The organism is Roseofilum acuticapitatum BLCC-M154 (assembly GCF_030068475.1).
Classification (GTDB): Bacteria; Cyanobacteriota; Cyanobacteriia; order Cyanobacteriales; family Desertifilaceae; genus Roseofilum; species Roseofilum acuticapitatum.
The window spans coordinates 1-57474 of record NZ_JAQOSP010000090.1 but is presented as its reverse complement, the minus strand read 5'-3'; the positions used below and the strand labels follow the sequence as shown (position 1 = coordinate 57474).

Annotated in this window: 52 protein-coding genes, 1 tRNA gene, 1 other RNA gene and 3 pseudogenes (1 of these 57 only partly in view); 34 read left to right on the top strand and 23 right to left on the bottom strand. The window is 46.1% G+C overall.

Translation table 11 applies throughout. The features are described from left to right. Positions 1-1004 carry the 3' portion of a glycine betaine/L-proline ABC transporter substrate-binding protein ProX gene (proX, locus tag PMG71_RS13595; RefSeq protein ID WP_283754238.1) on the top strand. The gene continues 52 nt to the left of window position 1, outside the view, so 1004 of the gene's 1056 nt are visible here — the last part of the coding sequence; its start codon lies off the left edge, out of view; the stop codon is at positions 1002-1004. 23 nt (positions 1005-1027) lie between these two features. Here proX and PMG71_RS13590 read toward each other — a convergent pair whose 3' ends face one another. Continuing rightward, a complete protein-coding gene (locus PMG71_RS13590) occupies positions 1028-2095 on the bottom strand; it encodes a CHAD domain-containing protein (RefSeq protein ID WP_283754237.1) in 1068 nt (355 codons plus the stop codon). Positions 2096-2254: 159 nt separating this feature from the next. Here PMG71_RS13590 and PMG71_RS13585 point away from each other — a divergent pair, with 159 nt between their 5' ends. Continuing rightward, positions 2255-2584 (top strand): FmdB family zinc ribbon protein, encoded by a 330-nt coding sequence (locus PMG71_RS13585; protein WP_283754236.1) that lies wholly within the window; start codon positions 2255-2257, stop codon positions 2582-2584. A gap of 66 nt (positions 2585-2650) precedes the next feature. On the opposite strand, the gene PMG71_RS13580 is transcribed toward PMG71_RS13585, so the two are convergent. After that, entirely contained in the window at positions 2651-3688 is a 1038-nt protein-coding gene (locus PMG71_RS13580) for an N-acetylmuramoyl-L-alanine amidase (RefSeq protein WP_283754235.1), read from the bottom strand. Positions 3689-3970: 282 nt separating this feature from the next. Here PMG71_RS13580 and PMG71_RS13575 point away from each other — a divergent pair, with 282 nt between their 5' ends. The 6 genes and pseudogenes from PMG71_RS13575 (at position 3971) to PMG71_RS13555 (ending at position 8284) form a co-directional block, all read left to right on the top strand. Further along, entirely contained in the window at positions 3971-4540 is a 570-nt protein-coding gene (locus PMG71_RS13575; protein ID WP_283754234.1) for a hypothetical protein, read from the top strand. Next, the gene (locus PMG71_RS13570) at positions 4537-4824 is read left to right on the top strand and encodes a hypothetical protein (RefSeq protein WP_283754233.1); all 288 of its coding nucleotides are present in this window, start codon (positions 4537-4539) and stop codon (positions 4822-4824) included. The genes PMG71_RS13575 and PMG71_RS13570 overlap by 4 nt, the downstream gene beginning before the upstream one ends. A 319-nt stretch (positions 4825-5143) precedes the next feature. Then, the gene (locus PMG71_RS13565) at positions 5144-6427 is read left to right on the top strand and encodes an ATP-binding protein (protein WP_283754232.1); all 1284 of its coding nucleotides are present in this window, start codon (positions 5144-5146) and stop codon (positions 6425-6427) included. A gap of 63 nt (positions 6428-6490) precedes the next feature. Then, entirely contained in the window at positions 6491-7792 is a 1302-nt protein-coding gene (locus PMG71_RS13560) for a Tudor-knot domain-containing protein (RefSeq protein ID WP_283754231.1), read from the top strand. Beyond that, positions 7788-7889 (top strand): annotated as a pseudogene (locus PMG71_RS24140) (IS982 family transposase); the annotation flags it as partial. The gene PMG71_RS13560 and the pseudogene PMG71_RS24140, both read left to right, overlap by 5 nt. Positions 7890-7984: 95 nt before the next feature. Then, the gene (locus tag PMG71_RS13555) at positions 7985-8284 is read left to right on the top strand and encodes a TMEM165/GDT1 family protein (protein WP_283754230.1); all 300 of its coding nucleotides are present in this window, start codon (positions 7985-7987) and stop codon (positions 8282-8284) included. A 9-nt stretch (positions 8285-8293) separates the two neighbouring features. Here the strand turns inward: PMG71_RS13555 and PMG71_RS13550 are convergent, their stop codons facing one another. Then, entirely contained in the window at positions 8294-9145 is an 852-nt protein-coding gene (locus PMG71_RS13550) for an Npun_R2479 family HD domain-containing metalloprotein (RefSeq protein ID WP_283754229.1), read from the bottom strand. A 168-nt stretch (positions 9146-9313) separates the two neighbouring features. Between PMG71_RS13550 and ssrA the strand changes: the two genes are divergently transcribed. Further along, positions 9314-9702: a transfer-messenger RNA gene (ssrA, locus tag PMG71_RS13545) on the top strand. A gap of 161 nt (positions 9703-9863) precedes the next feature. Here the strand turns inward: ssrA and PMG71_RS13540 are convergent. Both PMG71_RS13540 and PMG71_RS13535 read right to left on the bottom strand, forming a co-directional pair. Continuing rightward, entirely contained in the window at positions 9864-10781 is a 918-nt protein-coding gene (locus tag PMG71_RS13540; RefSeq protein WP_283754228.1) for a hypothetical protein, read from the bottom strand. Between the two features lie 107 nt (positions 10782-10888). Then, positions 10889-12550 carry a D-Ala-D-Ala carboxypeptidase family metallohydrolase gene (locus PMG71_RS13535; RefSeq protein ID WP_283754227.1) on the bottom strand — a complete coding sequence of 554 codons (1662 nt, stop codon included), beginning with the start codon at positions 12548-12550 and terminating at the stop codon, positions 10889-10891. A gap of 205 nt (positions 12551-12755) precedes the next feature. Here PMG71_RS13535 and PMG71_RS13530 point away from each other — a divergent pair, with 205 nt between their 5' ends. From PMG71_RS13530 to PMG71_RS13520, 3 genes are all read left to right on the top strand, one after another. Continuing rightward, positions 12756-13430, top strand: a complete 675-nt coding sequence (locus tag PMG71_RS13530) for a hypothetical protein (protein WP_283754226.1) — start codon at positions 12756-12758, stop codon at positions 13428-13430. Between the two features lie 78 nt (positions 13431-13508). Then, complete coding sequence (locus tag PMG71_RS13525; protein ID WP_347179285.1) at positions 13509-13775, top strand: type II toxin-antitoxin system HicA family toxin; 267 nt, start codon at positions 13509-13511, stop codon at positions 13773-13775. Continuing rightward, the gene (locus PMG71_RS13520) at positions 13759-13971 is read left to right on the top strand and encodes a type II toxin-antitoxin system HicB family antitoxin (RefSeq protein WP_283754224.1); all 213 of its coding nucleotides are present in this window, start codon (positions 13759-13761) and stop codon (positions 13969-13971) included. The genes PMG71_RS13525 and PMG71_RS13520 overlap by 17 nt, the downstream gene beginning before the upstream one ends. 5 nt (positions 13972-13976) lie before the next feature. Here PMG71_RS13520 and PMG71_RS13515 read toward each other — a convergent pair whose 3' ends face one another. Next, positions 13977-15422, bottom strand: coding sequence for a RecQ family ATP-dependent DNA helicase (locus PMG71_RS13515; RefSeq protein ID WP_283754223.1), 1446 nt, complete (start codon positions 15420-15422; stop codon positions 13977-13979). Between the two features lie 189 nt (positions 15423-15611). Next, the gene (locus PMG71_RS13510) at positions 15612-15920 is read right to left on the bottom strand and encodes a Dabb family protein (protein WP_283754222.1); all 309 of its coding nucleotides are present in this window, start codon (positions 15918-15920) and stop codon (positions 15612-15614) included. Positions 15921-15986: 66 nt separating this feature from the next. Between PMG71_RS13510 and PMG71_RS13505 the strand changes: the two genes are divergently transcribed. After that, positions 15987-17624 (top strand): Ppx/GppA phosphatase family protein, encoded by a 1638-nt coding sequence (locus PMG71_RS13505; protein ID WP_283754221.1) that lies wholly within the window; start codon positions 15987-15989, stop codon positions 17622-17624. On the opposite strand, the gene PMG71_RS13500 is transcribed toward PMG71_RS13505, so the two are convergent. Further along, complete coding sequence (locus PMG71_RS13500) at positions 17599-20511, bottom strand: EAL domain-containing protein (protein ID WP_283754220.1); 2913 nt, start codon at positions 20509-20511, stop codon at positions 17599-17601. The two genes, PMG71_RS13505 and PMG71_RS13500, sit on opposite strands and share 26 nt — an antisense overlap. 657 nt (positions 20512-21168) lie before the next feature. Between PMG71_RS13500 and PMG71_RS13495 the strand changes: the two genes are divergently transcribed. Next, the gene (locus PMG71_RS13495) at positions 21169-23628 is read left to right on the top strand and encodes a calcium-binding protein (protein ID WP_283754219.1); all 2460 of its coding nucleotides are present in this window, start codon (positions 21169-21171) and stop codon (positions 23626-23628) included. A gap of 37 nt (positions 23629-23665) precedes the next feature. On the opposite strand, the gene PMG71_RS13490 is transcribed toward PMG71_RS13495, so the two are convergent. Continuing rightward, positions 23666-24898: a methionine gamma-lyase family protein gene (locus PMG71_RS13490; protein ID WP_283754218.1), complete on the bottom strand. Its 1233-nt coding sequence runs from the start codon at positions 24896-24898 to the stop codon at positions 23666-23668. A gap of 81 nt (positions 24899-24979) precedes the next feature. Between PMG71_RS13490 and PMG71_RS13485 the strand changes: the two genes are divergently transcribed. After that, complete coding sequence (locus PMG71_RS13485) at positions 24980-25801, top strand: acyl-CoA desaturase (protein ID WP_283754217.1); 822 nt, start codon at positions 24980-24982, stop codon at positions 25799-25801. A gap of 76 nt (positions 25802-25877) precedes the next feature. Here the strand turns inward: PMG71_RS13485 and PMG71_RS13480 are convergent, their stop codons facing one another. The 3 genes from PMG71_RS13480 to PMG71_RS13470 all read right to left on the bottom strand — a co-directional run bounded on the left by PMG71_RS13480 (position 25878) and on the right by PMG71_RS13470 (position 27788). After that, the gene (locus PMG71_RS13480) at positions 25878-27122 is read right to left on the bottom strand and encodes a glutamate-5-semialdehyde dehydrogenase (protein WP_283754216.1); all 1245 of its coding nucleotides are present in this window, start codon (positions 27120-27122) and stop codon (positions 25878-25880) included. Positions 27123-27143: 21 nt separating this feature from the next. Then, positions 27144-27563 carry a hypothetical protein gene (locus PMG71_RS13475; RefSeq protein WP_283754215.1) on the bottom strand — a complete coding sequence of 140 codons (420 nt, stop codon included), beginning with the start codon at positions 27561-27563 and terminating at the stop codon, positions 27144-27146. A 153-nt stretch (positions 27564-27716) separates the two neighbouring features. Continuing rightward, a tRNA-Gly gene (locus tag PMG71_RS13470) sits at positions 27717-27788 on the bottom strand. Between the two features lie 146 nt (positions 27789-27934). On the opposite strand from PMG71_RS13470, the gene PMG71_RS13465 reads away from it, so the two are divergent. Beyond that, positions 27935-28276, top strand: coding sequence for a nucleotidyltransferase domain-containing protein (locus PMG71_RS13465; RefSeq protein WP_283754214.1), 342 nt, complete (start codon positions 27935-27937; stop codon positions 28274-28276). A gap of 148 nt (positions 28277-28424) precedes the next feature. On the opposite strand, the gene PMG71_RS13460 is transcribed toward PMG71_RS13465, so the two are convergent. Next, complete coding sequence (locus PMG71_RS13460; protein ID WP_283754213.1) at positions 28425-28706, bottom strand: hypothetical protein; 282 nt, start codon at positions 28704-28706, stop codon at positions 28425-28427. Positions 28707-28878: 172 nt separating this feature from the next. Here PMG71_RS13460 and PMG71_RS13455 point away from each other — a divergent pair, with 172 nt between their 5' ends. After that, on the top strand, positions 28879-29199 hold the full coding sequence (locus tag PMG71_RS13455) for a hypothetical protein (protein ID WP_283754212.1): 321 nt from the start codon (positions 28879-28881) through the stop codon (positions 29197-29199). 129 nt (positions 29200-29328) lie between these two features. Here PMG71_RS13455 and PMG71_RS13450 read toward each other — a convergent pair whose 3' ends face one another. Next, positions 29329-31176 (bottom strand): TolC family protein, encoded by a 1848-nt coding sequence (locus tag PMG71_RS13450; protein ID WP_283754211.1) that lies wholly within the window; start codon positions 31174-31176, stop codon positions 29329-29331. A gap of 219 nt (positions 31177-31395) precedes the next feature. On the opposite strand from PMG71_RS13450, the gene PMG71_RS13445 reads away from it, so the two are divergent. From PMG71_RS13445 to PMG71_RS13410, 8 genes are all read left to right on the top strand, one after another. Beyond that, complete coding sequence (locus PMG71_RS13445) at positions 31396-32523, top strand: DegT/DnrJ/EryC1/StrS family aminotransferase (RefSeq protein ID WP_283754210.1); 1128 nt, start codon at positions 31396-31398, stop codon at positions 32521-32523. A 287-nt stretch (positions 32524-32810) separates the two neighbouring features. Further along, positions 32811-34520, top strand: coding sequence for an ABC1 kinase family protein (locus PMG71_RS13440; RefSeq protein ID WP_283754209.1), 1710 nt, complete (start codon positions 32811-32813; stop codon positions 34518-34520). A 201-nt stretch (positions 34521-34721) separates the two neighbouring features. Beyond that, positions 34722-35093 (top strand): hypothetical protein, encoded by a 372-nt coding sequence (locus PMG71_RS13435; RefSeq protein WP_283754208.1) that lies wholly within the window; start codon positions 34722-34724, stop codon positions 35091-35093. A 480-nt stretch (positions 35094-35573) separates the two neighbouring features. Beyond that, complete coding sequence (locus tag PMG71_RS13430; RefSeq protein WP_283754207.1) at positions 35574-36344, top strand: hypothetical protein; 771 nt, start codon at positions 35574-35576, stop codon at positions 36342-36344. Positions 36345-36352: 8 nt separating this feature from the next. Beyond that, on the top strand, positions 36353-37042 hold the full coding sequence (locus PMG71_RS13425; protein ID WP_283754206.1) for a polysaccharide deacetylase family protein: 690 nt from the start codon (positions 36353-36355) through the stop codon (positions 37040-37042). 81 nt (positions 37043-37123) lie between these two features. Beyond that, positions 37124-37849 (top strand): pyridoxine 5'-phosphate synthase, encoded by a 726-nt coding sequence (locus PMG71_RS13420; RefSeq protein WP_283754205.1) that lies wholly within the window; start codon positions 37124-37126, stop codon positions 37847-37849. Positions 37850-37935: 86 nt separating this feature from the next. Further along, a complete protein-coding gene (locus PMG71_RS13415; RefSeq protein ID WP_283754204.1) occupies positions 37936-38265 on the top strand; it encodes an MgPME-cyclase complex family protein in 330 nt (109 codons plus the stop codon). Between the two features lie 110 nt (positions 38266-38375). Beyond that, complete coding sequence (locus PMG71_RS13410) at positions 38376-39029, top strand: hypothetical protein (protein ID WP_283754203.1); 654 nt, start codon at positions 38376-38378, stop codon at positions 39027-39029. Here PMG71_RS13410 and PMG71_RS13405 read toward each other — a convergent pair. Together PMG71_RS13405 and PMG71_RS13400 are read right to left on the bottom strand one after the other, a co-directional pair. Next, positions 39010-39444 carry an NUDIX hydrolase gene (locus tag PMG71_RS13405; RefSeq protein ID WP_283754202.1) on the bottom strand — a complete coding sequence of 145 codons (435 nt, stop codon included), beginning with the start codon at positions 39442-39444 and terminating at the stop codon, positions 39010-39012. The two genes, PMG71_RS13410 and PMG71_RS13405, sit on opposite strands and share 20 nt — an antisense overlap. Before the next feature lie 69 nt (positions 39445-39513). Next, positions 39514-39861, bottom strand: coding sequence for a hypothetical protein (locus PMG71_RS13400; RefSeq protein ID WP_283754201.1), 348 nt, complete (start codon positions 39859-39861; stop codon positions 39514-39516). A 195-nt stretch (positions 39862-40056) separates the two neighbouring features. Between PMG71_RS13400 and folD the strand changes: the two genes are divergently transcribed. The 3 genes from folD to PMG71_RS13385 are packed head-to-tail and all read left to right on the top strand — an operon-like array spanning position 40057 to position 42363. Next, a complete protein-coding gene (folD, locus tag PMG71_RS13395; RefSeq protein ID WP_283754200.1) occupies positions 40057-40932 on the top strand; it encodes a bifunctional methylenetetrahydrofolate dehydrogenase/methenyltetrahydrofolate cyclohydrolase FolD in 876 nt (291 codons plus the stop codon). A gap of 36 nt (positions 40933-40968) precedes the next feature. Next, positions 40969-41895, top strand: a complete 927-nt coding sequence (crtE, locus tag PMG71_RS13390) for a geranylgeranyl diphosphate synthase CrtE (RefSeq protein ID WP_347179284.1) — start codon at positions 40969-40971, stop codon at positions 41893-41895. Between the two features lie 9 nt (positions 41896-41904). Continuing rightward, entirely contained in the window at positions 41905-42363 is a 459-nt protein-coding gene (locus tag PMG71_RS13385; protein ID WP_283754198.1) for a divergent PAP2 family protein, read from the top strand. 148 nt (positions 42364-42511) lie between these two features. On the opposite strand, the gene PMG71_RS13380 is transcribed toward PMG71_RS13385, so the two are convergent. Continuing rightward, a complete protein-coding gene (locus PMG71_RS13380) occupies positions 42512-43645 on the bottom strand; it encodes a beta-ketoacyl-ACP synthase (RefSeq protein ID WP_283754197.1) in 1134 nt (377 codons plus the stop codon). Positions 43646-43679: 34 nt separating this feature from the next. Here PMG71_RS13380 and PMG71_RS13375 point away from each other — a divergent pair, with 34 nt between their 5' ends. The 5 genes from PMG71_RS13375 (at position 43680) to PMG71_RS13355 (ending at position 52637) form a co-directional block, all read left to right on the top strand. Further along, complete coding sequence (locus PMG71_RS13375) at positions 43680-47276, top strand: helicase-related protein (RefSeq protein WP_283754196.1); 3597 nt, start codon at positions 43680-43682, stop codon at positions 47274-47276. Between the two features lie 373 nt (positions 47277-47649). Further along, positions 47650-48246 (top strand): Uma2 family endonuclease, encoded by a 597-nt coding sequence (locus tag PMG71_RS13370; protein WP_283754195.1) that lies wholly within the window; start codon positions 47650-47652, stop codon positions 48244-48246. Positions 48247-48255: 9 nt separating this feature from the next. Continuing rightward, the gene (locus PMG71_RS13365; RefSeq protein WP_283754194.1) at positions 48256-48765 is read left to right on the top strand and encodes a type II toxin-antitoxin system VapC family toxin; all 510 of its coding nucleotides are present in this window, start codon (positions 48256-48258) and stop codon (positions 48763-48765) included. Beyond that, positions 48755-48946: a hypothetical protein gene (locus PMG71_RS13360; protein ID WP_283754193.1), complete on the top strand. Its 192-nt coding sequence runs from the start codon at positions 48755-48757 to the stop codon at positions 48944-48946. The genes PMG71_RS13365 and PMG71_RS13360 overlap by 11 nt, the downstream gene beginning before the upstream one ends. A 103-nt stretch (positions 48947-49049) precedes the next feature. Continuing rightward, a complete protein-coding gene (locus PMG71_RS13355; RefSeq protein ID WP_283754192.1) occupies positions 49050-52637 on the top strand; it encodes an Eco57I restriction-modification methylase domain-containing protein in 3588 nt (1195 codons plus the stop codon). Here the strand turns inward: PMG71_RS13355 and PMG71_RS13350 are convergent. The 6 genes and pseudogenes from PMG71_RS13350 to PMG71_RS13330 all read right to left on the bottom strand — a co-directional run bounded on the left by PMG71_RS13350 (position 52632) and on the right by PMG71_RS13330 (position 56823). Continuing rightward, the gene (locus PMG71_RS13350) at positions 52632-53249 is read right to left on the bottom strand and encodes a Uma2 family endonuclease (RefSeq protein WP_283754191.1); all 618 of its coding nucleotides are present in this window, start codon (positions 53247-53249) and stop codon (positions 52632-52634) included. The two genes, PMG71_RS13355 and PMG71_RS13350, sit on opposite strands and share 6 nt — an antisense overlap. A 63-nt stretch (positions 53250-53312) precedes the next feature. Next, positions 53313-53450 (bottom strand): annotated as a pseudogene (locus tag PMG71_RS23920) (type II toxin-antitoxin system VapC family toxin); the annotation flags it as partial. Beyond that, entirely contained in the window at positions 53447-53677 is a 231-nt protein-coding gene (locus PMG71_RS13345; RefSeq protein ID WP_283754190.1) for a type II toxin-antitoxin system Phd/YefM family antitoxin, read from the bottom strand. The gene PMG71_RS13345 and the pseudogene PMG71_RS23920, both read right to left, overlap by 4 nt. Before the next feature lie 4 nt (positions 53678-53681). Continuing rightward, positions 53682-55319 carry a flavin monoamine oxidase family protein gene (locus PMG71_RS13340; RefSeq protein WP_283754189.1) on the bottom strand — a complete coding sequence of 546 codons (1638 nt, stop codon included), beginning with the start codon at positions 55317-55319 and terminating at the stop codon, positions 53682-53684. 148 nt (positions 55320-55467) lie between these two features. Then, entirely contained in the window at positions 55468-56190 is a 723-nt protein-coding gene (locus PMG71_RS13335; RefSeq protein WP_347179283.1) for a peptidylprolyl isomerase, read from the bottom strand. A gap of 60 nt (positions 56191-56250) precedes the next feature. Beyond that, entirely contained in the window at positions 56251-56823 is a 573-nt protein-coding gene (locus PMG71_RS13330) for a photosystem I assembly protein Ycf4 (RefSeq protein ID WP_283754188.1), read from the bottom strand. 453 nt (positions 56824-57276) lie between these two features. Between PMG71_RS13330 and PMG71_RS13325 the strand changes: the two are divergent. After that, positions 57277-57474, top strand: a pseudogene (locus tag PMG71_RS13325) (photosystem II D2 protein (photosystem q(a) protein)); the annotation flags it as partial.

Genomic DNA, 57474 nt, shown 5'->3' with positions numbered 1-57474 from the left:
GATTGCTTTTAGGAGCGATCGCCTGTAATACGACCTCTGGTGGTAATACCAATGAAGAAAATACCAGTGACTTACCCGGAGCAGGGACAATCTTAACCCATGGTCAGAGTAGTCTACTAGAAGAACACTTTCAATCCCAAATTATCAACAAAGCCTTAGAGCAATTGGGATACGAGACTCAACCCCCTAAAGAACTGACCTATCCGACCCTGTATGCGGCGATCGGCAACGGAGATATAGACTACACTGCGGTGAATTGGGACAGGCTACACACTGAATTTTACGAAAATAGTGGGGGAGATGAAAAATTAGCCCATGTTGGAGTCCTCACCCCTTCGGTATTACAGGGATACCAAATGGATAAGAAAACAGCCGATGAATATAACATTACCAGTTTAGAACAGCTCAAAGACCCCGAAATTGCCCAACTCTTTGATACCGATGGTAATGGAAAAGCCAATTTAACCGGATGCGATCCCGGTTGGGGCTGCGAGTTGGTGATCGAACACCATTTAGATGCTTATGGTTTGCGCGATACCGTCGAACACGATCAGGGTCAGTATTCGGCCTTGATTGCCGATACTCTGGTTCGCTACCAGGAAGGAGAACCAGTTTTCTTTTACACCTGGACTCCCTACTGGGTGGGTGGCGTATTAAAACCGGGTGAAGAAACCATTTGGCTAGAAGTCCCTTATACCGATCTCCCCGAAGAACAAGGGGAAGTGTCTGAAGCCGATACCACAGCCAACGGCAAAAATTTGGGTTTTGTCGTCGATCGCATTAGAGTTGTAGCAAATAAAGAATTTGTAGACGCAAATCCGGCTGCCGAAAAACTCTTTGAGTTGGTAGAAATTCCCCTTGATGACATCAATGCTCAGAACATGCTCATCCAAGAAGGAGAAAATACCCCCGAAGACATTGAGCGTCATGTGAATGAGTGGATTTCCGACAATCAAGAGTTATTTGATAGTTGGGTAGAACAAGCCATGGAAGTTGAATCTTAATACCATTGCTCTGAAAGTAAAGATTATTTTTTACTTTTTCGCGGATTATGGTTCGTTCCTTCACCAGAGGCGATCGCCTCTGGTGTTTCATTACCCATTAGGATATTATTCTCTGCCACTGCCACCTGGATTAAAGGACTAACTACCCCCTTTCTTAGCCCTTCACGCACCTTTTCATCTAAATATCTTTGCTGTAGCTTGTACCACAGTTTCCAGCATTCATAACGCTGTTTACTTAACAGTTTGGCTAAGGTTTGCCCCTCTGTTCTCCAGTGGGAAGGTAACACTTGATCTAAAAAAGATTCTAACACTAGGGTATCTTGAATCGTCCCTAAAACTTCCTGAATTTGTTTAATATCCTCTACATACTCCTGATAAACCGGGCCATAATGCTGTCTAAACAAACTCATTTGATAGCGCACCCGTTTAGCTTGTTTACGCAAATCGTGCAAAGCTTCACCCTGTTGGGCAATTTGGGCTTCAGCTCCCTTGAGGGTTAACCGGGTTTGGCGCTTAATTTTACCCCCGTTTACAGTTACTCCCACCCACCAAGCCTGATGGAGTAATAATTGATTAATGTAAGGGAGCAAAAGATCCGGTAAAACACTATTAACCGGTAATTGACCCCAATCCTGATATTGGGGCTTCTCTAACCAGTCTTGTGCCGACTGCTTAAAGTGTTGATAGCGCTTACCTTCGAGTAAGTTTTTCACTCTTTTGAAAGCCTTGGAGCGTCGCTTGCCTAATTTTTTCAAGGCTTTATGCAATAGGGGCTTTTCCTGGGCTTTTACTTGGGGTTCATACTCCTGTAAGCTCTCTTGCAACACATCTAAGTCTCGCAACTGTCCTAAAATTTTGGCCATTTTGCCAATGTTCCGATTACTTACCGAGTCAGGTAAGATGATAACCGGGGCAAAACCGGTGACTACACTGCGTAACCGTCGCATTCCCACGCGCATCTGGTGTAAATCTTCGGGATCTTGGTCAGCTAAAACTTTCTGTTCATAGGCGATCGCTTTGTGAAAGTATTTTTCTATACCCAGATAAGCCCAATCTTTTAAGAGTTGTTTTTCAGAGTGCTGCTGGATCATGGTATCTGCACCTTCAGTTGAAATGATCGCCCTAGCCCTTACCCATCAAGTGCTAAGGAATTCTAGGGTAACATACTGAAGCTATATCCTCTTGAAATCTGGCCTTAAGCCTTATACACTAAATAATCGATCCACTTTTTTTGCAATTTACGGATTATTATGCCTCTCTACGATTATTTCTGCCCTAGTAATAATCGCCGGATCGAAGTCTTTCATCCTCTGAATCAGACGATCGAAACTTGGGGCAAACTGTGTGAATTAGCCCAGATTGATCCGGAAGATACCCTCTTAGATGCACCGGTGCGCCGCTTATTGAGCGCTCCTATGCTCAGTGTTCCTACCAGTAATAATGATTACAAAAATCTGGGATTTAGTAAATTAGTCAAGCGAGATGATGGCGTTTACGAAAATGTCACGGCTAAAGAGGGAGAAGATCCAATTTACTATCGTAATAAAGGTTCTGCTAACAATGCGGATTTAACTCCCTAGGTTTCCTAGGCACTGCAACAAGGAGCTGAAGCTCCTTGTTGCAATTTCACTAAGACAAGAGGACATTTACATCGGAGGGGGTGTTTTCGTGCCTAAATGAATGGACTTGTCTGCACCCCGATAAGCATAATCAATCCCTAGTTCTTTACAGAAATCTGCCAAGATGACATAGGTAGAACGCTTTAATAAAACCCCTTGGACAAAGGGTTGTACCGGGAAATCTTGATCGCCAATAGCATTACCGTTGACATCCAGAGGACGATTTAGGTAAATGTCAACATTGGGAAAACTGGGAATAATAGGAGCATCGGTGATATATTTGGGTTTGAATTTATCTGACATCAGATTAATAAACCGAATATCTCCACTTTGGACTGTACCGATTCGGATTTGGAAGGGTGAGGTTAAGTCTAATAACCGAGCATAACACCGGTTATCAGAAAGGATATATCCTGTAGAAACGACTCTACCCCCAAAGAAAATCCGGCATTCGGTTTCCTGTTGATAGTTTTCGATCTTTTCTAAATCTGGATCGGCAGCAGCTTGCATGAAACCCCGGATTTTATCCCGTAAGATATCACCCCCGACACCGCCGCGATCGGAGGATTTGAGTTGCCACCAGTCCCAGCGCTCGGCTGTACCGCCTGGCCATCCATCATGCCAACTGATGGGGCCATAATTATCATGGGGCAGTCCATAGTATCTTGCTGTGGCAAAAGAGACTCCTGTTCCTTGCCAAGCTTGCCACTTGGAGAAATCCCGATTAGCGGCAGCTTCTGCGTGAGTCATCACACGAGAGAGGGTAATATCATTGGCTCCCCAACCCAAATCGAGGGCGAGGGATGCCACTTCTTTACACATATTGTCAATTTGGATATTGGTGGGGGGATAATCTCGCCAAGCCACTCCTCCCATACAAGCACAACAGATGCTGACGGAATTAGCGTTGCGGGCATAAGTATGAGTCCGCAACATTTGGTCATAACCAGTGTGTTTTTTGACCGTGCCATCACCCATAACTACGGTATGGTAATGACCAGGAGTTGCCCAATTATAGTGTGTTCCACTCCAGTGCAAATAGATTTTCCGAATGATTTGACCCATAAACTTGCCCGATCCTAAGATATAGACCTCATTATATTTCAGGGATTTCTTCTAAAATATTAAACTTGGACAAAAAATTAGGGATTAGGTAATGGGCGATCGCCTGACTCCGTGGTTTACCCCAGAAAAACCTAACCCTTGCTCACCTAGACAACTGCCCAAATCCTGTAAAAGTCCTCTAGCCAAAAAGGTTGAGAATCAATCATAATAGAAAGTAGACCTGGCCAAGGTTTTGGCTCATGCCACCCTTCACCCCATAACTGAATAAACCCTCCTACCACCATGACGGCTACTGTACATTCTCTCTTTGATGCCTTTGATCCTGAACCCTCGGAAGATTCCCTCTCTGCCAGTACCCTAGAACTTGCGGTTGATGATGCTCGTGAAGTCCTGGAACAACAACGACAGAAAAACCAAACCCTAACGACAAAGCTGAATATCTTATTTGTTACCAATGGAGCCTTGCTCACCAGTTTAACCCTGTCTCGGTTGGTGCTAGTGCCTAACTTATTCACGGTTGCTGAGTTGGTTGGCTTTCTTATAAACTTTACCTTGCTGATTTCGGCATTCCTCCCTCGGCAAATGGCAGTCAGTCCCAATTTGGGCGATCGCAAATTTCTGGAAACCTACTTATCCCTCTCTCCAGAGGAATATCAACTGCAAATGCTGGTGAACTGGTCAGAAGCCTATAATGCCAATAAGCAACGGTTAGATGATATCTCCCAATCCCTCTCCTATGCTGCCTATGCCACCTGGATGTTGGCGTTGGTAATTTTGACGGATATGGTAATGGCTAACTTCTGTCCAGGGATGGCTTGCTTCCCTACTGTTTTGACTTATTTTGCCCTATGAGTTCCACTCCGGACAATCCCAATTCTCCCAAAAAGAAGGTCAACCTGCCAGAACCCGATCAGGATAATATTACGGTACTGACCAATAAGTTACCCAAAGGGCCGATTTTGCCTTGGAACCGGTATGATTCTCCTTGGCATGATTCAGAACAAGAAAAGGATAAGAAGGAGGCTCTGAAAACAGAAGAGACTGAGGGAGAAGGGAATTCAGAACACTCAGATGGGGAGAGTCCAGAGGAAGAGCAAGAGGATAATACGATTCCTTTTAAGCGTAATCAGGGATGAGTTGAATTAAAAATTAAAAATTTTGTTCTAATCTAAGCGCGTAGCGCTCTATGAGTTCAAAGTTGACATCAACAGTAGTGCGAGCATCTTGCTCACTTGCCACCTCTAGCGAGCAAGATGCTCGCACTCCCTAAAATCTAAAAATAGAGGCGATTGCGGGCCATACCGATGAAAATTTTGTATGTATTATAGTAAATTCTAGATGTAGGGGTCAACGGCCGTTGACCCCTACAGAGTAACTGCTACAGAACCCCATTGAGTCGATCGCCCCAATTAACGGGATACAATAGACATTCCCATGCGATTGCCAAAGGCTCCCATGACTACTCTAAACCCCTCAGCTCGACAACACATTGCCTCTCTACAACATCAAGCTGCCTCGCTCCTGCTCTATCAAGCTGTCCTCCATCATGAAGTTGGCCAAGCTTTTCTCAGCCTCTTAGACCAACTCAACCAACCTGAACCCAATCCCCTAAAGTGTCTCAAGGCATACGGTCATTGGTTTAGAACTCTGGCCCATGTGCAAAAAAGTTGGTCAGATTATCTACTGGCGCAAATTTTCCGCGACCATAACCCCTTTACGAGTCAAGCACAACACCTACCCTTAGCGAAAATTCCCAGTCCCTTGATCGCTGCTGCAAAGCAGGATTTACAGACCTTACAAAGCTTATGTCAAGGGGAAATCCCTGTGGTTGAACAGATCGGTTTGTGGGTGCAATGGGTTGCAGATCTGCCAGAGGTTCCGGTTTCCTGGATCGTGGAATCTTCTGTACATCCTCTGTTAGAAAACTGTGAAAACTGGGCGGAGGCACTGCCGGAATTAGCCCGCTATTATCAACAGCATGGCACGGGCATTTTTTCTGAATATCGGGCTTTGCGTTGGCAGTCGGGAGAATTAAAAGGAATTGCTTATCCCGATCGCATTGAACTGAAGGAATTAGTGGGGTATGAAGAGCAAAAACAAGCGCTTTTAAAGAACACAGAAGCCTTACTTGCAGGCTATCCGGCTCTGAATGTGCTGTTATACGGCAGTCGGGGGAGTGGCAAGTCTTCGTTAATTAAAAGCTTGATTCATCGCTATGATGCCTTACGCTTAATTGAAGTGGCTAAATCCGATCTTAATGACTTACCGGATATTGTGGAGCGGTTGCGGAATCTGCTGCAAAAGTTTGTTATTTTTGTGGATGATTTATCCTTTGAAGAAGATGATGATGCTTTTAAGTCTCTGAAAGTGGTCTTAGAAGGCAATTTAACCGCAAGACCGGATAATGTGGTTGTGTATGCTACCTCTAACCGTCGCCACCTGATCCGGGAATTTTTCGGCGATCGCCCCCGTCCGAAAGATGCCGAAGAGATTCATCATTGGGATACGGTACAGGAAAAGCTTTCTTTTAGCGATCGCTTTGGTTTAACCCTCACCTTTGAACCCGTCGATCAAAGAACCTATCTACAAATGGTGCAACATTTAGCCACCCTTAACCAAATTTCTCTCACCGGTGCAGACTTAGAATATCAAGCCTTACAATGGGCAACCCGCCATAATGGGCGCTCCGGGAGAACGGCGCGGCAGTTTATCGATTTTGTCAAATCTCAAGTCAACTGAAACCAGCAATCAGGCGATCGATGGCGCTAAACTAGCAACAGGGTTAATTATGAGGAGAAAACTATGGCTAAGTCCATTGTTCAGCTTGTTGATGAACTGCCTGAAGATAACATTACGGTTAAAGTCTTAAAAGCCCTGGATTTTGTCGCACCGGGAGAATGGAATAATCTGGTAGGGTTCGATAAGACGATCGCCCATTTCACCGGAGAAACCGACCCCAAAACCCTTCAGCGTATCCGCGATCGGGCAGCATCTCTCTATCTCGATCCGACCCAAGGTTATCAGGGTGCAGTTGGATTATATCAGGCGATCGATAAAGCAGATGTGGCCATGGGTACAGCCGCCTTAGCTAATAAAGTGGGTGAAAAACTTAGTTTTCTCTCCTTTCTTAGCAATATTACCCCCAAAGCCGATACCACCCAAACCATTGATTTACTGCTCAAAATTGCCATAGAAGTGATTGCCTTTTGTAAACTCAATGGCATTCCCCAACCCAATCCACAGATTTTTGCTAATTCTCTGACTAAAAACTATCATAATGCCGGATCAATCCGCATGGTTGCCTTAGTTTGCATTGATGGGCTTTTGCCCTTGGGGCCCAACTTTCTCACTAAAATCCATGCCATTATTAAAAACATTAATCCAGGAAACATTGCCGGAAACCCTGTTTTTTCAGGCATTCAAGACCAGCTCCCCGGCGAAACAACCGGCGATCGCCTCGGATTTGTCAATCAATGTTTTAGTGCCGTTGAAGGGTGGATGAATCAGCTTGTTGCCCAAACTGGGATTACTCCAGAAAGCATTTTCAATCATTTAGGAAACTTTATCCAAATGGCCGATGATAATCTGGATTTCGTCGCCGCATTTCTCGATCAAACCACCAATTACTACGAGCATACTGGCATTCAAACTGTTGCCCAGCGCTTAATTTTAGATGCCTATGAATCCTTGCAAGCAGAAGGGGAATCACTCTCCGATCAAGATTCAGACAATGAAGATGGCAATGGTGAATTTTCCGTCGGAGATCCCGTTGAGGTTTGGGACAAAAAAGAAGAAGATTGGTATGAAGCCAAGATCCGCAAAATTAAAGTCAAAAAAGATAAAACTCGCTATTATGTTCACTATGTCGGCTATGGGTCATCCGAAGATGAATGGGTGAAAGAAAAGCATGTTCGCGGTGGCAACTTGGAAGATGCCGATGAGAATGGGTATGCCGTCGGTCAAAAAGTGAAAGTCTGGGATGATGATGAGGAAGAATGGTATACTGCCAGAATTCAAAAAATTGATGGCAATCAGTATCGAGTCCATTATCTGGATGAAGATGATTTTGAAGATGAATGGGTTGATTTAGATGAAATCTGTTAGCTTTCTCCTTAATCTGTTGGCTGGATTAATTGCCTATTGCCGTCAACCTAAAAAGCCTTCCCTTGGCTTAGAGTCTCTCTTGTCAACGATCGCTTAACCAACATTGACGTTAACCCGGTTGAGTCCATAGGGAGTAGATGCTTTCGAGACCTAACGCGATACGATAGGTGATAGTCAAGCATTAGAGAACCTATGGACTGGCAATTATTAAGTGTAAGTTTCGCGGCTGTCTTCCTATCCGAATTGGGAGATAAAAGCCAGGTGGCGGCGATCGCCATCAGTGGCACATCCCGCTCTCCCCGCGCCGTATTTCTGGGAACAGCAGGGGCCTTGCTCTTAGCCAGTTTTCTAGGGGTAATTCTCGGAGAAGGAACCGCAGCCCTACTACCGACCAAGCTGTTAAAGGCGATCGCCGCCCTAGGGTTTGCCATCATGGCCGTGCTATTACTCTGGCCAGAAAAAGACATCCCCCAAGACTTCGATCCCGATTAGATTCTCCCCTCAAACAATCATGTGTAACGACGGATTCGGCTGATGTTCCACCCGGAACACATTGGCATACAAATTCGCAATCACCTGTTTTCCTTCTTGGGTTAACTCCAAATAACCCAAACCTTCCTTAATATAAGGAAACACCCCATGCCAATAAAACTTAGGATAATTATTGCGTAAATCTTCAGGATGCCGATAATTAAGGGCTTTAGCCGCTCCCGTTTCCACAAACTCATAATAGAGAGCGCTAATTTTTTGCAAATATCGAGGATCGCTCAACTGACCAATCAAATCAGCCGCCCGCACTAATCCCGGATAATCACTCGTCGTTTGATGATCGCTATCCTTGGGAACCGGAAAGCGAGTCAATTCAATATTGCGCTTAATCACATCCGCATCAATTAACTTATGACCCCCAAACCGTTCCTCAATAAACAACTTGCCCCGGTCTACATGGTAAGGAGTCATCCCCGCATCTGAAGCCCCTGGAGGCAAAGACACCATTGCCCCATCTTTACCCGTAGCATAAAGACCTTCTTGATCTTCGCGACAAACCCCCCTCACATAGCCAATATCATGACAGAGCAGGGAAATAATAAAATGAAGCCAATCTTCGCAGGATACCCCCCCTTCGCGGATATGTCGTCCTCGGATGACTTCCTGACCCACTAAGGTGACTAAAATGGTGTGTTCTACATTATGGTACAGGGCATCACTATTGGCGATATTTTCTAGGGCCATGTTAGCGGCCCAGCCAATAATATCTTCATAGTCATGTTTCCAGCCGCCGTAGGTACGGCGATATCCCTCTTTGACTTGCTCAACAAAATGGTTAATCAGAATTTCTGTGGTGTTTAACATGATGTCCCTGGTTAGACCCTACTGGAACTTCGATCGATGGAATTGTTGATGTTTTTTTTATTTTAGACCCTAACCGCTCAGATGCCCTCTAGACGAATTTGGCCGTTTAGCCATTACTGGGGTTATAATTGGGTTAACTCTTTACGATCGACAATTGCGATCGCGCACGGGGCTGTAATGGTTTCGACGGGATAGTGAAAGCTGTTCTGTGATACAAGCCGAGAGTGAGTCACCTCTCGTAAATCAAGGCTCAAACCAAATGTAACTGCGAACAACATCGTTCCTTTTGCTCGTAAGGCTGCTGCTGTAGCCTAAATCTAGCCTCAAACAGGCGCGAGCCATCATAGTCCGACTCCGTTAAGGGCTGTGGTGAAACCCCAACGGATGCTCCCTGAAACCGTTTCTAGTCAGTTGAAGGGTTAAGACTTTACTAGAAATCCCCGCCATTCGGGGTCAAGAATGGTTCCTTCCCAGAGGATTAAGATGGGATAAGCTTGTGAATGAGCAGAGAGTAATAACTATTGCGGACGGCAGTTCGATTCTGCCCAGCTCCATTTTTAATTAAAACCTGAAAGCTTTTATGGGAAAGAACTTCATGCCATAGAAAACCACTGGATATATAAACGAAAAAAATCCGTGCGCTCCTAAGAAACGCACGGATCGTTTGTAAGCTTATCCTTTAGGACGGTGAGTATGTCAATAAAGTGGGTACTCACCCTTACTGCGATCGCCGAGATTGAGACCGCGATCGACTACCGGAACTTCGGCTACTGCTTGTTTTACCACTGTTACGACTGCTGGAGTTTCTCCCTTTTGTGCGACTACTGCTACTCCCACTAGCACGAGCTGTTTTACCCGCAGGAGGAGTGGGTGTTGGGACATGAGTTTTTGTCTTAAAGGTTACATTACTGCCCTCATTGAGTTGCTCTAATACCAGTAAAGGTGTAGGTTTCGCCTTTTGATCCCAATGTAAATTCACTAACCTTCCCTGAATTGCTGGTTGCCAATTGGGGTCAGGATGGGGACTCAGATAGGTTTCGATACAATCGATAATATCCTGAATGGTTTTTGAGGTCGCTTGAGTGGGTAGACGAGTCATATTAATTTGAATCCGGAATAAGACCCGTTTTTGAGTAGTTACTCCATCTCCGGTTTCATAGGTAACATCAAAGACCTCACTCACTTTACGGGGAGATGCAGAGGCCTCACCAATTTTCCCTTCCTTAGCTTGGGTGGGGCGTAGAGCAATGGTAATTTGTTCTTTAACTTTAACTTTAATTTGATTGACAATAGCAAAATGGAAAACTTCCTCATCCATCCGCATTCGCAGATAGTCGAGGTTAAATTCCCGTGAGTGAACCAAGTCCGGATTGGCCTCCATTTTAGTAATGGTACTCAGGGCAAGTTTGAGTTTTTTCTGGAGTTCTTTATTCTTAAAATCCTCAAACTTGACTTTTTTATTAGCCTTATCGATTTCAAGTTTAGCGTAGATCCCACCTCCGACCAGGGCAATGAATAGGACGGCCGACAGACCCATAAAGATCATCGGTAAAATACCCAAAGAAGGGGGATCGGGTTTAGCGCCTGGAGACGCTTGGGCTAGGGTAGGTGGAACAACAAGAATACGATGCTGCATAAGGTCACCGACTAGGAGCTTTGTTCTATTGTAGGCCTTGGTTCTTTTTGAGCGTGTTTTTTTAATGAGCGATTGAGATTTGGCGAGATCGTATCCGGCCTCAAATTTTAGCGAACCCATCGCGCTCGATAGCTACGAGCATCAATATGGGCGATATAGGGATAGTTTTGATATCGCCCTAAACCCCCTGGCCACCAGGGATCGAGGAACCAATAAATCTGATTTCCGGTGAGGCCGTCACAATAGAAGTCCATGGCATCTCCCACAATATGCCGACTATTAGAGACTCCCCCCACGCGCTGATTGATATCGGGGGGACGATACCAACTGGTGATATAGAAGGGGCGACCGATGCGATCGCGGGCCTGTTGTGCTAAAACCGCTATTCTGACAATAGCATTAACCGTGGATTGATTGGGAGGCAGTCGCGTCCCGCCATGGGTGGCTTCAGCCCAAGTGAAATAGCCTCCTGGAATAATAGAAGCATGGAGTTGAATATTATTCGGAGTCCAACGGTTGGGACGGGGAGGCAAAACTACAGGCCCCGGTTGACGAGGCGCTTCCGGACTATTGCGGTGGGTGTTATTCATCCGCTTCAGGTCTTCAAAGAGAGTATAAATGGCAATTTCCCTTGAGTCTAGTCCTCGCCACAGTTGCACCATGCGAATCAGGGCATTGCGCTGATGTTCTTCTTCGCTGTAAGCAAAGGGCACACGCTTAACAAAATTGAGTAACTCTCGATCGAGTTGGGCGGCGGTATTGGCAAGTAAATTGGGGTCGGTGGTATTGCTTCTGAGCATTTTCACCTCTAAGCCTAGGTCCGCTAGGGCTGCCGTGCGGGAGGGGAGTTTGCGCCAGATGCGGAAGGCTTCCGTGAGGGCTTGGCGCTGGTATCCGCGACCGGTGTAGTATTGGGGAACTCGTTGGGCAAAGGCAATGAGGGCGGGGTCGAGATAAAAGAGAGCGGGTTCGGGGGAGGTGTCCCGTTCTAGGGAAGAGATGGCTTTTTCTCTAGAGTCCAGGTTGCGCCAGAGTTGGGTGAGGCGGATCAGGGCTTCCCGTTGATGGGGATAGCCGAGATAATTGCGCGAGAGTCGGGTGAGAAAGTCGAGTAGGGGTGGGTCGATGTGGGTTTCTTCCCAGTTGGGTGCTGTGGAGGGGGGGGTATTGGTGAGGGCGGCGATCGCCTCTTCACGGGTATCAAAGTTACGCCAGATCCGAAACACTTCTAGCAGTCCATCCCGTTGATGGGGCAAGCCTTGATAATATTGGGGGATGCGCTCCACCAGGGATAACAGGGCAATATCCAGATAGGAGAGATTCGAGGGCAGGTTTTCTAGGCTATAGTCGGTTTGTAAATCTTTGACATAGATTTCATAGAGTTTTTTGCCATTACAAGGCTCTAAACGGGCTGCTTTGACTTCCTCCGGTGGCGGCGAATAGCCCTCAGCCACCCGCTCAATAAATTTTTTACTATAGTAACCCAGGGTCGTATCCCAAAGGTCATCCCCTTGCCATCCTTGACTAATCAGGGTATCCGTAATCGCCCGTATGGTATTAGCGGCATAGATGACCTGACCTTCAAAATCATCAACGGATTCCAAGGCAATACGGTTCGCTGGGGAAATTCCCAGTCCTGTTTCTCCATCCTTAAGTTGGGGTTTTTGCTGCACCTCATATAATCCTGCCAAAATGGATTTATGAATCCCCACCCGTTCCGACTCCACGGTGTACAGGGCGTTACGTTCATCTGGTGATAATCGGGTCATGGAACATCTGGCCTAATGAGCAAAGGATAACCATGGGTATTATAGTATTGCGCTTTGGGGCATTTTGGGCGATTTGGGTAGAATAGATGTATCTTTAGCACAACTAGGGTTTATACCCCATCATCCATTTGTGTTATTGCGAGGAACAAAAACAACATTTCCCATAGGTAAGTGCTGACGACTCTATATTCAGGAGATTATATTTATGTCTAAAGGTAATTTTCTCAGTCTACAAATATCAGAAGAAGAGATTTTACAAGCTGCTCATCTTACAAATAAGAAATTCAAGATTATTTCTAATTTAAATGATCCTAATAAACGGTTTATTTTGTCTTTGATTTATGGGTTTCCCGTGGGGATTTTGGTTGGACTACTTCTGGGTACTTTGATTTTCCTTGTTTCCGTTTATGTAAACCAACCTTTAACAATTGATGAATTTATGCGCTTTACATCCATGTGGACTATTGTTTTCGTACCCTCTTCAATAATTATATTTTTTCATTATTACAAAGACAAGATGAACAATAATAAATTCATAGCATTAAACCAACATATAAAAGATTATAATTCCTTGATTGAGGGAATAGATGCATTGGATGAAGCCGAGCGTTCTGGTGGAACAAAGCGATTGAAAAATAAAGAACGCATGATGGAAGCATTTAAGATAATGAGAGCCGATCTGATTTGTGCATTAAGAATTGAAAAGACATTTCGTGAAAACCCCAAGCTTCGGTCAACTGACTTTAATATGAACCTAGAACCTTTAAAGATTGTGCAGATGAGTGAGGAAGCAAGTCAATATGGTGATTTGTTTGGTCAAGCTCTTCAAATTGGCATGAGCGTGCAAGAAGAAATGCAAGCTCTCCAGAAAAAGCCATAAGTGATATCAAACCCAGTCATTGCCAATGGAGCGAAGTCAAGCAGTCTCGACCATATTCAGGAAGATGAGGAAACTCAAATGAGTCAGCGAGATAAACTACTAATGAAAATCTTGCTGGGGAATTCTGACACCAATATTCCCTTCAATCCACTCTGTGAACTTCTCAAGAGCTTAGGTTTTGAAGAACGAGTGCGAGGGAGTCATCACATTTTCTCAAAAGTCGGTGTGGAGGAAATCATTAATCTACAATCCAAGCAAGGAAAAGCCAAGGCTTACCAAGTCAAACAAGTGCGGAATATATTTTTGAAATATCAACTGGGAGATCAAAATGGTGATTCGTTATGAAATCATTCTCTATTGGAGTGAAGTCGATCAAGCCTTCATTGCAGAAGTCCCTGAACTGCCTGGCTGTGCAGCCGATGGAGCAACTTATCAAGAAGCGGTACAAAATGCCGAAATTGTCATTCAAGAATGGATAGAAACAGCAAAAGAACTGGGGCGCTCCATTCCTGAACCCCAAGATCGATTATCCCTATCATAAATTCACTAACCATCAAGGCTGTATTTATTCCTGACACAGCGATCGCAATGTAAACAGCGATAATCATCTGCTACATTACATCCAAAGGCTTTTAACAGGAATTTCCAGCGACAGCTACAAGTTATCCAATAGCGCTGCATCTGTTTTAGCGCTCGATTATTGTCGAAGTCGCTAGAGGGGGAACTCGATAGGATTTGATAATGAAAGGGACTATTCCAGTTCAGCTTTCCCTGACTATGCAGCACGGATAAAGCGAGAGCAGCTTGGGGATGGGATTGGATCATCTGACGTAAATCGCCTTGGGGGGGTAGGGTATGGATTAGACTTTGGGCGAGTTGTTGGAGCGATCGCTGTTGTCCCATAAAATACTTTTGTCTTTGTTTATCTCCAGGATCGAGCCATCCCGTGGGTTCACTGACTAAGGTAATGGCTTTGGCGGGTTGTCCATCTCGTCCTGCTCTGCCCACTTCTTGCATATACTCGGAGAGGAGCAGGGGGGGATGAAAATGCATCACCCAGCGCACATTGGGTTTATTAATTCCCATGCCAAAAGCTGAGGTACAAACTACCGCTTGTACTTGTTCTTCAAACCATTGATTTTCAATGGTTCGTCGTTGCTCTGGAGTTAAACCGGCATGATAAGCTGCTGTGCTTAACTGGTGCTGCTGGAGCCATTGGGAGAGCATTTCGCTATCTTTACGGGTGCGAACATAGATTAATCCGGTTTGCCCATTAGCTCGTTTGAGAACCTGTAAAATTCGGTTTTTTCGTCCTTTGGGTGACCAAGCAATGTTAACCCTTAAATGGAGATTGTCCCGATAGGGGTTGAGGAGAAAAGTTTGGGGAGCTTGGAGTTCTAGGACTTGTTTAAGAATGGATTGGGTGCGAGAATCGGCAGTAGCGGTAAAAGCGGCGATCGCTAATTGGGTTCCCCTAGGTTTATGCTTTAATAGGGCAGAACGAACGGCCCCCAATCTCCGATAAGCTGGGCGAAAGGTTTCCCCCCATTGCACTAAACAATGGGCTTCATCTAAAATCAGTCCATTAATGCGAAGTTTGGGTAAACAAAGTCGCTCCCAAACGGGAGGACTGAGCAAGCTTTCGGGAGACAGATAAAGTAATCTGAGTTGCTGCTGTTCGAGTTGTCGAAAGACTTGTTTGCGGACATAGGTGGGCTGTTCGCTATGGACAGAAGCGGCTTTAAGGTTGCGTTGGCGCAATTCTTGTACCTGATTTTCCATCAGTGCCACGAGGGGAGAGATGACTAAAGTTACTCCGTTTTGGAGTAGGGCAGGCAGTTGAAAACAGATGGATTTTCCGCCACCGGTGGGCATCACCACTAGGGCATCTTGTTGTTGTAATAAGGTCTGAATGATTTCCCCTTGGGGATAGCGAAAATCGTCATATCCCCAAATCTGTTGAAATGCCGTCCGAACTTGCTCAAATTCCATGGTTTTGCCTTCTCCCTATATCCCTCTCCCACGGGAGAGGGACTTTTCCCCATTGCTCCATTCCCCCATCTCCCTATCCCCGGTTCAATTAAAAATTGATCGCCGGGATGGGGCGGGTTTACGTCATTGATGGTGGGTAGCCTAAATTTGGGGTGAACCCGCCCCTACAACATCCCCATCTCCCCGATCCTATTCGCCCTCTTCTGGAATCTCATAATCCATGGCTAAAATGTTAACAGCAATGGGCTTAATGAGTGTTTGTACCACTTCTTGATGGGCGGGATGATCTTGATAGACTTTTAAGCTGGAAACATCTTGGAAGCGAGCGACTAAGCCATGGGTAAAGCCTTGGGCGCGATCGCAAAAATTTTCGCCGCAGGATAGGGCTAAAATTTGGGGAATTTTGCCTTTTAATCCCCTAAGTCCAGTGAGAAATGCAGAGAGTGCTTCGGGTGAAGTATCGGGCTGAAATTGAAATAAGACAATATGTTCAATCATAGAAAGGGTGAATTGAGTCCCTTTTAAAGATACCCTGGATCGTAAAGCTTAGGCCGATATAGCATCATGGTTAATACTCTCTCCCAATCCCCAACGCTGATTCAGACTCCGACGTTTCCGAAGCCAGAAACGCCCCAGATTTTAGCGGCGATCGATGTGGGAACGAACTCTGTGCATATGGTGGTGGTTCGTATCGATCCGACTTTACCCGCGTTTACGATTATCGATCGGGAAAAGGAAACGGTGCGTTTGGGCGATCGCGACCCGAAAACAGGGGAGCTGAAGGTGGAGATCATGGAGAGGGCGATCGCCGCATTTCGCCGTTTTTTACAGATCGCTAAAAGTTTACAGGTGGATCAAGTTGTCGCAGTCGCGACCAGTGCTGTGCGAGAAGCTCCTAATGGCCGGGATTTTCTCAAGCAGATTAAATCGGAAATTGGCTTAGAGGTGAACCTGATTTCTGGCCCGGAAGAAGCGCGACGAATCTATCTGGGAGTGCTGTCGGGGATGGACTTTCAGGGTCTTCCCCATACTCTGATTGATATTGGGGGGGGATCGACGGAGTTAATTTTGGGGGATGGCCAAGAGCCTCGCTCTTTGAGTAGTACCAAGGTTGGAGCGGTACGATTAACGACGGAGTTTGTGACTACCGATCCGATCAGCGATCGCGAATTTAATTATCTGAAAGCCTATATTCGAGGGCGGTTAGAGCGAGCGGTTGAAGAGCTACAAAGTTATCTGGAACCGGGTGAAACTCCCCGGTTAGTGGGGACATCGGGAACCATTGAAACCCTTGCCTGCATCGATGCGTGGGAGCAGTTAGGCATGGAACCGACTCCCTTAACGGGTTATGAGCTAAAGCTGAAAAACTTACAAAAAATCATTGAGCGTTTGCGGAAGTTGCCAGAGAGCGATCGGGCAAACATTCCAGGAATGTCCGAAAAGCGATCGGAAATTATTATTGCCGGTGCTTTAATTCTCCAGGAAGCGATGGAGTTATTGGGGATGAATTCTTTGGTGATTTGCGAGCGTGCCCTCCGAGAAGGCATTATTGTCGATTGGATGCTCACCCATGGTTTAATCGGAGATAAATTAGAATATCAAAGTCAAGTTCGCTATCGCAGCGTTCTCAAAGTGGCTCAGAAATATCAGGTTAATTTAGAATCGAGCCAGCGCATGGCCAATTTTGCCGTGCATCTGTTCGATCAAACCCAAGGAATTCTCCATTATTGGGAAAATTCAGAGCGAGAACTCCTCTATGTAGCCACCATTTTACACAATTGTGGGGTGTATGTGTCCCATGCCGCCCATCATAAACATTCCTATTATTTAATTCGCCATGGTGAATTACTCGGATATACGGAAAATGAAGTAGAAATTATTGCAAATATTGCCCGCTATCATCGTAAAAGTGCCCCCAAGAAAAAGCATGAAAACTATGCTAACTTGATGCATAAGAGCGATCGCCAGTTAGTCAGTCAAGTCAGTCCCTTTTTACGATTAGCCGTCGCTCTAGACCGCCGACAAATTGGGGCAGTTCAGTCATTTACTTGTCATTATAACCCTTCTACAAAAGAATTATACTTGAAACTTAAGCCCGCCCATGAAAATGACAATTGTGAATTAGAACTTTGGAGTATTCAAGATAAAAAAGATGTCTTTGAGTCAGAATATGGGGTTAAAGTACGTGCAAGTTTGAGCTAATTGAAAAGCGCTTCTTGTCCTTTAAAAGTCGAGTCGCGCTTTCCGAATCCAAGGGCTTAGAGAAAAAATAACCTTGACCAAACGTGCAATTTAAACCCCGTAATTGTTGCATCTGAGCCATGGTTTCAATCCCTTCGGCAATGGTTTCCATACCTAAACTATGAGCAAGAGAAATAATGGTATGGACAATTTCAGCATTTTCTCCCCATTGGGACATTTTTTGTACAAAAGAACGATCGACTTTGAGGGTATCCACCGGGAAACGATGTAAGTAAGCCAAAGAACAGTATCCCGTACCAAAATCATCAATGGAAAGTTGAATTTTTCGTTTTTTGAGTTCGTGGAAAATGGCGATTGCACTGTCAGGATCTTCCATAATCGCGGTTTCCGTAATCTCTAGCTTCAAGTATTTACCCAGTAAGTCAGCTTCGGCTAGAATACCATCAATGCGATCGCATAAGCTCGGCGTTAACTGACGACTGGATAAATTCACACTAATCTTTAAACGGGAAAACTCAGGAAATTCTGTTTGCCACTGTTTCAATTGCCGACAACTTTCTAATAAAACCCATTCACCAATGGCTCCAATTAAACCTGACTCTTCAGCAACCGGGATAAATACCGCAGGCGAAACAAACCCCCTCTCCGGATGATACCATCGGATCAAGGATTCAAACCCAGCAATTTTACCCGTTCCTAAAGCCACAATGGGCTGATAATAGACATACAATTCTCCAGGATGGGAATTATTTTTATTTTCTGGATAGAGTAATAAACGCAAATCCGTTTCAATTTGCATTCGCTCCATGGCTTCTTGCCGCATTGCCCAATCAAACACCACAGTACAATTTTTACCCTGTTTTTTAGCTCGATACATGGCAATATCAGCATTGCGGAGAACATCATCCACATCTTGGCTTTCCGGCAAGTTATAAGCAATACCAATACTCGCCTGCATAAATAAATCATGACCCCCTAACTTAAAGGGTTGTTCTAAATGTTTATGAATACGATTAGCAATATTAATTACATTTTGCAGATAATCCTGGTTTTCCACCAGAATGGTAAATTCGTCTCCCCCTAATCGAGCAATGGTGTCGTGTTCGCTGATACACTGTCTTAGAGTCCAGGCGATCGCAATCAGCAACAAATCTCCCACCCAATGGCCCATACTATCATTAATCCCCTTAAACCCATCTAAATCAATAAACAAAACCGCAAATCGATAGTTGGGATTCTCATGATATCGAGCATTAGCTTTTGCTAAAGCTTTCAGAAAATAGGCCCGATTAATTAATCCGGTTAACGAATCATGGGACGCATAATAACGCAACTTTTTTTCCTGCTGTTTTCGTTCTGTAATATCCACAACAGAACCTTCATAATAGAGTAACTTTCCTTGGGAATCTTCAACGGATCTAGCCCGTTCTGAAATCCAAATAATACTACCATCTCGTCGATAAATTTCTGCTTCAAACTGAGATAAAAATCCCTGCTCATTTAATAACCGTCTAAATTCTTGCCGACTTTCTGGATGAACATATAATTGATGCTCAACATCTGCCATGTTTTTAATTAAATTTTCCGCAGATTCATAGCCATAAATTTCAGCTAAAGCGGGATTAGCACCAATTATTTTACCTTCAGGAGTCGTTTGGAAAATGCCTTCCATGGAATTCTCAAAAATGCTCCGATACTTTGCCTCCGCTTGCTTTGATTCAAACACCGATCCCAATTGCATAGCGACAGAAGCCACTAATTCCATCAGTTTTGGATCTTTTTCTTGAGGTCTTCTTCTGAAAAAAACTAAAACAGCTAAAACATGATGATTTGCTAAAATCGGAACACCAAACCCCGCTTTTATGCCTGATTCAGCCGCCGCTTTATTCCGCAGAAACCAATTCCTCGATTCCTGAGAAACATCAAAAATCCATTCGGTTTGTTGCGAACTCCAAACTCGACCCGGCAAACCCACATTAGGAACAAATGTAAGTTGCTCACTCACTTTTCTAAATCGTTTAATTTTTTCAGATATTTCTGGAGCAATTTGACTTTGTTGATACCAAACTGGACTACACACTAGCTCTTGCTTTTGAGTTGAAGGTATCCATGCTTCAGCAATATCCCAACTTGTCGCTTCACAAATCAGTTCCATCGTAACTGCCAAGGCGTAATCAAAGTTTTTAGATTTACTAACTGCTTGCGTCAGTTGATAGAGAAGATGGATTTCTGTTTCTCGACGTTGGCGATCGGTAATATCGATACCTAAGCCAAAGAAGTATTCTATTTTATGAGTTTCTGGATTAGCAATAGAACGGCCATGCCACTCGACTAAAATTTCTTCACCTTGTTTCGTTAATATGTGATTTTGGGTACAAGTGGGTTCTAAGGAATGGCAATGATGCTCGAATACGGGAGATAAGGCCGCCCAATCTGCTTCAGGTACAAAGTGAGAAAGATAGTCTAAACCGATCGCTTCTTCTTCTGTATATCCTAAACGATCTAGCATAGCTTGGTTCACTTTTTGAACTTTACCATCCATACCAATTGCTACAAAAAAAGCTGGATTAGCTTCTAATAAGATATGATTTAAATCTTGAAAATTTTCTTGGATAGATTCATCTTCAAAGGGTTGAAGGATAATCTTGCTTTGGTTGTTCTTCAATATATTGGCGATAAAAATAACACTGCTGAGTCCTAAACCTGTCAGGAGGAGAGGAATTCGGCGATCTCTTCTATTGTCAAGTAAAGTTGATTGGGTCGATGGGTTTCCACTTTGAGCTACTCTCCGATCGATCTCTTGACTATTTGAAAGGCTAAATTGAGTGAGAATACTGATCGAGGAGGCGATCGCCGTAATCGCCAGTAACCGTAAAATATAACTCATAAACATTCCCTGATTCAGCTTACTGTCTTTTATACCCACCACGATCTAACCACAGCCTCCCATCAACATACTAGGAAAACTCTCAGCTTTTATAGTTTCCCATTACCTATCCAGGTACATTATTGATTCGCTCACCAAAATCCTTGAGTTTTAGACTAGAAACTTTTATCTTAATCCATACAGACGATAGTTTTTGTTACACATGATATGATTTTAGCCTAATTCACAAAAGCTTTACATTAAATCAGTATAAACACTTAAAATTTATTACTTTACATTAACTAATATGAAATTTTTTAGTAATTTCACCAAAAATATGAGAGTTTTTACTGACTTATTTTTTAACTCACTATCCTCAGCTTAAAAGCGATCTTTAGATAGATATCTTACCCACAAAAACTCTTGCTCTTTTGAATTCCGTATATCAAACCTAGTCAACTTTTATAAAATATGCTAAAATTAACTATTTTGCCTTCATCTTGCTCTATCGTATCATCAAAAAAATAATCTGGAATTAACATTAATGAGTCTGTAGACCTGGCAATGTGGAGCTAATATGAAAAGGCTAGGTTGGCGTATTGTAAGACCATCACTAGCCTACTTAGCATTAGTCTTCTAAGATCCTATCTTGAGCAAATACTCTGGAGTACAGCAATTATGGCATTTATCACAGGAACTAGCGGTGATGACAACCTGCAAGGAACAGCAGCGAATGATATTATCACGGGCTTAAATGGCAATGATGTCTTACGAGGATTAGATGGTGTTGATATCCTTAATGGTGGAGAAGGCAACGATAATCTGGATGGAGGCACAGGAAACGATAATATCCTTGGAGATTTTGGAAATGATACAGGAATTGGAGGAGCCGGAAATGATTTTTTAGATGGGGGTTTCGGTGATGATACCCTTCAGGGAAATGAAGATAACGATACCTTACTTGGTAGTGATGGCACTGACCAACTTCTAGGAGGATCAGGTAATGATTTCCTAGATGGGGGTAATGGTAACGATACCCTCCTGGATGGAGGAGTTGGAAATGACACTATTCTAGGGGGTGCAGGCAATGATAATCTAGTGGGTAATGATGGGGATGATTCCCTTGATGGGGGTATAGAAAATGATGCATTAGTCGGTGGCATTGGTAAAGACACCCTGATTGGTAACGAGGGTAATGATACCCTTCAAGGAGATGCTGGTGAAGACTCCCTGATCTCAGGAGGTGGTGATGACCAAATTACAGGGGGTACGGAAGCGGACTATATTGATGGTGGCGATGGAAACGATATTGTTCTTAAAGGTGGCGATGGCAACGATACTATCCTTGGGGGTCAAGGCATTGATACTCTAGAAGGCGAAGAAGGCAATGACTCCCTAGACGGTGGAGATGGCGTTGATGACCTGCGCGGCGGCAATGGTAATGATAGGCTCTTCGGACAAGCGGATAATGACAAACTACTGGATGGGGGTGAGGGTAATGACTACCTTGATGGGGGTGATGGTGATGACCAACTCCTGAAAGGAGGAGCTGGTGATGACACGATTATCGGTGGTCAAGGAATTGATGTTTTACAAGGTGATGCCGGTAATGACAGCTTAGTGGGAGGAACAGAACTTGACCTTCTTTTTGGCGGAGAGGGTGATGACTATCTAGAGGGAGGTACTGGCCAGAGTATTCTCTCAGGTGATGCTGGCAATGATACTTTAGTCATCAATGGAGATGATGCTAACTCAACCTTTGATGGAGGGGTTGGTGATACAGACTGGATTTCCTTTGCCAAAGCAGCAGTTGGCTTTACTGTTACTCTGGGAGCCGCAGGAGCAGGTACAGCAACCGGTGATGGAAAAACTTACGGTTTTACGAATATTGAAGTTGTACTCGGTTCTGGACAAGCTGATACGATTACTGGGGGAACGGCTGGGTCTCTGAATTTGCAAGCCGGACTCGAAAGCGATACCTATAATCTCAATACTACAAATGCTAAAAATAGCAAGATTAATGATGCTGGGGGTACTGCTGATAAACTGGAGCTGACCGGTGTCACCCTAGAGATTAATACAACACCGGGTACACCTTTGGCGACTGCTGGTAATGTAGGCGTTTTCCGTCAAGCCAATAATGGTACGAGTTTGATTGTTGACCTCAATAATGACGGTGCTTTTAATGCGGCTGACGATCTGGAGATTCAAAATTACTTCTCAACTACTGAAGGTACTACTGGTGGTACTGGAGTGATTGAGACGGTTGGTAATTTGACGAGTACAGCTATTCTGGCTGAATTTCCAACGCCTGCACCAACGCCTGATCCTGATCCCGATCCTGATCCCGATCCTGATCCCAATCCTGGCCCGACTCCAAGTCCAAGTCCATCTGGCCCTGTTACTGACCCCGTGGCTCCTCCGTCGAGTAGTCCCAGTCCTACACCAACCCCAACACCGACTCCGACTCCTGGAGTGATTACGGGAACGGATGGGCAGAATGATGCCTTGCAAGGGACAACGGGTAATGACACCATTCTAGCGTTGGGGGGTGATGACTCCCTCCTTGGGTTGGATGGTGATGATTTCATGAATGGAAATGCCGGTAATGATTGGGTGAGTGCTAATACTGGCGATGACCAGGTGTTTGGCGGCCAGGGTAATGATACTGCGTTTGGCGGTCAAGGGAATGATTTGGTCAGTGGTGACCTGGGTGATGATTCGCTGATGGGCGATCGCGGAAACGATACGGTTACTGGTGGTGCAGGTAACGATACCGGATTCGGCGGCCAGGGCGATGACTTGCTCAATGGTGGCGATGGTAACGATATCCTGAGCGGAGATTTCGGTACGGATACCTTAGTCGGTGGCAACGGTAATGATCTGTTTGTCCTCCGCACTGGTACAGCCGTGGCGACAGTTGCTGAAGCGGATCTCATCCAAGATTACCAAGTTGGAGTCGATCTGATTGGCTTAACGGGTAACTTGACTCCGGCAGGTCTGACGGTGACGACCCAAGGCAGTAATACGGTGTTGAGTATTACAGCTACGAACCAAGTCTTGGGTGTTTTGACTGGTCAATTCACCCTGCAACAGTTGACGTTTGTCTCTGTTGAATTGCCGAATGGCTTGATTTAAGCGATCGACCTGGGTAGGGGCGAACGGCCGTTCGCCCCTACAATGGGGACTCTACAGCAGCGATCGCCTCTTCCAGCGCGATCGCCACATGCGTCCAATGGGTTCCCCCCTGACAAAACACCACATAGGGTTCCCGCAATGGCCCATCGGCAGACAACTCGGAGGTACTGCCATCAATAAACGTCCCCCCAGCCATCACTAACTCACTCTCATATCCCGGCATCTCCCCCGGAACCGGATCGAGATAGGAACCCACCGGAGAAAATTGTTGGATCGCCCGGCAAAACGCCTTTAATTTCTCTGGTGAACCCAAGCGAATCGCCTGAATCAGATCCCGTCGCGGAGCCAAAGGAGCAGGATTAACCGCATATCCCAGGCGATCGAACACATACCCGACCAAATAATTCCCCTTCAGCGCCTCCCCCACCATCTGCGGAGCCAAGAATAAACCCTGATAGAGGAGGCGATGCTGATCAAACGTGGCCCCTCCCGTACTGCCAATTCCAGGGGCCGTCAAACGGCAGGCAGCCCGCTCTACCAGCTCAGAACGACCGGCCAGATACCCACCCGCCGTCATCAAGGTTCCACCGGGATTCTTAATCAACGACCCCGCCATCAGATCCGCGCCCACTTCCGTCGGTTCTCGGTCTTCGACAAACTCCCCATAACAGTTATCCACAAAACAGACCGTATCGGGATTTTGGCGCTTCACCATTTCCACAATTTGGGCAATATCCGTAATTGACAAACTCGATCGCCAAGAATAACCACAAGAGCGCTGAATCAACACCATCCGCGTCTGCTTCCTCACCCCTTGCGCGAGAGCCTCCCAATCGATTTCACCCTCTGGCGTTAACTCCAACTGCCGATAGGTAATGCCATACTCAATCAGCGATCCTGCCCCCTCACCCCGCAACCCGATCACCTCCTCCAGGGTGTCATAGGGAGCGCCCGCAACCGACAGTAGCTCATCCCCTGGACGCAATACCCCAAACAAGGCACAGGCGATCGCATGGGTTCCCGATACCAACTGCACGCGGGCGATCGCCCTTTCCGCTCCCATCACCTCAGCCAAAACCCGATCGAAGGTTTCCCGCCCTAAGTCATTATGACCATAACCCGTTACACTAGAAAAATGATGTACCCCCACCTTCTGCGATCGAAAAGCCTGCAAAACTTTTCGGAGATTATGCTTAATTTGAGCATCCACGCGAGAAAAAGTAGGGGCGAGTGCATGTTGTGCCTCTTGGATCTGTTCTATGGGATTCATCTGTCTCTACCAATGGATAAAGGGGCGCGATCGTTCCAAACAGCAGGATAACCTGCATTGTTTATAGATTGAGATTACTGCATGAGTGTTGCGACAACCAATAAATATCCCCTAGATTGGGTCAACATTGGCTACTTCCTATTAATTCACCTAGCGGCCTTATTTGCCTTCCTCCCTAGTAACTTTAGTTGGTCTGCCATCGGATTAGCTCTAGTCCTCCACTGGATTACCGGTGGATTAGGCATCACCCTAGGATTTCACCGTTTAGTCAGCCATAGAAGTTTCCAGACTCCCAAATGGTTAGAATATTTCCTCGTTTTTTGTGGGAGTTTAGCTTGTCAAGGTGGCGTACTCGATTGGGTTGGACTCCATCGGATGCACCATCTTTACTCCGACACCGAAGCCGATCCCCATGATTCTAATGCTGGGTTCTGGTGGAGTCACATGGGATGGCTTTTGCATGTTATTCCTAAACGCAGTGAAGTCCCCCGATTTACCAAAGATATTGGAGATGACCCTGTATACCAGTTTTTACAAAAGAATTTTGTCCTCATCCAAGTTGCCTTTGGCCTCCTATTATATTTCCTCGGCGGCTGGCCCTTTGTTGTTTGGCCCATATTTGTCCGCTTGGCCGTTGTCTTCCATTGCACTTGGTTCGTCAACAGTGCCACCCATAAGTTTGGTTATGTCACCCATGAAAGCCATGACCACTCCAAAAATTGCTGGTGGGTTGCCCTGGTTACCTATGGTGAAGGATGGCATAATAACCATCATGCTTATCAATATTCCGCTCGCCATGGCGTAAAATGGTGGGAAATTGATATCACTTGGATGACGATTCGACTGCTTCAGATTTTGGGATTAGCGACTAACATTAAGCTAGAACCAAAATTGAGTCAATAAATTGCGATCAAGGGAGATGATGTAGGGGGGAACGGCCGTTCGCCCCTACAGTATTTTTTGTACATATTATCTACAATTAAGTATTGCCCTGAATAATGTACTTTACTGTAGTTAAAGCTTCTAAATTAATCAAACCTCGGCGCACTCCTTTTTGATTGGACATGCCTAAAAATACCGTATTGCCCCTGCTGCGATAGCGATAAAATCGGGGACTGGCATTAATGTAAAGTGAAGCGCTGTTAATGCCTAGGGCAAACTTGCGACTTTCGTTATAGGATTGGGTGACTAAACAATTGGCATGGCCGCTGCTATGTTCATTCATCCAGGTGATCGCCTCATCTAAATTGTCCGCCAGCTTAAATGTAACCACTTTTTCTAAATAAGCCTCACTCCATTCCTCCGGTTCCGCCGGTTTCAACTCCTCATATCGATCGGCTAATTCCGGCTCGGCTCTGAGTTCAAAACCTTTTTCCTTCAAAGACTTCCACAAAGAAACCATTGCCGCAGAACTTTGGCCTTGTTCAATCAAGACCTTCTCAATGGCATTCACTGGATCGGGTTCGCTCCCATGGGAATCAATAATCAGATGGCGAACCGTCTCTAAAGAGCCTGACGTTCCCCAATATAAATAACAATTCCCCATAGCCGATCGCAACACCGGTACAGTCGCTTGTCGCACCACCTGTTCCACCAACGACGGCCGACCATAGGGTATCACTAAATTAATCTGCTGGTCTTGGCGAATCACATCTCGAATCGGAGCGCCCTGTTCTGAAGGTAACAAGATTAACGAATCTTTCGGTAAACCCACCTCCTCCAGAGCCGTTTGTAGCGCTTCAGCAATCACATGATTAGTATGGGAAGACTCGCTTCCGCCCCGTAAAATCAAGCTATTCCCCGTTTTTAAGCATAAACCCGCCGCGATCGCCCCTAACTCCGGAAACGCCTCATACACCAAAGCCACCACCCCTAAAGGCATTCGCTGGCAATAGGTTTGCACTTCTTCCACTTGATAGGACGCATTCATCACCTCTTGCAGGGGATCGGGGAACTCCGACAAGCGGTTTAAAATTTGAATTGTATGTTGAATGCGCTCCGGCGTTAACTTAAGCCATTCCAAAATCAGATCCGGAACCGCCATCTCGCGAGAGGTTTCTAAATCTAAAGTATTAGCCTCCAACACCCGATCGACAGAGCTATCTAAAATCTCCGCCATCATCTTCAGGGCGCGATCGCGCAGTGGACTCGAAGTATTTGCCAGAATTAAAGACGCTTGATGGGAAGCGCCCACATCCTCTAAAAGGTCATTGGATGAAGTCATGGATCAGTCATCTACATCATTTTAAGAAGAGCGTCGATACACCAGCCATTTCATCAGTGCCAGCAACAGGAGCAGGATCAAGGGAATGAATATCCACACCATGATACTTGACCCTGATGGGGCTAAAAGAAAATATAAGGATAACCATACAATGGGTAAGACTAAAATGATCGATAAACCCACCGGTAAGTAATATTCCTTTAAATCTGAATGTACTGCCGCCCATTGCGTCCCTGTCCAGTACCAAGCTTTCTTGTAGGGAGAACTGGTAGAAACCTGTTGCAGCACCGATCCATTTTCCTCAACGGCAAAAATTTTCTGACAGCGATCGCACCCAAACGCTTCCGTGAGCAAAATCGGCTGTAAGCGACCTTGACAACGACAAGGACAAGGATAATCATGGGTCGTCAAATCAATTTTTTGAGCTTTTTTGGACTGCACAAGTCACCCATAATCTAATTTCAGATGAATTGAGAACTTTCTCGATGCAAGAGAGCCTGATCGACTTTGACCTGTTGATGTTACCAAAGCCCGATCTCTATCTAGTTTAGCGGCAAAAACCTAACTAGACGACAACTTATTTTAACCTATAAAAGCGGGTAACGCGATTCGAACGCGCGACATTCACCTTGGCAAGGTGACGCTCTACCACTGAGCTATACCCGCATCACTTTACTTAAGTTACACTAGGTTTTCACTCTTGTCAAGGGGTTAACCCAAAATTATGACTCTAGGTACAGTAACCATAGAGTCGAGCAAAATGCTATATAACTCAGTAATGCAGGATCGACACCTTGAGGGATTGAAGGGAGATGATGACTGGTGATGGTATGAAACATAAAGATTTAGAAACCATTATTCTAATCGCTCAACAATGGTTTGATGAGCATTATCAAGATGCTTTAGATACCTTGGTTTTGTATGGATCTCAGGCTAGGGGAGACGCAAAGGAGGATTCTGATATTGATATTTTAATTGTGTTAAACAGAACTTTTGATTATCGGGAAGAGATTAAGAAGACCAGTGAATTTATTGCCAACTTATCCCTGGAGTATGATACGGTCATTTCACGGGCATTTGTATCAGCAGAGCGTTACCAAAAAGAAAATAGCCCCTTCTTCCTTAATGTGAGGAGGGAGGGAATAATTTTATGACTCAGGAGCAAAGATTACTTTGGCAAGATGGATATGAAACTGACCATCAGAATCTGTTGCTGACTGCAAGTGATTCCACCCTGAACGCCTCAGCATAGTCTTCATATCTTCACGACTAGGTTTGAATGAATGAGCCAAGACATATTTTTCATCCTGCAAACTCTTTTAATAGAGAGGGTTGCTTTTGGGGAATGAGTGACGTAGGTAATTGGACATATTTTGCGTAATGAATCCCTCCATTAACTCGATCGCCTGGAAATTGGGGCACATCATAGATATAGCCGCTTAATGCACCATGAATTCTTTCATCGGGATTTTCAGTAAATGAACGTATAGCAGCTTCAAAATTCATACAGAGAGACTGGCCTAAAGACGAGGGTTCAAAGTCTTCTGAAGTCTTAAAATTAAAGCTGCTTTTACTAGCACTCATTGGTTTTATTGAGTTTTTATCTTTTCGACAACAGCACCTTACAGAAAATTGACGATCTATGTCAACCCCTTTTTCTTTTTGCCCTAAATCTTGTAAATAGGGCTTAACGTCATACTCAGAGCAGGTTAAGCTATTTGAATCATCAACAACATCTGTGTGGAGTGCCGGAACCTTGTCTGTAAAATATTTTTTCTTATCAGATGGATGGATTATTGGCCGAGTCTGGGAATTTGGCGGAATTTGGAATGAAGTCGTTTGGCGTAGAAAACCCGAAATTGAGCCTCTCAATATGGGAATTGTTGAACATAACCAAACCCTATGGCTCTATCGAGTAGAAGAGGCGGTTCTGATGGTGGAGGTTAAACCCATGGGCGATTCTGCCAGCAACCAAACCATCGGCCAAGTGGTTCTCAAACGACTGATGGATTCAGAGCAGGTCATTGAGCGGCTTTGTCAAGCAGAAAGCATTGTCCATCGCTTTTCGGAAACATAGCTACTGGTGTGACTGCACTCATTTGGCCTATTCGGTTTTAAAGAGTGCGAGCGTCTCGCTCGCTATGGCAAGTGAGCAAGATGCTGGCACGACTGCCTTTTCCTGACTTCTTTTAGTGCGGTCATGGCACTAGGGAGTAGGGGTAGGGGGTAGGTTACTAATGGCTCGTTGCAGACGAGAAACAGCCACGTTATAGCCTAAAATCGCTTGCACTTGGTTAAATTGGGCTTGGGTGAGGTCAGTTTCCGAGTTAATGACATCGGTTTGCGTACCCACTCCAGCTTGAAATCGCAGCCGAGCGAGTCGCAGGGCTTCTTCTGCTTGGGCTAGACCAACAATGGAAGTTTGAATGTTATCAAAACTGGAGACGAGCTGAAAGTAGGCATCCTCAACTTCTAAGCGGATACGGTTGCGATTATCAGCAAACTGCTGTTCAGCCAGTTCAATTTCTGTTTCTTCAAGATCTGCTTGGGCCCGTATTCTGCCCCCATCATAGAGCGTCCAGTTCAGTTGCGCTCCTAGGGTATAGCCATCTCCAGTGCCTTGGGAGAGGAGGGGATCGTCGAAGGATAATTTGAGGGCGTTATAGTTGGCAAATAGAGCGACTTGGGGCTTTAATCCGGCTAACCGAGCATCACGCTGGGCTTCATTGAGTTCTCGCTCGATTAAACGTTGCTCTAATTCTGCCCGATTTTTATACGCGAGGATAATACTATCGTCGAGGGAGAGTTGCCAACGACCGACGATTTCTACGGGATCGGCGGCGGATACATCAAGGGTTTGGGGCATATTCAAAATCTGGGCGAGCGTACGCCGAGCGGTTCTTAAGTCGGCGATCGCCTCTGTCAGTCGTTGCTGTTCATTGGCGACTTGCACTTGAGCTTGCAGCACCGCAAACCTTGTCCCCACTCCAGCACTCTCTAAAGCCTGGGCATCTTTCAAACTTTGCTCGGCTTGTCGAAGGGATTGTTGACGAATCCGTAATTGTTCTGCTGCTGCTTGCAACCTATAATACTGTTCTGCTACATCTAGGCGGATTTGTTCCTCAATCACTTCGACCTGAAGGGCATTGATCTGAACTTGTTTTTCGGCGGCGGTAATGTTGGCCGATCGCAAGCCTGATGTGAGCAGGTCATAGCGCAGTTCAACTGTCCCAGTCAAAGAGTTGCGAGGGGAATCGGGATCGCCCAAGGAAGTATCTGTATTTCTGGCGCTAATTTCGCTACTGCCACTTTGAGAGCGTTGTAGATCCCCTTGGAAGTTAAGAGTGGGTAACTTAGCGGCTAAGGCTTGTCTGAGTTGGGCTTGCGATCGCTCTAACTGTAGCTTACTTTGTTGTAGCTCAATATTATTGCGCCGCGCTAAATCGATCGCCTGTTTGAGGGTTAAGGGTTGAGTTCCTTCAATGGCTACTTCTGAGGGCGTGGTAGGAAATAATAAGGGGTTGGGACTCGGATCGAGATACAGAGGAGCCAATTGATCCGAGACACTTTGAGCCACATGGGGAGAAACTAAGGTTTCTGGGAGGGGATTTTGGCTGGGATCGGAAGTTAAGGCGGCTTGTAAACGACTCACCCAAGCCTTATCTTCTGGGGATAGATCTTGGGAATGCTCATTAACTAGGCTATTCAGGGTTTGCTCGGTTTGGCGATCGCTCCTGGGTACTTCTAAATTAGTCAACAGCGAAGCTGGAGAAGGTTCAGTTAAAGAAGTTGGATCTCCTCCTGGGCCAGTGATGGGATCGGAGGTTGTAGATTTAACCTCTTCCTCTAGGGGAAGTGGTGATGAGAGCGGTTGTTGGTTCTCCAGAGAGGTCTGGGGTTCAAAAGATGGTTCCGGTTGGCTCGTTTCTAATAGGAGATCGCTGGCAAAAACCGCACCATTGGCGCTAGGATTTATCACGGCGATAATATTCCCCATCGCTGACGCGATCGCAGCGCCCACACTCACACCAATAAATTTCTGCAAAGTTGGCATAGTTCCTCAGTTCAATCCACAATCCCAGATCATACAAGTCAGGGCTACAGCAGAGACTCCATAAGCAGGATACTGGCTTACCATGAACTTGGCAAACAGTTATTTGCTTCAGGGTTGGTCTTTTGTATCCTAACCAGAAAATCCTCGGACTTTGCTGGTAGGATAGACCGACATAAGCCTTGAGTCTAAAGTAAAAATTACAAACTTTGGTGTAAGCGAGTGAACAACATTCCCCCTGTTGATTTAACCCAACAATACCAAGCGATCGCCCCGGAGGTAGAAGCTGCGGTACTAGAACTGTTGGCTTCGGGTCGCTACATTGGGGGCCCGGTGGTCGAGTCTTTTGAAGAACAGTTTGCCGAAGCCGTGGGGGTTCATCACTGTGTGGCCTGCAATTCGGGGACGGATGCTTTATATTTAGCCCTGCGAGCGGTGGGTGTGGGGCCAGGAGATGAGGTGATTACGACACCCTTTACGTTTATTGCTACAGCCGAGACGATCGCCATGGCAGGAGCGACTCCGGTGTTTGTGGATGTGGAGGAGGAGTCGTTTAATCTGGATCTGTCCCAGGTAGAAGCAGCTATTACTGAGAAGACGAAGGCGATTATTCCGGTACATTTGTTTGGCCGACCGGTGGATATGACCCGGTTAATGGCGATCGCCCAATCCCATAATTTAAAGGTGATTGAAGATTGTGCCCAAGCTGCGGGGGCGGCCTGGGCCGGTTCTCCCGTGGGCAGTTGGGGAGATGTGGGCTGTTTTAGTTTTTACCCAACGAAAAATCTAGCCGCCTGTGGGGATGGGGGGGCACTCACCACGGGGGATGGGGAAATCGGCGATCGAGTTCGTCTGTTGCGCGATCATGGGCGACGCAGGGGTTATCTGTATGAAGCGACGGGGGTTAATTCCCGTTTAGACGCTCTACAAGCAGCTATCTTAAGCATTAAGCTCAAGTATTTAGCCCAATGGAATCAGCAACGCAGAGAAGTTGCCTATCGTTATCATCAGCTCTTGGCATCAGTTCCCGGCATCGTCTTACCCCAAGAGATTGAGGGTGGAGAGTCGGTTTGGAACCAGTACACGATTCGCATTAAGGGTCAGCAGAAACCCGATCCAGAGTATCGCGATCGCGTGCAAGTGCGTCTGCGGGAGCAAGGGGTAATTTCCTCAGTCTATTATCCCCTTCCCTTGCATCTGCAACCCGTTTATGAACATTTAGGCTATCAACCCCAGCAATTGCCCATTACCGAGCAACTGAGCCAAGAAGTTCTCTCCTTGCCCATGTTCCCCGAATTAACTCCCCAGCAGCAAGAGCGGGTCGTAGATTGCCTGAAAAATGCCTTATAGTGCCAGGGGATCGACGGTTAAGCAGACCAGAGCGCCAGGCGAATCTTTTACATTGCTTAATAAAAACATGAGAAAAGTTGAAGTTTTTTGTACTATAGTTAAGAAAAAGATAAAAAACCCCGTCCACCCTAGCACAATAGAATCCAGGAGAAAGGCTAAGACACTTACCCAGAATCCCAGAATTCTCATAGGTCAATGGTGGACATTTAATAAAATCTATCCATGGCAGATAGAAATCTAACAATTTCCATGGTCAAAATTGTGATTATCAAGAGGCATCAGTGAGCGTGAAGCAACATCCACTTGAGCGGCTCAGGAGATACGATCCCCAGGCGATCGCCAGCTACTATAGATTCCGCCCTTGGCAAAGTCTCTATCGAATTGTGACTTTAGTCGGGGCTTTTTTAGGGTTTATCTTCTCCCTGAAATGGGATCAACTCAGGAACCAAATCGAAGAAAATCGCCCCAAACGGGCTACCCAGCTCCGGGAATTACTCACTCACCTCGGGCCAACTTATATTAAGGTCGGTCAAGCCCTCTCTACCCGCCCCGATCTAATTCGCAAAGACTTTCTCGAAGAGTTAACCAAACTCCAAGATCGCCTGCCCCCCTTTGCCAATGCAACCGCCTTTGAGATTATCGAGAGAGAACTGGGAGCTTCCATCTCCCAAACCTATCTGGAAATTTCCCCCCATCCAGTAGCTGCTGCCAGCTTAGGTCAAGTTTATCGAGGACGGCTCCATAGTGGGGAAGAAGTCGCTATTAAAGTTCAGCGCCCCAACCTACTCCCGATTCTCACCCTCGATTTATACCTGATGCGCTGGGCTGCCCGTTGGCTCTCGCCCATTCTGCCCCTGAATTTGGGCCATGACCTGACCCTAATTGTGGATGAATTTGGCACAAAGCTGTTTGAAGAAATTGACTATATTAATGAAGGAAAAAATGCTGAAAAGTTTGCCGAAAACTTTCGCTATCATCCCCAAGTTAAAGTTCCCCAAATTTATTGGAATTACTGCGCCAAGAAAGTTCTGACCTTAGAATGGATTAATGGCTATAAACTCACCAGTACCGCCGAAATTACCGAAGCGGGTTTAGATGCCGATAAAATTATCCGCATTGGGGTAACTACAGGACTACAACAGTTATTAGAGTTTGGTTTTTTCCATGCCGATCCCCATCCAGGCAATCTGTTTGCCCTCTCCGGCCCGTCAGGGATTGGGGCGCAAATGGGCTATATTGATTTTGGCATGATGGATCAGTTGGATCAGACGGCTAAAGAAACCTTAGTTGATGCAGTCGTTCATCTGATTAATAAGGATTATACGGAGTTGGCAGAAGACTTTGTGAAGTTGGGTTTTCTGACTCCAGATACGGATATTCAACCGATTATCCCTGCTCTAGAAGCGGTGTTTGGCGATATTATTGGTGAAAGTGTTCGGGACTTTAACTTTAAGACAATTACGGATAAGTTCTCGGAAATTATGTACGAGTATCCCTTCCGAGTGCCCGCAAAATTTGCTTTGATTATCCGATCGCTGGTGACTCAAGAAGGATTGGCTCTGAGCATTAATCCTGATTTTAGAATTGTGGAAATTGCTTATCCCTATGTGGCACAACGGTTGCTAACGGGGGAAACTCCCAGTCTAAGACGGCGGTTGTTAGAGGTGCTGATTAAAGATGGGAAGTTCCGTTGGGATCGGCTAGAGAATATGCTGGCGATCGCCCGTTCCGATAGTGGCTTTGATATCATGCCCACAGCCCAGTTAGGTTTACAATACCTGCTCTCGGAAGAGGGGCAATATCTGCGCCATCAAATTGTCTTAGCTCTGACGGAAAATGACCGCCTACACACCGAGGAAGTGCAGCGTCTCTGGCATTTAATTCAGGATGATATCGAACCGAGTCGCTTGCTCGATGCGGCTTGGGGGGCGATCGCCGATTTTTCCAGAGAACGAGCGGCTCTGCTCTTGCCTTCCGTCGCTGCTTTCACACAATAACTAAAATGGGGTAATCGAGGAGTGGGAGCATCTTACTCGCTTGTTAAATGATCAGGAGTGGGAGCATCTTGCTCGCTTGCTTAAATGATAGCGAGACGCTCGCACTACAAAGTTGACCCACAACTCTATTAAAAGTCTAAGGAGTCCGATATACTCCCTAGGGAAACTCTATTATCTCAATTGCACCCAGGAGTAGTATTCGTGTACTATACCGCACAACCCCCCTATGCCTTATTGATCATTGGTTTGCTCGTCAGTTTGACATCAGGAGCAGCCTTTTATGCCACATTGACGGAAGCAGCAAAGCTCTGGTCATCCAAATCTAGCGATTATGAGATTACCAGCCTTCAGGGGCCAAAACTGCTGTTTCCATTTACAGGCATTTTTGTCGGTGCTTGCGTGTTCTTGTCTTCGGGGTTGGCGGTATTTGGCTTTCCCACGGCGATCGCCTATTTCATTTCCCTCCCCGTTACCCTATTTGTCAGTGGCTTGGTTTGGTATCAACTCCGTCAAGTCTTAGTTCAACTCCAACAAGGCGGCTCGAAAGCCCTAGATCTAGACTCATGGGGTTAATAAACAGTTAAAGGGGAAGCCAATAAGCAATATGACGTAGTGCGAGCATCTTGCTCGCTGGAAGTAACGAGCGAGCAAGATCCTGGTTCTTTGTTAAGTTTAATCTCAATTGCTTGATTGAGATTAAACTATCCCCTATATTAAAACTATGGAGCTAAAAGAAAAGCTTCATCGGCAGATTAAACAGTCTATTTCTATTAGTTTGAGAGGTAAAACACTGTTTCACTATCATCTGTCTCTCCAAGTACAAGCTGCATCCAATCGGTGGCTGGTCTTTCCTTAAAAGTAGGTAAACTGGGAGTAAGAAAAGGGATTGAAATAAACCCATTTCCCTCCAAATAGACTTAACCTAAGCAAGGAAGATTTCAGGGAACTATTCGGGTGCAGTTGTGCTTTTAAAAGTAATCAAACCAGAAAATCAGCAGGGAAATTCCTTAATCCGCTACAATCGATAAGTAGAATTCTCCCTGACAAAAGCTTATGGCCATTATTGCGCTGAAGGCTTGGTATCTCCAAGAATATGAGCCGATTCCAGAACTAGAAAAACGCCCCCCAGATATGCGCTTGAGTAAGCAAAGTTTACTCAAATCTGCTTTGCGTGCTGATTTCCTCGAAGATAGCGAAGAAGTCAAACAATCCATTTGGTTTCAGAGATATTTGCAGGGGGAAACCATTGAATTTTATATCGAAGGCAGTGGGGGTTATGCCATCTCCAATATTGACCTCACGAGCCATGAGATTTACTTTACCAAACAGGAAGTGATGGCCCATCTCGATCCGATGATCTTCTTCTGCTATCAGCAGGAGTATGGAGAATCGAGTCAGATGTTACAGGAAGCCTTAGAAGAAACCATTATCGATCTGAATCGGCGATCGCGGCTTACCCTAACTTTAGAATCCTCCCATCGTCCCAATCAAGCCCCCATTCGTCTCCATAATCCCCTGATGCGTCGCATTCGCAAAAGCTTGCTCTTCATTGCCGATGGGACTCCAGTGACGCAAGTGGAAACTTCAGAAGCAACCCATCTAATCCCCAGTCCCTATGTCTGTGTTGAAATGGGATATGCTCTCTCTATCAAACGACCCGAACAAATTCTACTAGCACAAATGGAGCGTTCCGAGTTTCCGGGACAATTTCCCTTTGATGTCTCTCCCCAAAACCGTCTCTCTTTTGAATCCGCAGAAGAGTTAAAAGATATCCTTCCCCAAACTCTAGAAACCTTGCTAGAGCGCTATCGGTTATTCAAGTAAGTAGGGCCATGTCTCTCCAGTTTTATCCCCTCTATCCGATCCTATATCAAGGCTTAAAATCCCTGTTTCCAGCGTGTTTATGGCGGGGAAATCCGGATCAAAAGGCGATCGCCCTCACCTTTGATGATGGCCCCCATCCCCAATACACCCTAGAGCTGTTACAAGTTTTAGAAACCCATCAAGTTAAAGCCAACTTCTTTTGGCTCGGACAACGGGTTAAACAGTATCCAGAAGTCGCCAAAGCTGTTTACAATCAGGGGCATTGGATCGGGTTACATGGCTATACCCATCAGAACTTTCCCCAACTGACTCCGGAGCAACTCTACCAAGGGTTATATCAAACCCAAACCGCCATTCTTGAGGCTTGTAATTTAGATGGCAAAAAGCGATCGCAATTTCGGGATGTGCGGCCCCCCAATGGAGTCTTTACCCCCCAAACCCTAGAACTGTTGAAAGAATGGAACTATCGGCCGGTGATGTGGACTGTGGTTCCCGAAGATTGGGTTAATCCAGGGGTTCCCCTGGTGGTGAAACGGGTGATAGAAACCGTTTGTCCGGGTTCTCTGATTGTTCTCCATGATGGTCTGTATGGGGGTCAGAGCGTAGCTGAAACCACCGAGCAGATCCTACCCCTGCTTTTAGAGCAGGAGTACCAAATCGTCAGTATTGATCAGCTTTGGCGCTCTACGGTAAAATAAACCCTATTTATTTAGTCCTAGCAATCTACAGTATAATAACCCATGGAAAACCCATGAGATGAACCCATAGGAGGTAGATGATTGCCCACCCTAGGTGTAAATATTGACCATATTGCCACGATTCGTCAGGCTCGCAAGACGGTAGAACCCGATCCGGTGGCGGCCGCAGTTTTAGCTGAACTCGGTGGTGCAGATGGGATTACGGTGCATCTGCGGGAAGATCGTCGCCATATTCAAGACCGAGATGTGAGACTCTTGCGCCAGACGGTGCGGACTCATCTGAACTTGGAAATGGCTGCTACGGAGGAAATGGTGGCGATCGCCCTAGAGATCCAACCCGACTATATCACGCTGGTTCCCGAACGTCGAGAAGAAGTGACCACAGAAGGGGGTTTAGACATTATTGCCGGAGGAGAACGACTCGCCAATGTCGTCCAAACCTTGCAAAATGCCGGTATTCCCGTCAGCCTGTTTATTGACCCCAACCCTGACCAAATCCAAGCCTCCGCAGACATCAAAGCCAAATTTATCGAACTGCATACCGGAACCTACGCGGAGAGCCACCAAGAAAACGAACAACGAGACCAACTACACTTACTCACCCAAGGGTGCGAACAAGCGCGTACTCTGGGACTACGGGTCAACGCTGGCCATGGTCTCACCTACTGGAACGTTTACCCCGTTGCCTGCATTCCCGGCATGGAAGAGCTGAACATCGGCCATACCATTATTAGTCGGGCTGCCCTAGTCGGCCTAGAACGAGCCGTGCGGGAGATGAAACACGCTATTCTGGGGACAACGCCCTAAGAATGGGGAGATGGGGAGATAGCCTTTTGCCGACAGGAGCCATTTACCGATAAAATAACTTTCTGTACTGACCTAAACCAAACCCTATGACCACTTATTACTACGTCCTCGCCAGCAAGAAATTCCTCATGGAAGACGAACCCCTCGAAGAAGTTTTACGGGAAAGAACTCGTAACTACCAAGAAAAAGAAAAAGAAATCGACTTTTGGTTAGTTCCCCAACCTGCCTTTCTGGAAGCCCCAGAACTTAAAGAGGCGAAAGGCAAATGTCCCCAACCCGCAGCCGCAATTATTTCTACAGACCCTCAACTTATCACTTGGCTCAAACTTCGCTTAGAATATGTGCTGACGGGTGAATTTCAAGCCCCATCAGCCACTATTCCTGACCCCTTAGCTTCCCTCGTTGCCTCCTCTTAAGTCTAGAAGATGGATAACCTGTTCAGACTAAATTGGGTTAGGTGGTAGGCGAAGAGAAAAATAGGGAAAGATGGCACAGTTATACTGTTCAAGAAATCGATTCTACTCCTATGCCTTTTCACCCTAACTGCTCTAGTCTGACTCAATTCTTGAGGGCGATCGCCGGATTATCCACTTTTTTGCTCTGTTCTCCTCCAGTCTGGGGTCAAACCAACCGCTTTCCCTGTTCTCCCCCTAACCCAGGGGAATACATGCTTTTCGTGCGGACTCCTGACCCCTCAAGTCAACAACTTCTGAATTATCTCTTACCCTCCAATCAAACCGCCCAAGTCTGCCAATACAATAACGAAATTGTCACCCAAATTCGTAACCTAGCCAATGGCCAAGTGAGTCAGCGTTGGAGTCAATATATCAATGAAAACACTGGCTTACAAGTAGTAATCATTACTCCACCTACCGGACAAATAGTAGCCCCGACCCCCGTCAATAGGGGGGTTAATCCTGCCCACTTAACCTCCCTCGGTTCAGGGTTTGCGGTCTTAGTCAATGCCAATAATGAACCGGATACCCCGATGCAACTCCAAATGCTCTTAAGAACGGCTATCCCATGGGTAAGATTCCAGGGTAATCCCTATTTATTAGCGCTCCAGAGTGAAAGTCAAGAAGAAGCGACGGCGACCTTAACATCTTTAATCGATCGCGGTTTTTTAGCCATCCTAGTAGACGCTCGAACCGTAGAACAGCTTACCCCAAACCCGCGTTAATTATACTGAGGACAATACGTTGATGGGGAGTTCCCAAGGGCCGCAGCTCATTCGCTTTAACCGAAAAAGCTTCTCCTTCTTGCACCTGCTCTGGGGTAATTAACCCCATATCCCACCCTTCACCCAGAATTAACTCTTCTAGAGACACGGTTAAAAGACCATGATAAATATGGCGTACAATTCCCGGATCGCGATCGCAGCCAAACTTATGCAATTGGGGCGGACAATAGCCAATCTCTTCGAGTAACTCCCGTCGAATCCCCCGATCTGGGGACTCATCGGGTTCTAAATGCCCCCCAAACAAGCCCCAAAATCCTGGATATAATATGTTGGGAATGCGATCGCGCAGTTGCATCAGATAACGATTTTCACGATACAAAACCGCTAAAGCCACCTGAGTGGGTTGTCCATCCATATTAAAAATTCAGGGAGCAAGATGCTCCCACTCCTCCAATTAAGCTGATTTTATATTAATCATTAATCATTAATTGAACTGTCTTTCCACCTCCACCACATAGACCTCCCCTAACTCCTGCCCTTGAATAGGAATACTTTGATAGCGCAGTTGGCCCCGCACTTTCACTACATCCCCGATCGCCGGACTCTCGGACTCTGCGGGTGCAATCACCACCACCACTCCCGTATCATCTTGTAACTGATAGGCATAGGTATTAAGCAGGGGAATCAGTTTAACGACCTCACCCTGAACAGAGACCATTTCAGAAGCCGTAGGGGACAGATTCCCAATGGCAGTAATCGAATCAGAAGGTATACTCAACTCTAATAGTGAAGGAAACTCCAGATTACATCCCCACAAACTGGCTATTAACATCAGGCTAATCAATGGCCACCTCCCAACCCTTCGCTTATGCATGAGAGCATCATCTAAGATCGACTCAAAATTACGCCTCGATTCTAGCGAAAGTTGCCAGGAACAAAAAGAAGTGGTAAGTCAAGAAAGGGATGAATGATTCATTACCCATTATCTACTACCCATTACCAGCGCGGAGCGCTATTGATTCTTGGCATGGCAAACGACACCCCAAAAATTCTCGACGGTAAAGTAACAGCTCGCACCATCAAAGCGAGCTTAAAAGCCGAAATTGAGTCCTTACAATCCCGAATGGGTCGTCCTCCGGGGTTAGCGGTACTCCTGGTGGGAGATGACCCAGCGAGTGCGGTCTATGTAAGAAATAAACAAAAAGCTTGCGATCGCATTGGTATTACTTCCTTCGGTCGCACTTTCCCAGCCTCCACCGAGCAAGCCGAACTCGAAGACACCATCCACGCACTCAACCAAGACGAGCGCGTGGATGGAATTTTAGTTCAACTTCCCCTACCCCATCATTTAGATGCGGTGGCTCTGTTGCATCATATCGATCCTCGCAAAGATGTGGATGGACTGCACGCGACTAATTTAGGCAAATTGGTGCGTTCGGAAATGGGGCTTCGCAGTTGCACCCCTGAAGGAGTGATGGCTCTGCTGAAAGAATATGACATTGAGATCTCTGGCAAAAATGCCGTGGTGGTGGGACGCAGTATTTTAGTCGGCAAACCCATGGCATTAATGTTACTCGAAGCCAATGCTACGGTCACTATTGCCCATTCGCGATCGCAAAATTTATCAGAAATTACCCGCTCTGCGGATATCCTGGTTTCTGCCGTAGGGCGACCCCAGATGATTACCTCCGAATGGGTTAAACCGGGTGCGGTAGTGATTGATGTCGGCATTAATCGCATTATCGACCATGAGGGCAAGGGCAAATTAGTCGGAGATGTGGATTTTGAAGCTCTCAAACCCATCTGTAGCGCCATTACACCTGTTCCCGGTGGAATCGGGCCGATGACTGTCGCCATATTATTGCAAAATACAGTATGGAGTTACCGGCAAAAGATCGCTTAAATTTAAAGATCTAGCCTTAATTCAATCCCATTTAGAATGGTACTAACAAACGACATGCAATCCCCTCAATCGGCGATCGCCTTTGATTTAAACAGTTATTTAGGCGATCGCAAGCGCCAAGTAGAAGCCGCCCTAGAAGAAGCCGTTCCCCTCCTCTATCCAGAAACCCTCTATGAGTCCATGCGCTACTCCCTCTTAGCTGGGGGTAAGCGCCTACGGCCCATCCTCTGTCTCGCCAGTTGCGAGCTATCTGGGGGCACAATAGAGATGGCAATGCCCACTGCTTGCGCCCTAGAAATGCTCCATACCATGTCTTTGATCCATGATGATTTACCCGCCATGGACAATGATGATTATCGTCGCGGTAAGCTCACCAACCACAAAGTTTATGGCGACGACATCGCTATTTTAGCCGGGGATGGCTTGTTAACCTATGCCTTTGAACATATTGCCCGTGAGACTGAAGGCGTGCCGAGCGATCGCCTGTTACAGGTGATTATCCAAGTTACGAGTGCTGTAGGTGCAGCCGGGTTAGTCGGTGGACAGGTGGTAGATCTCGAATCGGAAGGGAAATCGGATGTGGATATCTCGACCTTAAACTATATCCATACCCACAAAACGGGTGCATTACTCGAAGCTTCTGTGGTTTCTGGAGCCATGTTAGCCGGGGCATCCCCAGAATTATTAGAGCGTCTGAGTCAATATGCCAAGAATATCGGCCTGGCTTTTCAAATCGTTGATGATATCCTCGATATTACCGCCACTTCTGAGGAACTGGGCAAAACCAGTGGTAAAGATGCCCAAGCGCAAAAAGTGACCTATCCAAGTCTCTGGGGAATTGAGAAATCGAAACAAGAAAGTAAAACTTTAATTGAACAAGCTAAAGCCCAGTTAGAGGGGTATGGGGAAGCGGCACAACCCCTATTGGCGATCGCCGATTTTATTACTGCCCGAAGTTATTAGAGAAGAGGAATGCAGGTTGTGAATGAAATTCTGGGAAACCGGATATTAATTGTCGCTTTGATTGCTTGTTTGAGTGCCCAGGCGATTAAATTAGTCGTAGATTTGATTAAAAATCAAAAGCTCAATATTCGGGCTTTAGTCACTACGGGAGGAATGCCCAGCTCCCATTCTGCCCTGGTTTCTGCCCTAGCCACTGGGATCGGTATGACCAGTGGCTGGTCTAGTCCGGAATTTGCGATCGCTACCATTTTTGCCATCATCGTCATGTATGATGCCGCAGGAGTGCGCCAAGCTGCCGGTAAACAAGCTCGTATCCTTAATCAAATTATTGATGAATTATTCCAGGAAAATCCAGAATTTAATGAAGACCGTCTTAAAGAATTGCTTGGCCATACCCCATTTCAAGTGATTATGGGCTTACTCTTAGGGGTATTGATTGCTTGGTTAGCTTGTCGTTATGTCTTTTAATAAATGAGTTGGGGAAAAGCTGGCGATTGTTTAACCGGATTTGATCTCATTTTTATAGTCAATTTAAATAACAATGAGACATGATGTAACTCAATGTGTAAGGTGGGCACTGCCCACCCTACTTGTGAGTGTCTCAACCTTAATTGAATCAACTATAATTCCCAAGAACGATCGCCCCATTGTTCCCACCAAAGGCAAAACTGAGACAAAGACAGTGTTGAATCGATTGAGGATGAGCAGAGCGAACAAAGTTGAGATTAAACTCTGGCTCCTTTAAGCCCACACAAGGGGGTAAGATTTGATCTTTGATGGCCATTAAAGAAAAGGCAATCCCTAATGCTCCAGAAGCGCCTAGGGTATGGCCGGTTGCGCCTTTGGTGGAACTGACTGCAACGGTTGGGGGAAAGAGATGCTCGATGAGGTGACTTTCGGCGGCATCATTTAAGACGGTGCTGGTTCCGTGGGCGTGAATGTAATCGATCGCCCTTGGAGTTAAGCCAGATCGCTCTAAGCAGGTTTTAATGGCGATCGCCGCACTGGTGCGATCGGGTTTGGGGGCGCTCACATGGTAGGCATCGCTGGTAAAGGCAGCTCCCAGAATTTGACCGTAGATGGAGGCTTGGCGCTGCTGGGCAGACTCTAGGGACTCTAGGAGCAGAAATGCGCCCCCTTCCCCTAAAACTAAGCCTTCGCGATCGCGATCGAAGGGATAACATCCGGTTTTCGCTAAGGCTCCCATTTGCGTAAATCCGGCTAGGGTTAAGGGGGTAATGGGGGCTTCAATGGCTCCCGCTAACACCTGTTGCACTCTACCGGTGCGAATCAGTTCATAACCTTGGGCGATCGCCCACATGCCCGTATTACAAGCATTCATGGGCGCTTGAACAATGCTTTGACTCCCGGTGAGTTGAGCCGCCATTCGCGCTGGCAGATCGGGCAAATAGTCGAGACAATCGCATAAATTGGGATGGCCGGTCAAAAACCGATCGGCGATCGCCTCCCAACTGCCTTGAGCGCTACGACTCGATCCAATCACAATCGCCAGATCGGGTAAAGGAGGAGTCATCCCCGCATCCTTGAGAGTATCCAGAACTAACTGACGAGTCAGATCCCGTAAATTGGCCGGGGAATTGGCAATCATGGCGAGGGGACGAGGTTCGAGTTCGGGGAAGGGTTGGGCTGTGGCGATCGCCGATTCTCCCTTGAGTAACTTCTCCCAAGTGCGATCGCGCCATCCCAACGCCGAGACTAAACCCAATCCAGTAACAACAACCACTGTCATAATATCGAAAACGACTCTATCGCCACTTAACCTTATGTCTGGTATTTATGATAATTGTGATTTTCCCTTACTGCCCCAACTCCAGCAGGTCTTGCAGCAAGCCTATCGGGCCGATTTCTGTGTCGGCTATTTTAACCTCAGAGGTTGGGGGAAATTAGAAGCCCAAGTCGAGCAATTTAGGGCGGGTGCAGGCCACAATTGTCGTTTATTAGTGGGAATGCACAAACTCCCCAACGACCATCTGAAAAGCCTTCTAGCCATTGGTCGAGGCAATCTGAAGATGTCCCAGGAGCAGACCCTGCCACTCAAAAAAGTCATGGCCCAAGAGTTTCGGGAGCAGTTGACCTATGGTGTGCCGACGACCGAGGATGAAGCGAGTCTAAAACGATTGCAGAGCCAGTTAGAAGCGGGCAAACTGGAGGTCAAGCTATTCCTGCGCCATCTGCTCCATGCCAAGCTTTATCTGATTTATCGCGGCGATCGCATTACTCCCCGTATTGCCTATGTGGGCAGTAGTAACTTGACCTTTTCCGGTCTCAGGGGTCAGGGGGAACTGAATGTGGAAGTCACCGATCGCGATGATACCCAAAAGCTAGAAGCGTGGTTTACCGATCGCTGGGAAGACCGGTTTTCCCTGGATATTTCCCAAGATCTAATTGAGGTGATTGATGAAAGCTGGGCCGGTAAACAGCGATCGCCTTTTTATATTTACCTGAAGATGGCCTATCACCTATCCCAGGAAGCGCGGGATGGCTTGAGTCGCTACCAAGCGCCCAAACATTTTGGCTTATTGGAATTTCAGGAGCAAGCGGTGCGGGTAGCCATGCAGCATATTGATAAGCGCCATGGGGTGATCATTGGGGATGTGGTGGGTTTGGGCAAAACCCTGGTGGGAACGGCGATCGCCTATAAGTGCGAAGAAGAATATGGGACGAGTACCTTGATCATCTGTCCCAAGAATCTGGAATTGATGTGGCAAGGGTATGTGGATCGATATGGCTTACGGGGAAAAGTGGTTCCCGTTAGCCAAGTAGAAAAAATCTTACCGGAAGTGCCCGCAAGATTTCGGTTAGTGCTGATTGACGAGAGTCATAACCTCCGCAACCGGGAGGGGAAACGGTATCAAGCGATTAAGAAGTATGTGGAGGAAAGTGGGAGTCGGTGTATTTTGCTGACGGCAACGCCTTATAACAAAGACTATTTAGATTTATCGGCTCAGTTGCGTCTATTTTTGCGTCCAGAACAGGATTTGGGCATTAAGCCAGAAGCTTATATTCGCGACATGGGGGGAGAGGTGAAATTTGTATGGCGACACCCGGCGACACCGGTGCGATCGCTGATGGCTTTTGAACAGAGCGATCGGCCGGAAGATTGGCAGCAGTTGATGAATCGCTATATGTTGCGACGAACCAGGGGATTTATTCAAAATACCTATGCTAAACAGGATGAACGAGGCGCTTATTTAGAGTTTGCTAATGGCGATCGCTTCTATTTTCCTCTGCGCCGTCCTCGGACAGTAACCTTTAGCACGGATTCAGCCACCGATCCCTATGCGCGGCTGTATAGCGATCGCGTGGTGGATACGATCAACCGCTTGCATTTGCCTCGCTATGGTTTGGGTAATTATGTGATATCTCCCCCCAAAAATAAGAAAACCAAGGGTAAAACTTCACCTGGTCAAATGAGCTTGGTTACTGGATTTGACCATTTGCAGCCCACGGAAGCAGAGCGGAAAATTTTGGCGAATCTTTCCCATGCAGGGCAGCGCCTGATGGGGTTTTGCCGCACCAATTTATTTAAGCGTCTAGAAAGTAGTGGCGCGGCTTTTCTTCAGTCCATTGAGCGTCATATTTTACGCAACTCGGTTTATTTGTATGCGATCGCCCAGAATTTGCCCATTCCCATTGGCAGCCAAGATGCTCTCTTGCTCGATAGCACTACGGATGAGGATAGCGATAGCTTGCTGAGTCAGGATTGGGAAGCTACCGACATGGGAGATACAACACTTTACGCGGTAATGAGAGACAGTCGGAACGATCCCCCTACATCCCCCTTAAAAAGGGGGACTTTTACTGCCCCCCTTTTTAAGGGGGGTTGGGGGGATCGAGATGCAGGGGATAGCGGAGTCAACTTCTGTAATGAAGATACTGAGGAACCGGGAGATGATGCGGCTGGATTTAACCCGGTAGAATTGGAAGCACGAGCGGCAACCATCTACGATCTCTATCAAAATCGCTATCCGAACCGCTTTAAGTGGATTCATCCCCGGTTCTTTACCCCCGAACTGGCGGCAGATTTACGCCAGGATGCCCAAGCATTGAGGGAAATTTTGGCGATTGGCGGGTTTTGGGATGCCACTGAAGATAGCAAGTTGCGATCGCTCATTCAACTCGTCAGCGTCCAACATCCCCAAGAAAAAATCCTCATCTTTACCCAGTTTGCCGATACTGCTCGATATCTCTCTGAAGCTCTAGAAACCCAAGGCATCACCCATATCGGTTTAGTTACCGGCAATTCTCAGAGCGATCCGACTACCCTCGCCCACCGATTTAGTCCCCAAAGCAATCAGAAAACCATCTCGCCAGAGCAAGAAATTAGAGTATTAATCGCCACCGATGTTTTGAGTGAAGGGCAAAACTTACAAGATGCTCGGATTGTGGTCAATTATGACTTACCTTGGGCGATTATTCGCTTAATTCAGCGCGTTGGACGGGTCGATCGCATCGGCCAAGAAGCTGATGAAATTTTCTGCTATTCCTTTTTGCCCGCAGAAGGAGTCGAAGAGTTGATTAATCTGCGGGGGCGTTTGCGCGATCGCCTCAAAGAAAATCAGGAAGTCGTCGGAACCGATGAAGCCTTTTTTGAAGACGACGAACAGCGAGAAGTCTTATTAAATCTCTATCATGAAAAAGCCAATATTTTAGACGAAGATGAAGACTCTGGCGAAGTTGATTTAACCTCAGAAGCGCTACAAATTTGGCAAACCGCCATTGATGCCAATCCCCGCTTAAAACGGATGATTCAAGACTTACCTGATGTCGTCCTCTCCACCCGCCATCATCAACCCACCACCTTAGATCCGGAGGGCGTTTTGCTCTATTTACGGACGGCTGAAGGAACCGATGCCCTCGCCTGGGTGGATGCCGAGGGACATAGCGTCACCCAGTCCCAAATGCGAATTTTACGCATGGCTCGGTGTTCGATCGATACACCAGCCCTAGAGCATCATCCCCAACATTATGAATTAGTGAAAAAGGCTTCCGAACAGATTAGCGAGCAAAGTAAACGAGTTTCCGGGAGTTTGGGCAGTCCGAAGGGCGCTAGGGCAAAGATCTACACTCGCTTAAATGCTTATTGCGAGTATGTAGAGAATACTACGCCTATTTTAGCTCAAGGTCAAGAGTGGAAGCATTTAAAGAAAGCGATCGAGATGATCTATAACTATCCTCTCAAACAAAACGCGATCGCCTCTCTAAATCGAGAATTACGGGCTGGAATTTCCGACGAACATTTAGCCCAAAACGTCACCTATCTAATGGAACATGATGCCTTATGTGTAGTGAGTGCAGACGGTGATTTTGAAGGTGCTAAAGTCATTTGTTCCATGGGTTTATTTGACCGGTTATCATGATCTCAACCCTCTCCCTTTCATGTCCGCAGGAAAATCCCTCTCCCAAGGGAGAGGGACTTTTCTCCCCTTCTCCCGTGGGAGAAGGGGTTGGGGGAAGGGGGCACAACCAGTAAGGTGGGCAGTGCCGTGACAACTTTAAAATGGTGGGTTACGGCGGATTGATAGATTGCTGTCAGAGTCTAGGTTTTAGCCGCCTAACCCACCCTACCCTATTGCTCAACCCTCTCCCTTGGCAGAGATCGTAGGGTGCGTTAGCGAAAGCGCAGGGCACCTGCTCCCCTGCTACATTGCGATCGCCCCAACACCCCTTTTTAATAGGGATTTAGGACGATCTTCAAGGCTCAGAACAAGACAAAAATATAGGAGGTGAAATATGGTTACTGCCATCACAAAACAGAGCGCAATTGAAGAGTATCTAGAACAGGAAAATCGGAACATTGACAAAAGCGAGTTTATTCAAGGAGAAATCATCAAAATGGCGGGTGCATCGGCGAATCATAATAGACTTACAGGAAAACTTCATGCTCTCTTGCTGTTTGCGTTAGAGGATCTGGATTTTTCTGTATTTGTCAGTGATATGCGCTTGTGGCTGCCTGCATTCGAGAGTTATGTTTATCCCGATGTCCTCGTCATTGAAGGAGAGCCAAATTTTACCGATAGTAAACAGATGGCGGTGACGAATCCCTGTTTCATTGCCGAAGTCTTATCCGCTTCCACAGAAGGGTTTGATAAAAACCAGAAATTTACCCTCTATCGCTCCATTCCCCAGCTACAGGAATATCTGTTAATCGATCAATTTACCTATCGTGTCGAACTCTATCGTAAGGTGGGCGAGCATCAATGGCTGCTCACCGAGTTGATGGGCGAAGAGGCGATCGTAGAATTGCAGTCAGTTAATGTTACAATTAAATTGTCCGATCTGTATAAGCGAGTCCAATTTCAGCAATCCACGGAAAATACAGGAGATTAGGAGAGAAACATGGCAACCAAAGAGGTTTATAATATTATGCCTAGCGTTTACGTTGAAACCTCTGTTATTAGCTACCTCACAGCACGTCCTAGTCGTGACCTTATTATTGCTGGGCATCAACAAATTACTAGCGAGTGGTGGGTAACTGAGCGTCCTAAATTTGAGATTTATATTTCAGAACTCGTTATTCAAGAAGCTCGTAGGGGAGACCCTAATGCTGCACAAGAAAGATTAGACTTACTGGAAACCCTAGCTGCTTTAAAAATTTCTCCTCTTGCCCTAGAACTGTCTGAACTCTTTTTAAGGAAGGCTACTATTCCCCAAACAGCAGCAGCAGATTCTCTGCATATTGCGATAAGTGTGATCAATGGGATGGATTATTTACTCACTTGGAATTGCAAACATATTGCCAATGCCATAACCCGAAAAAAGATTGAACAAATCTGTCGTGAAAGAGGTTATGAACCCTCAGTTATTTGTACCCCTGAAGAATTAATGGAGGATAATGATGAAACCTGACTCTATTGTTGAAGAAGTCCGTCAAGCACGAAGGGCGTATATGGAGGAGTGCAATAACGATCTACAAGCGCTATATGAAGATCTCAAACGTCAGGAAGAACAAAGTCAGAGAACTTACTATGCTTTTGCTCCAAAACCCTCTCCTTTTCAACTTACAGGAACTTCTTCTAGCCAGCAGTAGCAGTAGGGTGCGTTAGCGAAGCGCAGGGCACCAATCCTCTATATATGGGTTCCATCGTAATTCCCATTCCCCTATTCCCCCACTCCCCCACTCCCCCATACTCATGAAACTCAATCGTAAACGCACCGAAAACTATCTGAAAACCTTTGACTTTGAATCCTTATTTATCGAAGAACTCGGTTGGGATACCCTAGATCATCTCCAGATCCCACTTGAAGTGCAGGAGCAAATTTTTCCGGTGGAAACTATTGCCCAGAAGCGGGGGTTTACGGTTTATCAGTGTGTTAGTGAAACCATTCCAGAGCGCAAGGTACAAAAACAGTTAGATCGGCAATTAACCGAGTATTCCCAATCCCATTTACTCATTTTTACCGACCGGGCGCAAACCAAACAGGTTTGGATGTGGGTGAAGCAGGAACCGGGGCAAACGCCAAAACCTAGATTTCATACTTATACGGTGGGGAAAGCGGCAGAAGCTTTAATTCAGAAGCTAGAAGCTTTAGCCGTTGATATTTCGGAAGAAGAGGATTTAACCCTGGTGGATGTGGTGCAACGGGTGAAATCAGGCTTTAATATTGAACAGGTTACGAAGCAATTTTTTCAGGATTTTGAGGGATTACATCAGAATTTTTGTCTGGAGATTGAAGGGATAGAAGATAGCGGCGATCGCCGGTGGTATGCTTCCGTATTGTTGAACCGGTTGATGTTTGTCTATTTCTTGCAAAGACGGTATTTCCTCGATGGGGGCAACAGTGAATATTTACAGCATAAGTTAGCAGAGTGTCAGGAGAGCGATCGCCCCTTTTATGGCTTTCTCAAGGATCTGTTCTTTGAAGGGTTTGCCAAGCTAGAAGCCGATCGCCATCCAGAGATTCGGCAGCGCTTAGGCAAAATTTGTTACCTGAATGGCGGCTTGTTCCTCCGTCATGCCATTGAGCAGAAGTATCCCCAGATTGAGATTAAAAATCAAGCCTTTCGCCATGTTTTGGATTTATTTAGTCGCTATTCTTGGCACTTAAACGATCGCCCCGACGCGGAAAAAGAGAGTAACGAAATTAACCCCGATGTCCTTGGCTATATTTTCGAGAAGTATATCAATCAAAAGGAGTTTGGAGCCTATTATACCCGTCCGCAAATTACCGAATATTTGTGCGATCGCACGATCAACAAGTTAATTTTAGACCGGGTAAATCGTCGCGCTAACCAAGCATTCACGGATATAGAGCAGCTTTTAGAGGGCTTAGATGACTCCCTCTGTCACCTGCTCCTCAAGGACATTTTACCCCAATTATCCTTACTCGATCCCGCTTGTGGTTCTGGGGCTTTTTTAGTCGCAGCCATGAAGACGTTAATCCCCATTTATCAGCAAGTTATCAATCGCGTAGCTCACTCCACAGATGAGAAGTTAAGCGTCGATTCCCCTAAATCCCCCTTAAAAAGGGAGACTTTCGCTAATGCCCCCTTTTTTAAGGGGGGTTGGGGGGATCAAAACATACCTCATAATAGCGAAAACGGCCATAACTCCCTAGAGTATTACATCAAAAAGCGGATTATTACCGATAATCTCTATGGGGTAGACATCATGGAAGAAGCCACAGAAATCGCCAAGTTGCGCTTGTTTTTGGCGCTGGTGGCTTCCGTGGAGCGGGTGGAAGATCTCGAACCTTTGCCCAATGTGGATTTTAACATTATGGCGGGGAATTCTCTGATGGGTTTGATTCGGGTGGATGGGGATGCGTTTAATCGGTTGGGTGCAGCTCAAAAGCAGACATCAGCCATTGAACCGACTCAGCTTAATTTGTTGGGGAAAACCTTTATTCAGGGCAATTTATTAAACTCCCTAGCGGCTTCTGAATATGAGAAGATTCTGGCGGAGAAAAACAAGAGTATTGAGCTGTACAAAAAACACGCTTTTTTATCGGATGAGCAACGGGATGCGGAGGAGCGCTCCAAGGATCAAAGTATTTTGGCACTCAGAAATCATATCGATGAGATTAACCGGGAGTCTCAGGTTAAACTGAATCAGATTTTGTTAGATGAGTTTAGTACGAAGTTGGGGATTAAATATGAAGAAGCGCAACTGCCAGGGAAGCCGAAGAAGCGGGTGCTAAACCGGGCAGATATCGATGCTCTGGAGCCGTTCCATTGGGGCTATCATTTTGATAAGGTGTTTGCGCGGGGTGGGTTTGATGCGATTATTGCCAATCCGCCTTGGGAGATTTTCAAGCCTCAAGCGAAAGAGTTTTTTGCTCGCTACAGTGCTTTGGTGACGAAAAACAAGATGGATATTAAAACGTTTGAGAAGGAGCAGGAAAAACTGTTACAAGATCCGGAAGTTGCCGCAGCTTGGTGCGAGTATAAGAGTCAGTTTCCCCATGTGAGTTTGTATTATCGCTCTGCTCAAGAGTATCAGAATCAAATTTCGGTGGTGAATGGACGCAAGCAGGGGACAGATATTAATCTTTATAAGTTGTTCCTAGAGCGCTGTTTTCATTTATTGCGCTCAGGGGGAGAATGTGGAATTGTCATTCCGAGTGGCATTTATACAGATTTGGGAACGAAACAACTGCGAGAACTGCTGTTTTCCCAAACTCAGGTAACGGGGTTGTTTTGTTTTGAAAATCGCAAAGCAATTTTTGAGGGTGTTGATAGTCGTTTTAAGTTTGTGGTGTTGAGCTTTGAGAAAGGGGGAAAAACCCAATCTTTCCCGACTCGGTTTATGCGTCATGAGGTGCAGGAGTTGTTAGATTTTCCGGGAGCGGATGATATTCATTTAGATGTGGATCTGATTCGTCGTTTGTCTCCGGATTCTCTGTCGGTGATGGAGTTTAAGAGCGAGATGGATATGCAAATTTCCCAGAAGATGACGCGCTTTCCTTTGTTGGGTGAAACCATTGCAGGCAAATGGAATTTAAAGCTTACTCGTGAATTTGATATGACGAATGATAGTCATTTATTCAAGACTGAGCCAGGGGAGGGGCGATTACCGCTTTATGAAGGTAAGATGATCCATCAGTTTACTCATCAGTTTGCAGAACCTCGTTATTGGGTAGATGAAAAAGAAGGTCGTCAAGCTGCGATCGGAAAAAAAGGAACTGATAGTGGTCAAATCTTAGATTATCAGAATTATCGTTTAGGGTTTCGTGATGTTGCCCGAAGCACTGATGCAAGAACGTTTATATCAACAATTACTTTTGGCGTATTCCATGGAAATAAATTGCCAAATTCTAGAATCTATGATGCAGGAAAACGAATTATAAAAAATAGTGAATTATTACTTCTTTCTGGAATTTTAAATAGTTTTGTTATTGATTGGATGACTCGCCAGAAAGTATCTTCTACTTTAAACTTTTTCTACGTTTATTCCACTCCTGTACCCCGCCTACAAGAAGGCGATCCTTGGTTCAATCCCATTGTGGAGAGAGCGGCTAAACTGATTTGCACCACCCCCGAATTTGACGACTTAGCCGCAGAAGTCGGCTTAGGTTCCCACCAAAACGGCGTTACCGATGAAACCGAACGGGGCAAACTGAGGGCAGAACTCGACGGCATCATTGCCCATTTATACGGTCTCACCGCCACGGAATTTGCCCATATTTTAACCACATTCCCCATCGTTGCTGACGACGTGAAACAAGCCGCCCTCAATGCCTATCGGGATCTGGAGATGAGGGAAGAGGAGCCGCTATAGATTAAAAATCTCCTGTGCTGATAAGTTGAACTGAGGAAAAGTCGGAGAAATAATGGGAGTATTGTCAGTGAAACTCGTCATTTGATATTCGCCATCCACTAAATTACAAACAAAAAATGTTGCTTGCTTGGGGTTGCCGATCAACTTTCTTGGCCCCAATGCGGCATAATCGATAATCCAATATTCTTGGATACCCATTTCTTCATAATCTCGAAATTTATTATAGTAATCGTCGCGCCAATTCGTAGAAACCACCTCGACAATTAATTGGACTGATTCAGGATTTTGAAGAATAGATTCGCTTTCCCACCGAGATTCCATACCCATCAGTTCTTGGTTCAAAACGATAATATCCGGTTCATATCCTGATTGTTTCCGTTTAGGTTTGACAATTGATTCTCTAGGAATCGTCCAAATCCCTCCTTTTCCCATCTGCCGAATCACAATCAAGAGTTGCTCCATCAGGGAACCGGCTAGATGGGAATGTCTCCCCCTTGGCTTGGGCATTTCGATAATGACTCCATCATGCAGTTCGTATCGGACTTCTGAGTTTTCCGGATACCAGTTTATAAATTCATCAAAATTGTAGAATTGGGGTTTAGCTTGAGTCATCGATCGCTAAGATTATATTGTTGGTAACCATGAATGTCCTATAAGATGGGCATCAACTGTAGCAAGTGTTTCCCAAATACTGATCGGACTCAGCCAGAGTTGAGTTTTGGGATCGGCGATTACAGTTTGTAGGCGTATTGGTAATTGTTGATTACCGAGTAAATACCAAAGCCAAATATGGGTATCTAGCAAAACTTTCATGCCAAAACATCCCAAGCTTCGGCAACTGGTTCAATGATATCTCCCACAATTTCACCTGTACCTTTCATTACCCCAAAGCTTGGACGTTCAATTGGCTTAGTGGCAGGATAAACAATGGCTAATGGTTTTCCTTCATGAATAATCGTGAGCGGAATTTTGGTCTGTTTAACTTCTATCAGTAGATTTTGTAAGCTTTCCGGTAATTCTGTTATGGTAATTTCTGTCATTTTCTTACTCGGTAGACTGGATTGAGTTTAGCAAAAGAGACTCAGAAGATGCCACAACTCCCAACTGCCTTAACACTGTTTTCGCGGCTAAACGTCCCGACTGTGCCGCACCATTCATATAGCCTTGATGTTCATCACTGGTATGTTCTCCAGCAAAAATCAAGCGCCCGTGATGAACATTCTGCTCGTCTTCGCCCTCGATGTAAACGTGATGTTGAGCAAATCCTGTATACTGCCTTGGCTTAAAGCAAGCATAGCTGCCTAAAGCATAACTATAGGTCGGCCAATGGAAGCGAGCCGCTTTGCCATTGTAGCTTTTGAGTAGATTAGGAATGAAAGGATCGAGCATTTCGGTATAGAGACGAGCATTCTCTTCAACGCTGTAGCGCTGACTATTCCAACCAATATCTCCTCCCAGATAATAGGTCATTGCTCCCAGTTCAGACTGTTGCAGTTGCGAAGCTTCAAAAAAGGTTTGCAAGGGCAGATCGGTATATCCCAGACCGCTTAATCCTTGGTCTCGCCAGACGGGTTGGTTATGGCCGACCGTCACTTTCACATTATTGGCGTAACCTACCTCGTCGATAAACTGGCGCAAGGTCTGGGGCAAGGATACACCCATGGGAACGGAACGAAGAACGCTAAAGGGAATGGCAAGAACGACGATATCTGCGTCTACATCGGTAGAGTTGAAGGTGAGTCTAAATCGCTCTCCTTGCTGCCGAATGGATTCTAAGGCCATTCCTGTCTCAATTTGATTCTGTAATTCTCCTGCCAGGGCATCGGTAATCGCTTGCGTGCCATTTTGAACTAGATATCGTTCATCGGAATATCCAGTTGATTCTACATTGCCTTGCTCATCCACAGTAGGAAGCAACCAGATCAGGTTCAGGGCTGTGATGTCATCGGCTTCGAGTCCCATCTCGACAATCATGACGAGTTCGATGAATTCTCGCAACCATCCCGATAGGCCGATACGATCGCCATATTCAGCCACCGAGAGCGCATCTAATTCAATACTGACATTCTCCCAATCTTCATCCAGGCGATCGCTATCAACAGCAATTCGCTCGGCAACGGGGAGAAGCGCTTCAGCGAGTTTGGCTTCGGAGATCGTTTGCCCATCAAAATAATAGAGATCCTTGAGAGCCAATTCTTCAGGGACAAAGCGATCGAGCAAAGGAATCTGGAATTCTTGGGCTAGGGCCAGCATATCCTCATGGTCGCTATTGATATACTCAGCACCCAAGTTTACCCAGAGACCTTTACCGACCACATCTTTAACGGTATACATTCTGCCACCGACGCGATTTGAGGCTTCGTAAAGGGTGGCGCGGTAGCCTGCTTTTTTCAGGTGGTAGGCAGCACTCAAACCTGCTATCCCCGCTCCAATAATGGCAATTTTGGGGTCAGTTACATCTTGCGCCCACAGCTTAACACCGGGAGATTGACCTCCAGCAGCCAAGAGCATTCCACCGCCAAAGATTCCGGCGCTTTTGAGAAATGAACGCCGTTTTAGACTTTGGCGGTTCTGATGCTGTTGTATTTCTGACCATTCATCAAGGGGAATTCTACGGCGATTAGATTGTGCGGCCAAACGCAAGGCGCGAGAGAATAGACCAAATAATCGATGGCGTGCCATATAGGTTAGGAGATGGGGGGATGGGGGGATGGGGGAATGGGGAGATCAATCGACTCCCTCTCCCTAGATCTCGTAGGGTGGGCAGGGCAAGAGGTGTAGAAGTTCGATCCTATCGCCCCTTCTGCTGCCCACCCGACCCACTCTAGAACTACCGTTTTAAGTTTTCCAAACCCTGGGTGACTTGCGCTGAGTCAATGCGATCGCCTTCTTGAATTTGATCGATTGCGTCCATGCCTTCGGTAACATAGCCGAATACGGCGTAATTGCCATCTAGAAAAGACAGATCCGCCAAAGTAAAGTAAAACTGGGAGGAGGCAGAATCGGGAAATTGCGATCGGGCCATCGCCACCGCTCCACGGGTATGCTGAAGTTCGGGAGGCTTGGTAATTTGGGCGACCTGAAACGTCTGACTATAAATCGGTTGGTTTTCTCCTTGTGGGGTAATTTCTAGGGGAATTTGCCGCTCCTGTCCCGTAGCCGGATCGACAAATCCACCGGTTCCGTTGCCTAGGGGATCGCCTCCTTGCACCACAAAGGGTTGAGGCTCACGGACAACTCGATGAAATGTCAGACCATCATAAAACCCGCGCTCGACTAAATCGACAAAATTTCCGGCCGTTACCGGCGCTTTTGTGCCATCCACCCGAATGGTAATCGGTGAGCCTTTCACTGTCATCACTACCGTAGCTTCACCCTCCAAAGTGGGCAAGCCATTGAAGGGGCGATTGGGATCGGAGCTGGCTAAGGGGGAAGGGGTGGCTTGGGGCGAGGCATCTGATTCTGGAGATGATGGGGTTTGAGTGCATCCGGCGATCGCCAATGCCCCCAAAAGCATTAACGCGATGACCCAATATTTTGGTCTAAGTTGCATAGTAGAATTGACTTAATTTCTGTTACCAAGGCTACGGATTGATTGTACCGAATCAGTGACTTAGAGTCCTTCTAAAGGCACTTCTAAAAATCGGGCTAACTCTGCCGCTTGATTTTCTAAGTCTGAGAGGCTCATGGGTTGTCCCACACGGGTTAAGGGAATATTGGCTTTTCCTTTAACCCGCAGATAAATTTTCCGTTGGGGATTGAGTCCTTCTTTGATGATTACCCCCACTGCTTGAATATCCTCTAAGGCATAAGTCAAGTCCACTTGACGGTTTTTGCCCGGAAAACCCCAACGAAAGATCCTCGCCTTACCGGTATTCGCATTAAATTCATTGTAGCCGCCGCCCACATCCCACAGAATCACCAGCCACAAATAGAGTGCCAGTAATATCCCAGCGCTGCCATACAAGCCCATCACCAAACCTTGAGGCACAAAAACTAGCTCAGTGGGATTGCTAAAGGGGATCAGGTTCACTTGTGAGTAGCTCGATATCCCTGCGAGTAAAAAGCCGGTTGCGCCAGTAGAAATGATAGTTGCCCAAGCATAATTACTCAGTCGGCGTGAACCGAGAATCGATTGGCGTAAAACTTTTTTGTCGGTTGGTGAGGAGGTTCCTTGTGCCGTCATAGGTCTGGGTAAGATTGGATCGCTATACCAAATTAAAAGTGCTTTCTGATTCTACCTTACTCTTTGCCCAGCATTGACCCAATGGCGATCGCCCACTGCCATCGAATCTAGCCCCCCTCTTTTATGAGAAAATGTGTGACATATTGTAAAAATTCTCAGATTGTTTATTATATATATTATGCAGAAAATCCAATCCCCTTAAGGAATTGGATACCTCTTCTGCTTTCTTGTGGTATGTTAAGAAAGATTAATTTGCTCGTGAGTAGAAGCTCCAGTGACAAATTAATTAAAGTAATGGCTGTTCCTGAAAGTGGAGAGGTCATTCTCCTATAGGGAAAGACACTCAAGGATTTTACCATCCAGGAGTCTACCCCTTAAACATCCGCCCAGGGAAGCCTTGGGAACTCATCCCTTGCAATTGATTTAAATTTGTAACGTCAGAGGATTTGCTCAATGACAATCGCAGTCGGACGCGCCCCCAGTGAAAGAGGATGGTTTGATGTCCTCGACGACTGGCTCAAGCGCGATCGCTTCGTCTTCATCGGATGGTCAGGACTCCTACTATTCCCCTGTGCCTACCTCGCCATCGGCGGTTGGCTCACCGGAACCACCTTCGTCACCTCCTGGTACACCCATGGGTTGGCCTCCTCC

What these genes read in the sequence shown, in the direction of transcription:
- PMG71_RS13460 (WP_283754213.1), bottom strand. Translation starts at nt 28,706, where the DNA reads ATGAGTGCTAGTAAAAGCAGCTTTAATTTTAAGACTTCAGAAGACTTT.
- PMG71_RS13365 (WP_283754194.1), top strand. Translation starts at nt 48,256, where the DNA reads ATGGCAACCAAAGAGGTTTATAATATTATGCCTAGCGTTTACGTTGAA.
- PMG71_RS13540 (WP_283754228.1), bottom strand. Translation starts at nt 10,781, where the DNA reads ATGCAGCATCGTATTCTTGTTGTTCCACCTACCCTAGCCCAAGCGTCT.
- PMG71_RS13535 (WP_283754227.1), bottom strand. Translation starts at nt 12,550, where the DNA reads ATGACCCGATTATCACCAGATGAACGTAACGCCCTGTACACCGTGGAG.
- PMG71_RS13380 (WP_283754197.1), bottom strand. Translation starts at nt 43,645, where the DNA reads ATGACAGTGGTTGTTGTTACTGGATTGGGTTTAGTCTCGGCGTTGGGA.
- PMG71_RS13425 (WP_283754206.1), top strand. Translation starts at nt 36,353, where the DNA reads ATGTCTCTCCAGTTTTATCCCCTCTATCCGATCCTATATCAAGGCTTA.
- PMG71_RS13345 (WP_283754190.1), bottom strand. Translation starts at nt 53,677, where the DNA reads ATGACAGAAATTACCATAACAGAATTACCGGAAAGCTTACAAAATCTA.
- PMG71_RS13410 (WP_283754203.1), top strand. Translation starts at nt 38,376, where the DNA reads ATGCCTTTTCACCCTAACTGCTCTAGTCTGACTCAATTCTTGAGGGCG.
- PMG71_RS13500 (WP_283754220.1), bottom strand. Translation starts at nt 20,511, where the DNA reads ATGAGTTATATTTTACGGTTACTGGCGATTACGGCGATCGCCTCCTCG.
- PMG71_RS13360 (WP_283754193.1), top strand. Translation starts at nt 48,755, where the DNA reads ATGAAACCTGACTCTATTGTTGAAGAAGTCCGTCAAGCACGAAGGGCG.
- PMG71_RS13520 (WP_283754224.1), top strand. Translation starts at nt 13,759, where the DNA reads ATGGTGATTCGTTATGAAATCATTCTCTATTGGAGTGAAGTCGATCAA.
- PMG71_RS13570 (WP_283754233.1), top strand. Translation starts at nt 4,537, where the DNA reads ATGAGTTCCACTCCGGACAATCCCAATTCTCCCAAAAAGAAGGTCAAC.
- PMG71_RS13510 (WP_283754222.1), bottom strand. Translation starts at nt 15,920, where the DNA reads ATGATTGAACATATTGTCTTATTTCAATTTCAGCCCGATACTTCACCC.
- PMG71_RS13505 (WP_283754221.1), top strand. Translation starts at nt 15,987, where the DNA reads ATGGTTAATACTCTCTCCCAATCCCCAACGCTGATTCAGACTCCGACG.
- PMG71_RS13415 (WP_283754204.1), top strand. Translation starts at nt 37,936, where the DNA reads ATGACCACTTATTACTACGTCCTCGCCAGCAAGAAATTCCTCATGGAA.
- PMG71_RS13555 (WP_283754230.1), top strand. Translation starts at nt 7,985, where the DNA reads ATGGACTGGCAATTATTAAGTGTAAGTTTCGCGGCTGTCTTCCTATCC.
- PMG71_RS13490 (WP_283754218.1), bottom strand. Translation starts at nt 24,898, where the DNA reads ATGAATCCCATAGAACAGATCCAAGAGGCACAACATGCACTCGCCCCT.
- PMG71_RS13430 (WP_283754207.1), top strand. Translation starts at nt 35,574, where the DNA reads ATGGCCATTATTGCGCTGAAGGCTTGGTATCTCCAAGAATATGAGCCG.
- PMG71_RS13485 (WP_283754217.1), top strand. Translation starts at nt 24,980, where the DNA reads ATGAGTGTTGCGACAACCAATAAATATCCCCTAGATTGGGTCAACATT.
- folD (WP_283754200.1), top strand. Translation starts at nt 40,057, where the DNA reads ATGGCAAACGACACCCCAAAAATTCTCGACGGTAAAGTAACAGCTCGC.
- PMG71_RS13515 (WP_283754223.1), bottom strand. Translation starts at nt 15,422, where the DNA reads ATGGAATTTGAGCAAGTTCGGACGGCATTTCAACAGATTTGGGGATAT.
- PMG71_RS13405 (WP_283754202.1), bottom strand. Translation starts at nt 39,444, where the DNA reads ATGGATGGACAACCCACTCAGGTGGCTTTAGCGGTTTTGTATCGTGAA.
- PMG71_RS13590 (WP_283754237.1), bottom strand. Translation starts at nt 2,095, where the DNA reads ATGATCCAGCAGCACTCTGAAAAACAACTCTTAAAAGATTGGGCTTAT.
- PMG71_RS13495 (WP_283754219.1), top strand. Translation starts at nt 21,169, where the DNA reads ATGGCATTTATCACAGGAACTAGCGGTGATGACAACCTGCAAGGAACA.
- PMG71_RS13525 (WP_347179285.1), top strand. Translation starts at nt 13,509, where the DNA reads ATGAGTCAGCGAGATAAACTACTAATGAAAATCTTGCTGGGGAATTCT.
- PMG71_RS13335 (WP_347179283.1), bottom strand. Translation starts at nt 56,190, where the DNA reads ATGCAACTTAGACCAAAATATTGGGTCATCGCGTTAATGCTTTTGGGG.
- PMG71_RS13585 (WP_283754236.1), top strand. Translation starts at nt 2,255, where the DNA reads ATGCCTCTCTACGATTATTTCTGCCCTAGTAATAATCGCCGGATCGAA.
- PMG71_RS13550 (WP_283754229.1), bottom strand. Translation starts at nt 9,145, where the DNA reads ATGTTAAACACCACAGAAATTCTGATTAACCATTTTGTTGAGCAAGTC.
- PMG71_RS13465 (WP_283754214.1), top strand. Translation starts at nt 27,935, where the DNA reads ATGATGACTGGTGATGGTATGAAACATAAAGATTTAGAAACCATTATT.
- PMG71_RS13480 (WP_283754216.1), bottom strand. Translation starts at nt 27,122, where the DNA reads ATGACTTCATCCAATGACCTTTTAGAGGATGTGGGCGCTTCCCATCAA.
- PMG71_RS13375 (WP_283754196.1), top strand. Translation starts at nt 43,680, where the DNA reads ATGTCTGGTATTTATGATAATTGTGATTTTCCCTTACTGCCCCAACTC.
- PMG71_RS13350 (WP_283754191.1), bottom strand. Translation starts at nt 53,249, where the DNA reads ATGACTCAAGCTAAACCCCAATTCTACAATTTTGATGAATTTATAAAC.
- PMG71_RS13530 (WP_283754226.1), top strand. Translation starts at nt 12,756, where the DNA reads ATGTCTAAAGGTAATTTTCTCAGTCTACAAATATCAGAAGAAGAGATT.
- PMG71_RS13340 (WP_283754189.1), bottom strand. Translation starts at nt 55,319, where the DNA reads ATGGCACGCCATCGATTATTTGGTCTATTCTCTCGCGCCTTGCGTTTG.
- PMG71_RS13565 (WP_283754232.1), top strand. Translation starts at nt 5,144, where the DNA reads ATGACTACTCTAAACCCCTCAGCTCGACAACACATTGCCTCTCTACAA.
- PMG71_RS13575 (WP_283754234.1), top strand. Translation starts at nt 3,971, where the DNA reads ATGACGGCTACTGTACATTCTCTCTTTGATGCCTTTGATCCTGAACCC.
- PMG71_RS13450 (WP_283754211.1), bottom strand. Translation starts at nt 31,176, where the DNA reads ATGCCAACTTTGCAGAAATTTATTGGTGTGAGTGTGGGCGCTGCGATC.
- PMG71_RS13400 (WP_283754201.1), bottom strand. Translation starts at nt 39,861, where the DNA reads ATGTTAATAGCCAGTTTGTGGGGATGTAATCTGGAGTTTCCTTCACTA.
- PMG71_RS13385 (WP_283754198.1), top strand. Translation starts at nt 41,905, where the DNA reads ATGCAGGTTGTGAATGAAATTCTGGGAAACCGGATATTAATTGTCGCT.
- PMG71_RS13580 (WP_283754235.1), bottom strand. Translation starts at nt 3,688, where the DNA reads ATGGGTCAAATCATTCGGAAAATCTATTTGCACTGGAGTGGAACACAC.
- PMG71_RS13560 (WP_283754231.1), top strand. Translation starts at nt 6,491, where the DNA reads ATGGCTAAGTCCATTGTTCAGCTTGTTGATGAACTGCCTGAAGATAAC.
- crtE (WP_347179284.1), top strand. Translation starts at nt 40,969, where the DNA reads ATGGTACTAACAAACGACATGCAATCCCCTCAATCGGCGATCGCCTTT.
- PMG71_RS13370 (WP_283754195.1), top strand. Translation starts at nt 47,650, where the DNA reads ATGGTTACTGCCATCACAAAACAGAGCGCAATTGAAGAGTATCTAGAA.
- PMG71_RS13330 (WP_283754188.1), bottom strand. Translation starts at nt 56,823, where the DNA reads ATGACGGCACAAGGAACCTCCTCACCAACCGACAAAAAAGTTTTACGC.
- PMG71_RS13355 (WP_283754192.1), top strand. Translation starts at nt 49,050, where the DNA reads ATGAAACTCAATCGTAAACGCACCGAAAACTATCTGAAAACCTTTGAC.